This window comes from Olivibacter ginsenosidimutans (genome assembly GCF_039542865.1).
Lineage (GTDB): Bacteria > Bacteroidota > Bacteroidia > Sphingobacteriales > Sphingobacteriaceae > Olivibacter > Olivibacter ginsenosidimutans.
The window spans coordinates 173,015-230,685 of record NZ_BAABIQ010000008.1 but is presented as its reverse complement, the minus strand read 5'-3'; the positions used below and the strand labels follow the sequence as shown (position 1 = coordinate 230,685).

General features: G+C 39.1%; 49 protein-coding genes, 1 tRNA gene and 2 other RNA genes (2 of these 52 running past the window's edge). 26 read left to right on the top strand and 26 right to left on the bottom strand.

Annotated features, from left to right (window positions below; all coding sequences use genetic code 11):
• The 6 genes from ABD930_RS08260 to lysA form a co-directional block, all read left to right on the top strand.
• Positions 1-358 carry the 3' portion of a DUF4142 domain-containing protein gene (locus ABD930_RS08260; RefSeq protein WP_345231243.1) on the top strand. Its footprint begins 182 nt before the window's first position, so 358 of the gene's 540 nt are visible here — the last part of the coding sequence; the start codon falls outside the window, past its left edge; the stop codon is at positions 356-358.
• Positions 359-492: 134 nt separating this feature from the next.
• Positions 493-1,524: a Gfo/Idh/MocA family oxidoreductase gene (locus ABD930_RS08255; RefSeq protein ID WP_345231242.1), complete on the top strand. Its 1,032-nt coding sequence runs from the start codon at positions 493-495 to the stop codon at positions 1,522-1,524.
• A 106-nt stretch (positions 1,525-1,630) separates the two neighbouring features.
• On the top strand, positions 1,631-3,712 hold the full coding sequence (gene ppk1, locus ABD930_RS08250; protein WP_345231241.1) for a polyphosphate kinase 1: 2,082 nt from the start codon (positions 1,631-1,633) through the stop codon (positions 3,710-3,712).
• An 11-nt stretch (positions 3,713-3,723) separates the two neighbouring features.
• On the top strand, positions 3,724-4,593 hold the full coding sequence (locus tag ABD930_RS08245) for a Ppx/GppA phosphatase family protein (protein WP_345231240.1): 870 nt from the start codon (positions 3,724-3,726) through the stop codon (positions 4,591-4,593).
• Positions 4,594-4,912: 319 nt separating this feature from the next.
• Complete coding sequence (locus ABD930_RS08240; RefSeq protein ID WP_345231239.1) at positions 4,913-6,229, top strand: aspartate kinase; 1,317 nt, start codon at positions 4,913-4,915, stop codon at positions 6,227-6,229.
• A 29-nt stretch (positions 6,230-6,258) separates the two neighbouring features.
• Complete coding sequence (gene lysA, locus ABD930_RS08235; RefSeq protein WP_345231238.1) at positions 6,259-7,437, top strand: diaminopimelate decarboxylase; 1,179 nt, start codon at positions 6,259-6,261, stop codon at positions 7,435-7,437.
• A gap of 9 nt (positions 7,438-7,446) precedes the next feature.
• Here the strand turns inward: lysA and ABD930_RS08230 are convergent, their stop codons facing one another.
• The 4 genes from ABD930_RS08230 to ABD930_RS08215 all read right to left on the bottom strand — a co-directional run bounded on the left by ABD930_RS08230 (position 7,447) and on the right by ABD930_RS08215 (position 12,390).
• On the bottom strand, positions 7,447-7,854 hold the full coding sequence (locus ABD930_RS08230) for a hypothetical protein (RefSeq protein WP_345231237.1): 408 nt from the start codon (positions 7,852-7,854) through the stop codon (positions 7,447-7,449).
• Between the two features lie 12 nt (positions 7,855-7,866).
• Positions 7,867-10,236: a type I DNA topoisomerase gene (gene topA / locus ABD930_RS08225; protein ID WP_345231236.1), complete on the bottom strand. Its 2,370-nt coding sequence runs from the start codon at positions 10,234-10,236 to the stop codon at positions 7,867-7,869.
• 213 nt (positions 10,237-10,449) lie between these two features.
• The gene (gene mnmA, locus ABD930_RS08220) at positions 10,450-11,538 is read right to left on the bottom strand and encodes a tRNA 2-thiouridine(34) synthase MnmA (RefSeq protein ID WP_345231235.1); all 1,089 of its coding nucleotides are present in this window, start codon (positions 11,536-11,538) and stop codon (positions 10,450-10,452) included.
• Positions 11,539-11,613: 75 nt separating this feature from the next.
• Positions 11,614-12,390, bottom strand: a complete 777-nt coding sequence (locus tag ABD930_RS08215) for an SDR family NAD(P)-dependent oxidoreductase (RefSeq protein WP_345231234.1) — start codon at positions 12,388-12,390, stop codon at positions 11,614-11,616.
• 155 nt (positions 12,391-12,545) lie between these two features.
• Between ABD930_RS08215 and ABD930_RS08210 the strand changes: the two genes are divergently transcribed.
• Positions 12,546-14,261, top strand: a complete 1,716-nt coding sequence (locus ABD930_RS08210) for an IlvD/Edd family dehydratase (RefSeq protein WP_345231233.1) — start codon at positions 12,546-12,548, stop codon at positions 14,259-14,261.
• Here the strand turns inward: ABD930_RS08210 and purE are convergent.
• The 7 genes from purE to ffs all read right to left on the bottom strand — a co-directional run bounded on the left by purE (position 14,258) and on the right by ffs (position 19,316).
• On the bottom strand, positions 14,258-14,767 hold the full coding sequence (gene purE / locus ABD930_RS08205; protein WP_345231232.1) for a 5-(carboxyamino)imidazole ribonucleotide mutase: 510 nt from the start codon (positions 14,765-14,767) through the stop codon (positions 14,258-14,260). The two genes, ABD930_RS08210 and purE, sit on opposite strands and share 4 nt — an antisense overlap.
• A 20-nt stretch (positions 14,768-14,787) precedes the next feature.
• The gene (locus ABD930_RS08200) at positions 14,788-15,930 is read right to left on the bottom strand and encodes a 5-(carboxyamino)imidazole ribonucleotide synthase (protein ID WP_345231231.1); all 1,143 of its coding nucleotides are present in this window, start codon (positions 15,928-15,930) and stop codon (positions 14,788-14,790) included.
• 32 nt (positions 15,931-15,962) lie between these two features.
• Positions 15,963-16,475, bottom strand: a complete 513-nt coding sequence (locus ABD930_RS08195; RefSeq protein WP_345231230.1) for an NADH-quinone oxidoreductase subunit B — start codon at positions 16,473-16,475, stop codon at positions 15,963-15,965.
• A 2-nt stretch (positions 16,476-16,477) separates the two neighbouring features.
• On the bottom strand, positions 16,478-17,071 hold the full coding sequence (locus ABD930_RS08190; RefSeq protein WP_345231229.1) for an NADH-quinone oxidoreductase subunit A: 594 nt from the start codon (positions 17,069-17,071) through the stop codon (positions 16,478-16,480).
• A gap of 55 nt (positions 17,072-17,126) precedes the next feature.
• A complete protein-coding gene (locus ABD930_RS08185; RefSeq protein WP_345231228.1) occupies positions 17,127-18,104 on the bottom strand; it encodes a YpdA family putative bacillithiol disulfide reductase in 978 nt (325 codons plus the stop codon).
• 231 nt (positions 18,105-18,335) lie between these two features.
• On the bottom strand, positions 18,336-18,995 hold the full coding sequence (gene fsa, locus ABD930_RS08180; RefSeq protein ID WP_345231227.1) for a fructose-6-phosphate aldolase: 660 nt from the start codon (positions 18,993-18,995) through the stop codon (positions 18,336-18,338).
• Positions 18,996-19,217: 222 nt separating this feature from the next.
• An RNA gene (gene ffs, locus ABD930_RS08175) (signal recognition particle sRNA small type) lies at positions 19,218-19,316 on the bottom strand.
• A gap of 307 nt (positions 19,317-19,623) precedes the next feature.
• On the opposite strand from ffs, the gene gltB reads away from it, so the two are divergent.
• Both gltB and ABD930_RS08165 read left to right on the top strand, forming a co-directional pair.
• Positions 19,624-24,138, top strand: coding sequence for a glutamate synthase large subunit (gene gltB / locus ABD930_RS08170; RefSeq protein ID WP_345231226.1), 4,515 nt, complete (start codon positions 19,624-19,626; stop codon positions 24,136-24,138).
• A gap of 19 nt (positions 24,139-24,157) precedes the next feature.
• Complete coding sequence (locus ABD930_RS08165) at positions 24,158-25,627, top strand: glutamate synthase subunit beta (RefSeq protein ID WP_345231225.1); 1,470 nt, start codon at positions 24,158-24,160, stop codon at positions 25,625-25,627.
• Positions 25,628-25,705: 78 nt separating this feature from the next.
• On the opposite strand, the gene ABD930_RS08160 is transcribed toward ABD930_RS08165, so the two are convergent.
• The 4 genes from ABD930_RS08160 to ABD930_RS08145 all read right to left on the bottom strand — a co-directional run bounded on the left by ABD930_RS08160 (position 25,706) and on the right by ABD930_RS08145 (position 27,531).
• Positions 25,706-26,239 carry an RNA methyltransferase gene (locus tag ABD930_RS08160; protein ID WP_345231224.1) on the bottom strand — a complete coding sequence of 178 codons (534 nt, stop codon included), beginning with the start codon at positions 26,237-26,239 and terminating at the stop codon, positions 25,706-25,708.
• 77 nt (positions 26,240-26,316) lie between these two features.
• Positions 26,317-26,496 carry a spore protein gene (locus ABD930_RS08155; RefSeq protein ID WP_345231223.1) on the bottom strand — a complete coding sequence of 60 codons (180 nt, stop codon included), beginning with the start codon at positions 26,494-26,496 and terminating at the stop codon, positions 26,317-26,319.
• 28 nt (positions 26,497-26,524) lie between these two features.
• Positions 26,525-26,595 (bottom strand) — tRNA-Cys (locus ABD930_RS08150).
• Positions 26,596-26,784: 189 nt separating this feature from the next.
• Positions 26,785-27,531, bottom strand: a complete 747-nt coding sequence (locus ABD930_RS08145) for a TrmH family RNA methyltransferase (RefSeq protein ID WP_345231328.1) — start codon at positions 27,529-27,531, stop codon at positions 26,785-26,787.
• Here ABD930_RS08145 and tamL point away from each other — a divergent pair.
• On the top strand, positions 27,522-29,876 hold the full coding sequence (gene tamL / locus ABD930_RS08140) for a translocation and assembly module lipoprotein TamL (RefSeq protein WP_486348635.1): 2,355 nt from the start codon (positions 27,522-27,524) through the stop codon (positions 29,874-29,876). The genes ABD930_RS08145 and tamL overlap by 10 nt on opposite strands.
• An 80-nt stretch (positions 29,877-29,956) precedes the next feature.
• Here tamL and ABD930_RS08135 read toward each other — a convergent pair whose 3' ends face one another.
• Positions 29,957-30,499 (bottom strand): hypothetical protein, encoded by a 543-nt coding sequence (locus ABD930_RS08135; protein WP_345231221.1) that lies wholly within the window; start codon positions 30,497-30,499, stop codon positions 29,957-29,959.
• Positions 30,500-30,823: 324 nt separating this feature from the next.
• On the opposite strand from ABD930_RS08135, the gene ABD930_RS08130 reads away from it, so the two are divergent.
• From ABD930_RS08130 to ABD930_RS08105, 6 genes are all read left to right on the top strand, one after another.
• Entirely contained in the window at positions 30,824-32,914 is a 2,091-nt protein-coding gene (locus ABD930_RS08130; RefSeq protein WP_345231220.1) for a HEPN domain-containing protein, read from the top strand.
• Positions 32,914-33,690, top strand: a complete 777-nt coding sequence (gene cobA, locus ABD930_RS08125; protein WP_345231219.1) for a uroporphyrinogen-III C-methyltransferase — start codon at positions 32,914-32,916, stop codon at positions 33,688-33,690. The genes ABD930_RS08130 and cobA overlap by 1 nt, the downstream gene beginning before the upstream one ends.
• Positions 33,668-35,188, top strand: a complete 1,521-nt coding sequence (locus ABD930_RS08120; RefSeq protein WP_345231218.1) for a TSUP family transporter — start codon at positions 33,668-33,670, stop codon at positions 35,186-35,188. The genes cobA and ABD930_RS08120 overlap by 23 nt, the downstream gene beginning before the upstream one ends.
• Positions 35,189-35,238: 50 nt before the next feature.
• Positions 35,239-35,937: a phosphoadenylyl-sulfate reductase gene (locus ABD930_RS08115; protein WP_345231217.1), complete on the top strand. Its 699-nt coding sequence runs from the start codon at positions 35,239-35,241 to the stop codon at positions 35,935-35,937.
• Positions 35,938-36,080: 143 nt separating this feature from the next.
• Positions 36,081-36,986 carry a sulfate adenylyltransferase subunit CysD gene (cysD, locus tag ABD930_RS08110; RefSeq protein WP_345231216.1) on the top strand — a complete coding sequence of 302 codons (906 nt, stop codon included), beginning with the start codon at positions 36,081-36,083 and terminating at the stop codon, positions 36,984-36,986.
• A 117-nt stretch (positions 36,987-37,103) separates the two neighbouring features.
• Positions 37,104-38,357, top strand: coding sequence for a sulfate adenylyltransferase subunit 1 (locus ABD930_RS08105; RefSeq protein WP_345231215.1), 1,254 nt, complete (start codon positions 37,104-37,106; stop codon positions 38,355-38,357).
• A 106-nt stretch (positions 38,358-38,463) separates the two neighbouring features.
• Here the strand turns inward: ABD930_RS08105 and ABD930_RS08100 are convergent, their stop codons facing one another.
• From ABD930_RS08100 to trxA, 4 genes are all read right to left on the bottom strand, one after another.
• Complete coding sequence (locus ABD930_RS08100; protein ID WP_345231214.1) at positions 38,464-39,102, bottom strand: outer membrane beta-barrel protein; 639 nt, start codon at positions 39,100-39,102, stop codon at positions 38,464-38,466.
• 160 nt (positions 39,103-39,262) lie between these two features.
• On the bottom strand, positions 39,263-40,327 hold the full coding sequence (gene dinB / locus ABD930_RS08095) for a DNA polymerase IV (RefSeq protein WP_345231213.1): 1,065 nt from the start codon (positions 40,325-40,327) through the stop codon (positions 39,263-39,265).
• A 19-nt stretch (positions 40,328-40,346) separates the two neighbouring features.
• The gene (locus ABD930_RS08090; protein WP_345231212.1) at positions 40,347-40,712 is read right to left on the bottom strand and encodes a response regulator; all 366 of its coding nucleotides are present in this window, start codon (positions 40,710-40,712) and stop codon (positions 40,347-40,349) included.
• A gap of 75 nt (positions 40,713-40,787) precedes the next feature.
• A complete protein-coding gene (gene trxA, locus ABD930_RS08085; RefSeq protein ID WP_345231211.1) occupies positions 40,788-41,084 on the bottom strand; it encodes a thioredoxin in 297 nt (98 codons plus the stop codon).
• A gap of 284 nt (positions 41,085-41,368) precedes the next feature.
• Here trxA and ABD930_RS08080 point away from each other — a divergent pair, with 284 nt between their 5' ends.
• Genes ABD930_RS08080 through ABD930_RS08045 form a run of 8 tightly spaced genes read left to right on the top strand, consistent with a single transcriptional unit; the run spans position 41,369 to position 49,626 of the window.
• The gene (locus tag ABD930_RS08080) at positions 41,369-42,397 is read left to right on the top strand and encodes an AAA family ATPase (RefSeq protein WP_425571114.1); all 1,029 of its coding nucleotides are present in this window, start codon (positions 41,369-41,371) and stop codon (positions 42,395-42,397) included.
• A 3-nt stretch (positions 42,398-42,400) separates the two neighbouring features.
• Positions 42,401-43,276 (top strand): DUF58 domain-containing protein, encoded by an 876-nt coding sequence (locus ABD930_RS08075; RefSeq protein ID WP_345231210.1) that lies wholly within the window; start codon positions 42,401-42,403, stop codon positions 43,274-43,276.
• A 4-nt stretch (positions 43,277-43,280) separates the two neighbouring features.
• A complete protein-coding gene (locus ABD930_RS08070; RefSeq protein WP_345231209.1) occupies positions 43,281-44,252 on the top strand; it encodes a hypothetical protein in 972 nt (323 codons plus the stop codon).
• The gene (locus ABD930_RS08065) at positions 44,239-45,240 is read left to right on the top strand and encodes a vWA domain-containing protein (RefSeq protein WP_345231208.1); all 1,002 of its coding nucleotides are present in this window, start codon (positions 44,239-44,241) and stop codon (positions 45,238-45,240) included. Before ABD930_RS08070 ends, ABD930_RS08065 begins: the two co-directional genes overlap by 14 nt.
• 5 nt (positions 45,241-45,245) lie before the next feature.
• Positions 45,246-46,283 (top strand): vWA domain-containing protein, encoded by a 1,038-nt coding sequence (locus ABD930_RS08060; RefSeq protein WP_345231207.1) that lies wholly within the window; start codon positions 45,246-45,248, stop codon positions 46,281-46,283.
• On the top strand, positions 46,280-47,059 hold the full coding sequence (locus ABD930_RS08055) for a tetratricopeptide repeat protein (RefSeq protein ID WP_345231206.1): 780 nt from the start codon (positions 46,280-46,282) through the stop codon (positions 47,057-47,059). Before ABD930_RS08060 ends, ABD930_RS08055 begins: the two co-directional genes overlap by 4 nt.
• 7 nt (positions 47,060-47,066) lie before the next feature.
• On the top strand, positions 47,067-48,872 hold the full coding sequence (locus ABD930_RS08050; protein WP_345231205.1) for a BatD family protein: 1,806 nt from the start codon (positions 47,067-47,069) through the stop codon (positions 48,870-48,872).
• A 46-nt stretch (positions 48,873-48,918) separates the two neighbouring features.
• Positions 48,919-49,626 carry a tetratricopeptide repeat protein gene (locus ABD930_RS08045; protein WP_345231204.1) on the top strand — a complete coding sequence of 236 codons (708 nt, stop codon included), beginning with the start codon at positions 48,919-48,921 and terminating at the stop codon, positions 49,624-49,626.
• A gap of 2 nt (positions 49,627-49,628) precedes the next feature.
• On the opposite strand, the gene ABD930_RS08040 is transcribed toward ABD930_RS08045, so the two are convergent.
• Positions 49,629-50,333, bottom strand: coding sequence for a hypothetical protein (locus tag ABD930_RS08040; protein WP_345231203.1), 705 nt, complete (start codon positions 50,331-50,333; stop codon positions 49,629-49,631).
• 191 nt (positions 50,334-50,524) lie between these two features.
• Positions 50,525-50,893: a transfer-messenger RNA gene (ssrA, locus tag ABD930_RS08035) on the bottom strand.
• Positions 50,894-51,214: 321 nt separating this feature from the next.
• On the opposite strand from ssrA, the gene ABD930_RS08030 reads away from it, so the two are divergent.
• Positions 51,215-51,427: a hypothetical protein gene (locus ABD930_RS08030; protein WP_345231202.1), complete on the top strand. Its 213-nt coding sequence runs from the start codon at positions 51,215-51,217 to the stop codon at positions 51,425-51,427.
• A gap of 111 nt (positions 51,428-51,538) precedes the next feature.
• Here the strand turns inward: ABD930_RS08030 and ABD930_RS08025 are convergent, their stop codons facing one another.
• The gene (locus tag ABD930_RS08025; RefSeq protein ID WP_345231201.1) at positions 51,539-52,741 is read right to left on the bottom strand and encodes a pyridoxal phosphate-dependent aminotransferase; all 1,203 of its coding nucleotides are present in this window, start codon (positions 52,739-52,741) and stop codon (positions 51,539-51,541) included.
• Between the two features lie 163 nt (positions 52,742-52,904).
• Positions 52,905-53,285: a DUF1573 domain-containing protein gene (locus ABD930_RS08020; protein ID WP_345231200.1), complete on the bottom strand. Its 381-nt coding sequence runs from the start codon at positions 53,283-53,285 to the stop codon at positions 52,905-52,907.
• A 374-nt stretch (positions 53,286-53,659) separates the two neighbouring features.
• On the opposite strand from ABD930_RS08020, the gene ABD930_RS08015 reads away from it, so the two are divergent.
• Positions 53,660-56,077 carry an alpha-ketoacid dehydrogenase subunit alpha/beta gene (locus tag ABD930_RS08015; protein WP_345231199.1) on the top strand — a complete coding sequence of 806 codons (2,418 nt, stop codon included), beginning with the start codon at positions 53,660-53,662 and terminating at the stop codon, positions 56,075-56,077.
• A gap of 94 nt (positions 56,078-56,171) precedes the next feature.
• Here the strand turns inward: ABD930_RS08015 and aroC are convergent, their stop codons facing one another.
• Together aroC and ABD930_RS08005 are read right to left on the bottom strand one after the other, a co-directional pair.
• Positions 56,172-57,299: a chorismate synthase gene (gene aroC, locus ABD930_RS08010; protein ID WP_345231198.1), complete on the bottom strand. Its 1,128-nt coding sequence runs from the start codon at positions 57,297-57,299 to the stop codon at positions 56,172-56,174.
• Between the two features lie 45 nt (positions 57,300-57,344).
• Positions 57,345-57,671: the end of a 3-phosphoshikimate 1-carboxyvinyltransferase gene (locus ABD930_RS08005; RefSeq protein WP_345231197.1), read on the bottom strand. It continues 933 nt past the right edge of the window; the window shows 327 of its 1,260 coding nt (coding positions 934-1,260); its start codon lies off the right edge, out of view — the gene reads right to left on this strand; its stop codon occupies positions 57,345-57,347.

Here is a 57,671-nt window from a genome sequence, read left to right as displayed (position 1 = left end):
CAACTTTGCCGATGTTATTGCAAAAAGAGGTGCTAACACACAGGTAAAAGCTCTGGCTACTAATTTAAGCTCGGAATATAAAGGTATCCAGACAAAGCTGGCGGAAATCGGAAAAAATTCTGATGTGTTAATTCCTTTTGCCGGGGTAGCCCCATTAGCGTTATCCGAAGGATTGGATTCCGCGCAAGCGAACGTATTGGAGAAAGCATTTTTGGAGAAATCGATTCATAACCAAGAAGTGATTATTGAACACTTTGAACAGGCTTCCAGAAATACGGCGGTTGAGGTTAGGCATTATGCCGAAGAAACACTTCCTAAATTGGAAGAACAGCTAGAAAAAACAAAAGGTTTATTATAATCATAACGAACTTTTTAAGGCTCCTTTCGTTAAACGTTGGCGATTTTTTAACCCTTCCGCTGAGGGTTTTATAAAACTAAATCGATTCTACGTGCGGAATATTTTTGGTGGTATATACTAAAATTGCTAAGCTTATGTCAAAGTATCCAGTTATAACAGGTCTATTATCTTATGGGATGTCGGGAAGAATTTTTCATGCTCCGTTTCTGGAAACCAATACCCGATTTAAATTTAAAGCTGTTGTAGAACGGAGTAAGAAGCAAGCAAAACAACGCTATCCTCAGGTAATTAGTTACGATAGTGTTGACGAGTTGCTAGCCGACCCAACCATCGAATTAGTTGTTGTAAATACACCCAATCAAACCCATTTTGAATATGCAGAAAAGGCCTTGCTTCAAGGCAAACATGTGTTAATTGAAAAACCATGTGCAGCAACTAGTATGGAGGTTAAAGCATTATTTGACCTAGGGAGAAAGCAAGGAAAGCAGGTGATGGTGTTTCAAAATAGACGGTGGGATAGTGATTTTAAATTAGTCAAACAAGTGATTGAAAGCGGGGCGTTGGGCGAAATTAGTGAATTTCACGTGCGTTTTGATCGCTATAGAAGAGAGAAAAGCGCTAAGCTTTTCAAAGAAATTAATCAACCTGCTAGTGGTCTCACCTATGATTTAGGGCCACATTTGCTAGATCAGGTGATTTCTTTATTTGGTAAACCAAAAAATAGTCTAAAATTAACCTCTATACACCGAGAAGATTCAGAAGTTGACGATTCTTTTGCTTATATTCTTACGTATGACAAGGGACTTACGGTATTTGCCCATGCCAATTTATTGGTGGCTCAACCTTTACCGGCCTATGTTGTACATGGTACGAAAGGTTCTTTTCAAAAGACAAGGGCAGATGTACAAGAAGAACAGTTAGATCGTGGAATGTGGCCAACGGATCCGCAATTTGGCTTAGAATCGGTCGGACAAGAAGGTTTGCTTACGGTTATCAATAAGAATAACCAGAAGCAGATTTACTATAAAGAAGCATTAAAGGGAAATTATAAGGGATTGTTTAATGCCGTTTATGAACAATTGCGCAAAGACAAGCCCTATCCGATAACGGAAGAGCAGGTTATTTGGCAAATGGAATTACTTGAAAAAGAAAGCTGGAATAGATAGCTTCTTTGCCGTTTAGCTTTGATTATCTATAAAAAGTCATATTGCCTTAACTTTAACTTAACATTTTTATATAACCTTTGTTACCTAAGAAAAGGTAACCCAATTCATGTCTATATCTTTTAAGCGCAAAGCACCCTTTGTCAATAGAGAAATCAGTTGGTTATATTTTAATGAGCGCGTATTACAGGAAGCTGCAGATAAATCTGTACCACTGCTAGAAAGGTTAAAGTTTTTAGCCATTTTTTCGTCTAATCTGGATGAATTTTATCGGGTTCGGGTAGCAACCCTAAATCGTTTGGTCAACGTCAATACAAAAGCAAAAGAATTATTGGGATTTAATCCAAGAAAGGTGCTTCATGAGATAAAAAATATCGTTGTCAAACAAGAAAAGAAGTTTGAGTACCTGTATGAAAATGAAATCATCAAGGAATTAGCCGAAGAAAAAATTTTTATTATCAACGATAGGCAACTTAATGTTAACCGAGGGCAGTTTGTCCGGCAATATTTTCATGAACACGTACTACCAAACTTGGTACCCGTGATGTTAACCTCTGATGAGGACAAGCCATTTCCTGAATTAAAAGATAGACGAATTTATTTCTTAATCAAACTAAGCTATCGAAAGAAACTGAAATATGCCTTATTGGAAGTACCAACCAAGCACATGAAGCGTTTTTTGGTACTCCCAAACACCAATGAACTGAAATTCATCATTTTATTGGACGATATCATCCGATATTGTTTGGACGATCTTTTCTTTATCTTCAAATACGATGCTATTGAAGCTTATACGATTCAATTAACGAGGGATGCAGAGTTGGATATTGATACGAATGTAAGCGAAAAGTTTATTGAGAGTTTAAGCAAAAGTCTGCAACGTAGGGCAAAAGGGAAACCTATGCGGCTATTGTATGATGGTGAAATCCCCTTGGATATGCTTAATTTTTTGGTATCAAAGATGGATCTGAACAATGGGGTACTGATTCCGGCAAATCGCTACCATAATTTCAAAGATTTCATTGATTTTCCTAATGTAGCTGGAACTAAATTAACTTATGCGCCGTTAGCACCGTTAGTGGTAAAAGGCCTTGATTTGGGCGAGAGCATATTCAGCCAAATTGCCAAACGCGATTACTTGATAAACTTACCCTATCAATCTTTTGATTACATCATCCATTTCCTGCGTGAAGCAGCGATAGACCCAAAGGTCGTATCTATTAACATAAGTCTCTACCGGTTAGCGGAGAACTCAAAGATTATTAATGCTTTGATTAATGCTGCAAAGAACGGTAAAAAGGTAAGTTGTTTGGTAGAAGTTAAGGCAAGATTTGATGAAGAAGCGAATATTTTTTGGAGTAATAAATTGCAGGAAAGTGGTGTGCACGTAAATTATGGCTTGTTGACCTACAAAGTACATGCGAAAATATGCTTAATAAGCCGAAGGGAAAAGGGGCGATTGGTTTATTATGCTAATCTTGCCACTGGTAACTATAATGAAAAGAGCGCGCGGACCTATGGTGATCACAGCATTTTTACCATACATAAAGGAATTACGACCGATTTAAAAAGATTTTTTAAAGGTTTAGATAATAAATCATTTTATAAAGATTATCACTATATTATTACTTCTCCATTGGAAATGAGAACGCGTATCTATGCATTCATCGACCGGGAAATTGAGGAGGCAAGGCAAGGGCGGGAAGCGTATATGATATTAAAAATGAACAGTTTGTCGGATGAAGATATCATTTTAAAATTGTATGAGGCAAGCAATGCTGGCGTTAAAATCGATTTGATTGTTCGTGGCATGTGCTGTTTGGTGCCACAACAGGTAGGATATAGCGAAAATATACGGGTGATTAGTATTGTAGATCGCTTTCTTGAACATGCTCGGGTGTGGATTTTCTGTAATGGAGGAGAAGAGAACATGTATTTATCGTCTGCTGATTGGATGACCCGGAATATTGATCGGCGCTTGGAGGTGAGTTTTCCTATTCTAGATCCTTCTGTGCGGGAAGAAATAAGGGCGATTATTAATATCCAGTTAAAAGACAACATAAAAGCTCGCATCATTACGGCAAATAATGACAATAAGTATGTTAGAAAGCGGAAAAACGTACCTGACTGTCAATCGCAGTTAGCCACTTATGATTATTTGAAAACAAAATTAAACACGGCGTCGGAATAAAATAATAGATTATGAGATACGGAGCTATAGATATTGGATCGAATGCAATAAGATTATTGGTAGCAGATATTGTAGAGAATGGAGACGTGGTCTCTTTTAAAAAAAACACCCTTATTCGTGTACCGTTGCGATTAGGAGATGATGCCTTTATAGATAAGTTTATTTCGGGAAAAAAATCTACCGATCTGATTAAAACCATGACATCCTTTCGTCTACTGATGGACGTATATAAAGTAAGTCGTTATATGGCCTGTGCAACATCGGCCATGCGTGAGGCCACCAATGGGCAGGAGTTGGTTGGCAAGATAAAGGAAGTTGGTATCGATTTGGAAATTATTGACGGAGCCAAGGAGGCCAATATTATTTACAACAGTCATATTGAACAACAACTGGAGCGTAAACGAAGCTATTTGTATATTGATGTTGGTGGAGGGAGTACTGAACTCTCTGTCTTTAGCATGGGCTCTCTAATTGGATCCAAATCGTTTAATATTGGAACTATCCGGATCTTAGATAACCAGGACAGTGATGAAAATTGGCAGGAGATGAAAGCATGGGTGAAAGACCATACTAAAAATTGCAAGGGTATCATCGGAATAGGTACTGGAGGCAATATCAATAAGTTATACCGTCTCGCTGATGAGAAAGGAACAAAACCATTATCATTCAATAAATTGAAATCGCTCTATGAATACCTCAATTCTTTTTCATTAAAGGAACGGATCAATATCCTCGGATTAAATAACGATCGTGCAGATGTGATTATCCCCGCGAGCGAGATATTTTTGAATATTATGAAATGGGGTGGGGTGAAAACATTGGTTGTTCCACGATTAGGATTGGTTGATGGTATTATTCAAACGTTAATAGACAACCGATAAGTCTATAATGAAAATGGAATGAACGCCAATTTATGCTTAACCTAACAAAATTGGAAAAAGAATAGCCTATCTTCTGATTTTTTGTTAGATAATTTCTGCCGATATTATAAATATCCTAATTTTTAAGTATCTTTGGCGCCCGTATGAACAAGGAGAGTGTGTGACAGATTTCCATGCTGACGTTTTATGGTCATTGCAAAAAGGTACAACATGGCAATCTGGGTTTTTCCAAAAATGGATTGGCTTCCGCAGCTACCTCGTGGTTTTGTCATACACCCCAATAACGGTTGAGGGTGTTTAAAAAGAACAAATTATTTCGATGAAAATCTTAAAATTCGGTGGAACATCGGTAGGAAGTCCCGAGCGCATGAAAAAATTGCTTGACATCATCCAACCAGGTGAAGGACAGCAAATCGTCGTTTTATCTGCTGTGGCAGGTACAACCAATGCCTTAGTTGAAATAGCACAAGCTTTTATTGCTGGTGATAAACGAAAGGCCGAGGCGCGGATTAAGGGATTGCGTTCATCATATGACGCATTTATCGAAGAGCTGTTTACCACTGCGGAAGGAAAAGAGAATGGTAAAGCGCTAATTGATTACCATTTTAATTTCATTGAATCATTTGCACACGAACTATTTACACCAATTGAGGAGAAAATCATTTTAGCACAAGGGGAGTTATTATCCACTGCGTTATATCATTTTTATTTGACAGAGATCGGTGTTCGTTCAAAATTGCTTCCCGCCTTGGATTTTATGAAGATTGATGAGGATAATGAACCGCTTATCGATTATATAGGCGAGCACTTATCCGCCTTACTGGCAACACATAAAGATCATCAATTATACATTACGCAAGGTTATATCTGTCGAAATTCTTTCGGGGAAATTGACAATTTGAGACGAGGTGGAAGTGATTATACCGCTTCACTGATTGGAGCTGCTATACGAGCAGAAGAAGTGCAGATTTGGACGGATATTGATGGCATGCATAATAATGATCCGCGCATTGTTAAAGGAACCCAACCCATCGCGCATCTTACATTTGATGAAGCAGCTGAATTGGCTTATTTTGGTGCAAAAATATTACATCCGCAAAGTGTATTTCCTGCACAACGGTATAACATTCCTGTACGATTGCTAAACACGATGGATCCAGGTGCTTCTGGTACGTTGATCAGTAGAGACGGCGCGGTTCAGGGAGGCGTGCGTTCTATTGCAGCTAAAGACGGTATTACGGCTATACGGATTCATTCTTCTCGTATGTTATTGGCTTTCGGTTTTCTGAGAAAAGTTTTCGAAATTTTTGAACGCTATAAGACGCCGATCGATATGATCACGACTTCAGAGGTTGCCGTTTCATTAACGATAGATGACACCCGTTTTCTAGCGGATATTGAACGTGAGCTTAAGGATTTCGGTTCAGTGGAAATCGACGTCAACCAGACAATTGTTTGTGTAGTGGGCGATTTTAGTTTAAATACCCATGGCTATGCGTCAAGAGTGTTGGATGCTGTGAAGCATATTCCGGTACGAATGATCTCTTATGGCGGGAGTAATTTTAATATTTCACTACTCATCAATGCTGCTGATAAAGTAGAAGTATTGCGGTCATTACATAACCGTTTGTTTTAACCTTAAAAAGGCATGAGCCTACACCATACATGTTTAATAAAGCTACTATAGCTGCTTTTGGGCAGCGGGAAACACCTTTTTTTTATTATGATTTAACCTTACTGCAAGCAACATTGGATCGTGCACTAGCGGCTGCGGAAAATTATGGTTTTCATGTACATTATGCATTGAAAGCTAATTTCAATGAACGTATCTTACAATGTATTCAAAAAGCTGGTTTAGGAGCAGATTGTGTAAGCGGTAATGAAGTATTGAAGGCGGTACAAACCGGCTTTGATGTTAAGAAAATTGTTTTTGCCGGCGTAGGAAAATCAGATAAGGAAATTCTGATTGGTTTAGAACATGATATCTTTTGCTTCAATGTAGAATCTGTGCAGGAATTGGAAGTTATTGGAAAGTTGGCAAAAGAACATGGAAAGGTAGCTAAAATTGCGCTTCGTATTAATCCAAATGTCGACGCACAGACACATCAATATATCACTACTGGTTTAGATGAGAATAAGTTTGGCATCAAAACTTGGGAGTTAGCGGATTGTTTGGAAATTATCAAAAAATACGATTCGCTTGAATTCATTGGGTTACATTTTCACGTGGGCTCGCAGATTGTAGATCTGAACGTTTTTAAGAGCTTATGTGTGAAGGTGAATGAATTCAACAATTGGTTTGATGAACGTGGATATCGGTTAAAGGTGTTGAATGTAGGAGGGGGATTAGGCGTTAACTATGTTGATCCAGACAAAGAGCCTATTGTTGATTTTGCGGGTTATTTTGAAATTTTTAATCAATTTTTGGAGAGAAAAGGAAATCAAGAAGTGCATTTTGAACTTGGGAGAGCTTTAGTATCCCAATGTGGGAGTCTCGTTAGTCGCGTATTGTACGTCAAGAGGGGCTTAAAAAAACACTTTTTAGTATTAGATGCGGGGATGACAGAATTGATGCGGCCTGCATTATATCAAGCGTATCATAAAATTGAACATTTGTCGACTAATGCTGTTAAAGATGCAGAAGGGATTAAAGTAACTTATGATGTGGTTGGGCCGATATGTGAAAGTACGGATTGTTTCGGCAAGGAAGTGGAACTTCCAGAAGTTAATAGAGGAGATCTTATTGCTATTCGTACAGCAGGTGCCTATGGTGAAGTTATGGCTTCCCGATATAATTTACGGAATGAGATTAGGTATGTATATGATGATGAAATAACACCTTGAATGTAAGGGTTATATGCCGATTAATATCCCGGGTTTATTTAGAATAGGAATGCGGATTAAATTGGAATCAACAATACTTTCAGGTAAAAAAATAAATTTTTTGTCATAAATCGTGGTACCAATATAATAGCTGAGTAGGTATTCATTTGTTAAGCCAAATACCTGTTCAGCTATTGCTTCTATTAGGGCAGATGATTGCGCGGCTACGTCACCTATAAAATGGCGCAACACGGAAGTCTTCACTTCCCGTTCATCTTTGATGCCATAGCCCTTGCTGCTGATCAGGACGTTTTTAATGGTTTCCGCTTTTTGGTTAATTAAATAAACGTTCCAATTTCGCGCAAGTGGAGATTCATTTTCCAGCACCACGGCAATGTAAATGTCTTCTACAATATTTTCTGGAAGATCCTTCTTCATATGCCACAAGTTCTATTTTTTCTTCACCGTTTTACTTTTAACAGCTTTTGTTGGTGCTTTCTTTTTGCCTGTAGTAGGTGTTTTATGTTCTGCTTCAGCAAGAGATAAAATGTCAGCGTATGTAATTTTAGTGGCTTCTTTTCCTTTCGGGATTTTGATGTTTTGCTTACCAAAACGAATAAAGGGGCCCCATCGACCTTGTTCTATACGGGCTTCTGGATCTTCATCAAACGTTTTTATGATTTTCTCCAAATCTTTTTTACGTTTTAACTCAATAATCTCAATAGCCTGTGCTTCATCTACCTCCATAGGATCTAAGCCCTTTGGCAAAGAATAAAAGGCATTATTATGACGGATGTAGGGACCAAATCTGCCGACTGCTACAGTCATTTCTTTTCCTTCGTAATGGCCTACTTTCTTAGGAAGCTTAAATAATTCGAGGGCTTCTTCCAGGGTAATGGTTTCGATCATTTGTCCGTTACGCAAACTAGCAAAGGCAGGTTTTTCTTCATCTTCTGCTGATCCGATTTGTACGAGGGGACCAAAACGCCCGAGACGGACACTTACCTGTTTCCCTGTTTGTGGATCTATACCTAAAATACGTTCACTGCTTGCACGATCGGCATTTTCGATAGTATTCTTGACTTCTTGATGAAAAGGACCGTAGAAAGCATGTAACATGGCTGTCCATTCCTTTAGTCCATTAGCAATTTCATCAAATTCTTTTTCTACCGTTGCGGTGAAATTGAAATCAACAATATCCTTGAAGTGCTCCACTAGAAAGTCGTTTACCAGAATACCAATATCGGTAGGAAAAAGTTTAGCTTTTTCGGCTCCAGTAATTTCTGTTTTAGTGGTCGCTTGAATTTTCCCTTGTGCTAAGGTAACGACGCGATAATCACGCGCTTTTCCTTCGCGATCTTCCTTTACGACGTAGCCTCTATTTTGTATCGTGGAAATGGTAGGAGCATAAGTTGACGGTCTACCGATACCTAATTCTTCCAACTTTTTTACTAAACTAGCTTCTGTATACCGTGCTGGAGGCCTGCTGTATCGTTCCGTTGCTACCATCTCTTGTAAATGGAGTAGCTGGCCCTTTTGGAGTGGGGGAAGTAAGGCATTATCTCCAGATTCTTCCGTTGAAAGTTCGTTCTCTTCGTCTGTAGATTCAAAATAAACTTTTAAGAAACCGTCAAACTTCATTACTTCTCCATTAGCGGTAAACTCTTCTGGACGGGTAGAAATACTGATTTTAGCGGTTGTTTTTTCAAATTCAGCTTCGCTCATTTGGGAAGCTATTGCTCTTTTCCAGATCAGTTCGTATAAGCGACGTTCCGCATGGTCACCATCTATCGAATGCTGATTAAAATAGGTTGGACGTATCGCTTCGTGTGCTTCCTGTGCACCAGCAGATTTTGTTTTATATTGTCTTCTTTTATGGTATTGATTGCCATAAGCTGAGCGGATTTCTTGCTCAGCGGCTTGGAGTGCGGTATCACTCAAATTGACGGAGTCAGTACGCATGTAGGTGATTTTACCCGATTCGTATAAGCGTTGAGCGATACTCATGGTCCTAGCCACAGAAAAACCTAATTTTCTACTGGCTTCTTGTTGTAGAGTAGAAGTAGTGAATGGCGCTGCTGGATTACGCTTGCTGGGTTTGGTTTCTAGGCTTTTAACCGTATAATCCGCCTGAATACAGTCCTTTAAAAATTGTTCTGCCTCTCCGACAGTTGCAAAGCGCTGGGAAAGTTCGGCTTTAAATAATTCTTTTTTTTGTGTTCCGCTATAGAAAATAGCTACTACACGAAAAGCGGCTTCTGGTTCGAACTTATTAATTTCTCTTTCGCGATCAACCAATAATCGAACAGCGACTGATTGCACACGACCAGCAGATAAGGAAGGTTTAACTTTTTTCCAAAGTACGGGAGAAAGTTCAAAACCCACTAGTCTGTCAAGAACCCTTCTGGCTTGTTGGGCATTAACTAAATTAAAGTCAATCTTGCGGGGCTGTTCAATAGCTTTTAAAATGGCAGGTTTGGTTATTTCATGAAAAACAATCCGTTTAGTGCTGTCATCTGTTAAATTTAAGGTTTCATACAGATGCCATGATATTGCTTCTCCTTCCCGGTCTTCATCGGATGCTAACCATACCGTTTCGGCTGATTTCGCTAATTTCTTCAATTCGCTAACAACCGCTTTTTTGTCTGCTGGAACTTCATATTTTTGTGTGAAGTTATTCGCCGTGTCAATAGCATCGTCTGTTTTTACTAAATCACGGATGTGTCCATAACTTGACTTAACTAAAAAATCTTTACCTAAATATCCTTCTATTGTTTTTGCTTTTGCTGGTGATTCTACAATTAATAAGTTCTTTGCCATTCAGTATCTTGATTTTTGCAAATAAAGGGATTTATTCATGTTTTAGCAAACCGCTAGTGCCTTTTTTTGATAAAAAAGCCCGAGCCAGAAATTGACCAATTACCGTCATTACACAAAGCAAATAGGATGATGAAGCGATCTGGTGACATCAAAAACGCAGTTTTACAAAGACTTTTCGGCAACGGCTATAATTACTTTTTTTAGAAATGGTGCCTACATCAAAAATCCGCCACCGAGTAAATCACTACCTTCATAAAATACGGCAGATTGCCCCGGAGCTATTCCTTTAACGTGATGATGAAAATCCACTTTTATTTTTCCTTCTTCTTCCACGATATGGCTCAGCATACCTGCATCTTTATACCTAATTTTGGTGACAGCTTCTATAGGTGTTTCTAAATTAGCATATTTAACTAAGTTGAAGTTGCGTACATATGCTGTATTCCGATTGAGTTCCTCTTCGTTACCGAGCATAACGGTATTGCTTTCCGGCAAAATTTTAGTCACAAATACAGGTCGACCGAGCGCAATACCCAGGCCTTTTCGTTGTCCAATAGTGTAATAGGGATAACCCGCATGTTTTCCTACAACCGTTCCATCGGATAAGATAAAATTACCTTCACCGATCTGTTCATCAATGTCTTCTACCCGATGGCGTAAGAAAGCCCGGTAATCGTTATCAGGTACAAAACAGATTTCATAGCTTTCTGATTTGTTCGCCAGTTCGACTTGTCCCATTTCGAGCGCCATTTGTCGTATGGCTGTTTTGGTAAAACTACCCAAAGGAAATTTAGTGCGTGCCAGATTTTTTTGTGATACTCCCCATAGTACATAAGATTGATCTTTATGTTCGTCCAGCCCCTTGGAAATAACATAACGGCCATTATCCTGTAAGCGGATATTGGCGTAATGTCCAGTAGCGATGAATTCACAATCTAGTTTATCTGCCCGTTTTAGCAGTGCCTCCCATTTGATGTGGGTATTGCATAATACACAGGGGTTGGGGGTACGCCCAGCCAAGTATTCGTCAACAAAATTATCAATAACAAAGTCGCCAAACTCATCCCGGATATCTAAAATATAATGTGGAAAGCCATAGCCTACAGCTAAAGCCCGTGCATCATTGATGCTATCTAAACTACAACATCCCGTTTCTTTTGAAGAACCCCCTGAGGAGGCATAATCCCAGGTTTTCATGGTTAATCCAATCACTTCGTAACCTTGTTCATGAAGCATAACCGCGGCCACGGAACTGTCAACTCCGCCACTCATAGCCACTAAGATTCGTCCGTGCTTGCTCATAACTTTTAAATAATGGCGCAAAGATACGGCTAAAATTTAAGAATACCTTTGCTAGGTAGTCAGCTGATTGTAATTCTAGGCCCCTTGTCCTAGGTTTATGCTGAGTGCACCATCGATAGTCAATGTACTACCTGTCACGTAATCGCTTTCAGAGGAGGCTAAATAAACGGCCAATGGCCCCAACTCTTCTGGCTTGCCTGCCCGTTTCATCGGGATATGTTCTTCTTTTTCCTGGCGTACTTCTTTATTTTCGACCGCCTCCTGATTCATTCGGGTAAGAATCATGCCAGGCGCTATATTGTTTACACATACGCCTTTAGGTGCTAATTCTAAAGCCAGACTTTTGCTGAAATTTTTAAGTGCGCCTTTAGAAGCATTATAGTCGGCGTTTCCTGCTGTGCAAACTTCTTCATGTATCGAACTGACGATGATAATTTTGACACCGCTATAGTTTCCGGCCCGAAGGCGGAGAAATTCGCGACAACAAAAAAAGGTACCGTAAAGATTCGTCTTGAGACATCGGTCAAACACCTTAGTATCCATGTCTATTACCGGTACATTACTTCCATTAACACCTGCATTGCTGACCAAGATATCTATTTTTCCCAATTGTTTACTTGCTTTCTCAAAGACCTCTTGTACACTTTCTTCATCGCCGACGTCTAAAGCATACACGGCCACTTTAACTCCGAAACTTTTTAATTTTGCAACTACTTTTTTTGCGCTTTCTTCATCCGAGTGGTAGGTAACAATAATGTGGGCGCCTTCCGCCGCAAATGCTTCGGCAATTGCTTTTCCAATACCGGAATCTGATCCCGTAATTAATGCAACTTTGTTTTTTAATTTATCCATGTTATGCCTAATTTAATCCCGTATTTGTAACGTCTCTTCGCTTTAACACCCGACCGGAATCCAGATTTAAAAAATATAAACAATAACTTATTTTCTGAACAATAAAAAATTAAATTTGTTGGAATAAACATATGATATAAACAAACCTAAAATCCATGCAAAAAAAAGAAAGAAGAAGTAAAGCTTGGTTTTCCCGAGAAGGTAAAGAAGGATTTATTTATCGAGCTTGGATGAAAAATCAGGGCATTCCCCATGATATGTTTGATGGTAGGCCTGTAATCGGCATTTGCAATACATGGTCTGAGCTAACGCCATGTAATGCACATTTTAGGGATTTAGCAGAATCGGTTAAAAAAGGGGTTTTGCAGGCTGGAGGTTTTCCGGTTGAATTTCCGGTAATGTCATTGGGGGAGACACTCATCAAACCAACGGCGATGCTCTACCGAAATCTGGCCAGCATGGATGTAGAAGAATCAATTAGGGCTAATCCATTGGATGGCGTTGTTTTGCTCTGCGGTTGCGATAAAACAACACCTTCATTGTTAATGGGCGCTTGCAGTGTAGATATTCCAACAATTGTCGTTTCAGGCGGACCTATGTTAAAAGGGCACTGGAGAGGAATGGACATTGGTACTTCTGATGTTTGGCGTTTCGATGCAGCTTTTAAATTGGGTGAAATAACGGAAGAGGAGTTTATTGATGCTGAGGCATGCATGGCCAGAACCCAGGGGAACTGTGCTGTCATGGGAACGGCAGCGACTATGGCTACCATGGTTGAGGCTCTTGGTATGAGTTTGCCAAATAATGCAACGATACCTGCGGCAGATTCCCGACGAAAGGTATTGGCCCAACTGTCTGGCCGTCGTATTGTAGAGATGGTGGAGGACGATTTAAAACCGAGCGATATTCTGACAAGAGAAGCTTTTGAAAATGCCATCATGGTAAATGCTGCGATAGGAGGGTCTACTAATTTTGTGATCCACCTTTTGGCTATTGCTGGCCGATTAGGCATCGATTTGACACTAGATGATTTCGATCAACTTTCGCAGCACATTCCCCTATTGGCGAATATACAGCCTTCTGGAGCATTTTATGTGGAAGATTTATATTATGCAGGTGGAATTCCGGCGGTTGTCAATGAACTGAAACAATACCTGCATCTGACCGCTAAAACTGCTAATGGTTTCGCTATCGGTACCAATAGTGAAAAGGCCTCTATATATGATACAAATATCATTGCATCTATTGACAAACCTTTTAAGCCTGAATCGGGGATAGCGGTATTAAAAGGAAATCTGGCCCCCCATGGTGCTGTAATAAAGCCGTCTGCTGCAAGCCCGCATTTAATGACCCATCGGGGTAAGGCCGTTGTCTTTGAGACAATTGAAGATTATCATGCACGAATTGATTTACCTGATCTGGATGTAGATGAAAATTCGGTACTCGTATTAAAGAATGTGGGGCCAAAAGGTTATCCAGGTATGGCAGAAGTAGGGAATATGGCTTTACCGAAAAAGATTTTGGAAAAGGGAATTACCGATATGGTGCGGATCTCGGATGGTCGGATGAGCGGTACGGGTTTTGGTACCGTTATACTGCATGTATCACCAGAAGCTGCGGCCGGAGGGCCTTTAGCGTATGTGAAAAATGGGGATTATATTACGGTAGATGTGAAAAAACGTCTTGTTCATTTAGAGGTAAGTGATGAAGAGCTGGAACAGCGCCGGCAACATATGCCTTTGCTGCATCTATCAGTCGACAGAGGCTATGTAGGATTATATATTAAACATGTAGAACAGGCACATTTAGGAGCTGATTTAGATTTTCTACGTGGAGGATCGGGAAATGATGTGCCCAGGGATTCTCATTAAAAATCCATTTTTTCGACTTCTTCCGCTGTTTGTTCAATCTTATTCTTAAGCTCTTGTTTGAAGTTTAAGATATTTTGTGCGAGCTGCTCGTCTGCAGTAGCTAATATTTGGGCAGCTAATAATCCCGCATTTTTAGCAGCATTTAACGCCACAGTGGCTACCGGTATGCCGTTCGGCATTTGTAAAATGGAAAGGATGGAATCCCATCCATCAATAGAATTGGACGACTTTACAGGAACGCCAATAACAGGTAAATGAGTGATGGATGCAACCATACCGGGTAAGTGGGCTGCTCCTCCTGCACCAGCGATGATTACTTTTAATCCTCTGGCTGCCGCAGATTTAGCATATTCAAACATACGTTCTGGCGTTCTGTGTGCAGAAACGATCGAAACTTCTATGGATACTCCAAGTTCCTTCAGAATCCTAATCGCATCCTCCATTACAGGAAGATCTGATTTGCTTCCCATAATAATTCCTACAGCGGGAAATTGATTTGCATGCATAACGGTGAAAATTTTAAATTCTAAGCAATGACTTTAATAGTTTGCTGGATATTTTTTGCAATTTCGATAGCTTTATCCCGGTCTTCATGTACAACGGTTACATGGCCCATTTTACGGAAAGGTTTGGTGAATTTTTTTCCATATAAGTGAATGTATACACCATGTTCGGTCAAAACTTCTTCTAAACCTTCATAAACGGCTAAACCTTCATAGTTTTTTTCACCTAAAAGATTAATCATAACCGCATTGCTTCGGGCAGCTGTGTCTCCCAAGGGTAGATTGAATATGGCCCTTAGATGTTGAGCAAATTGTGAAGTGAAATTGCCTTCGATAGTATGATGGCCACTGTTATGCGGTCTTGGAGCTAATTCATTGACCAATATTTTTCCTTCTGGTGTTAAAAACATTTCTACAGCTAGTAAACCAACAATCTGTAAATCTTCCGCTATTTTGATTGCTAATTGTTCAGCTTGTTGTTGTACTTCAAAAGGTAAAATCGAAGGAGAAATAAGAAATTCTACCAAATTAGCGTGTGGATTAAATTCCATTTCCACAAGGGGGAATACAGCAACGTTTCCATCATCATTCCTTGCGACAATGACAGCTATTTCCTTTTCAAACGGTATCCACTCTTCAATGATACTGGGGGCGTCGAAAGCTGTCGTAAAATCACTTTCTTCAACGATTTTTCGTACACCTCTGCCGTCGTATCCGTCTTTTCTTAGCTTTTGTATAAAAGGAAGGGGAATGTGTGCATCTTTTAAATTTTCCTTAGATGAAATTAATTGAAATGATGCAGTAGGAATATCGTTTTGTTTGAAAAACTGCTTTTGTAGGCCTTTGTCTTGTATCAACCGAATAACGCGAGCCTGAGGATAAACGATAACCCCTTCTTCTTCTAGTTTTTCCAGTGCATCTACATTTACTTTTTCAATTTCGATGGTCAGCATATCTACCTGCTTTCCAAACTTATAAACGGTTTCAAAATCTGTTAAAGATCCGGTTTCAAATTTGTCGCATAGCTTTTTACATGGTGCATCCATATCCGGGTCTAATACGGATACACTGATATTGAGATTAATTGCTTCTTGGATAAGCATACGGCCTAATTGACCTCCTCCAAGAATTCCTAAGCGTAGATCGCCATAAAAGTCTTTTTCCATAATGGTGTTAGTTAAGAGTGCCTAAGCGCTGCTTAACTAATTGCTGCTTTTGTTTTAAAGGTGTTGTTAAACTCATTTTTTTCTGTGCTAATCTTTTTCTGAAGCTCTAAGAAAGCACCTATTAATGCTTCTGGCCTTGGCGGACAGCCTTGTACATACACGTCTACTGGGATAATCTTGTCAACCCCCTTCACAACATGATAGCCATGTTGCCAATAAGGACCTCCACAATTGGAACAAGAACCCATTGATATAACGTATTTAGGATCAGGCATTTGTTCGTATAATAATTTGATTCGATCAGCCATTTTAAAGGTAACGGTGCCTGCAATAATAATAACATCCGCCTGCCTAGGGGATGCTCTTGGAAAGACACCATATCTATCCAAGTCATATGTTGCAGCCATTGCGCCCATCATTTCAATAGCACAACAAGCGATACCAAAACTTACTGGCCACATGGAAGACAGGCGTGCCCAATTTAAGAGATCGTCAAGCTTGGCAATAATAATTCCCGTATCTGCTGTTTGTTTACTGTTGTCCATGATTAACCTTTCTTGCTAAATTTTGGCTTGAAAGCCGGTTTAGGTGCGCTTGATGCAGGTTCATGACGCGTTGGCACTTCTTCTTTTACCGTTGTTGGAATGGTGCCGAAAGGCCTGATCTTATACGTTATGGTGTTGTTTTTTTCATAAACCGCTCGCGGAACAGTTGTGTGCAGCACCGGAATTTTAGGAGTAGGTTTTATCCATTCTAAGTCACCTTTTCTCCAAACATAAACTAGTCCAATGAGCAGAATACCAATAAAAATAAACATTTCTGCGAGGGTATACCAGCCCCATCTATCATCTGCATGTATCAATTCCGAAGAACCAAAAATGGTTGTCCACGGAAATATAAAAGCCATTTCTACATCAAATAGCAGGAATACAAGCGCAATAACGTAAAATCTAGCGTTAAATTGAACCCATGAGCTCCCTTGAACAACTTCACCACACTCGTAGGTGCTGAGCTTAGCTGCTGTTGGTTTTTTGGGGGATAAAAACTTGCCTAAGAATAAGGTGAGTAGAACCAAAAGTGTCCCAATACTTAAATAAATAAAAACCTTACCAAATTCCGTAATTTGCGAGCCTTCTTCCATACTCCAAAAATAATAAAAAAATAACAGTTTTATTAAAAGATAGCTGTTTCGTATGTCAACTTGTCTTTTTTTCTGAAAGAATATGGGTTACAATTTGTTTAGCGTGAATTCTAGAATTCTCGATAAACCATAGGTGTGTATTCATGCCACCACATACGACACCAGCCAAATATAGCTTCGCGATGTTGGTTTCCATCGTTTCTTCATTATGTTCTGGAATAAGCAAATCGTCGCACGAAAGATGGAGTCCTAACGTTCTTAAGAATTCAAAATTAGGCTGGTAACCTGTAAGCGCTAGTACGAAATCATTGGGTAAAGAGATGTTTCCGTCGGGAGTGTTTATATGAACCTTGTCCTCTTCGATAGCGGTTAGACAACTGTTGAAATAAGCCTTGATACTACCTTCTTTAATACGATTGTCAATATCTGGGCGTACCCAATACTTTACTCGTGAACTGATTTCATCTTTTCTCACTACCATTGTCACTTCTGCACCTTTTCGATAAGTTTCTAGGGCTGCATCTACAGAAGAATTGCTGCTACCTACAACTACTACTTTTTGATTGGCATAGTAGTGCGGATCATTGTAATAATGTCGTACTTTGGGAAGCTCTTCACCGGGGATATGCATTAGATTCGGTTTATCATAAAAGCCAATAGCAATAATGACATGCTCAGCCTTGTATTCCCTGTCCTTTGAGGTACGAATGGTGAAAATTTCACCTTCCTTTGTGATGGTCAGTACCTCTTCAAATAAATTGATCTTTAGCTTGAACTGTTGTTGTACGCGGCGGTAGTATTCCAGCGCTTCCAGTCTTTTTGGCTTGGGGTTGATAGATACAAAGGGAACATCACCAATTTCCAGTTTCTCTGAGGTTGAAAAGAAAGTCATATGCTGGGGGTAATTGAAGAGTGAATTAACCAAACAGCCTTTTTCCAGAATCTGGTAATTTAGACCTGCTTTTTCCGCTTCGATCCCGCAAGCAAGCCCTATAGGACCACCACCTACAATGATAATATCGAATACATCCATATTAAAAAAATGGAGAATGTTTAAAAAGATACTCGTTGTGAAAAAAACACCTCATTACGAGGAAAAATAACAAAGTAACCGAACGTAGCGGGTTCATGAATACCTTAGAAGTAAGATACTCATGAATAATCTACGTTTTTGATAGCATCAAATTACTACACAGTCGTTCCTTGGATTCGCAATGATGATGTGGACTTTTTAGACACCCTCTTTTCATATCATTTACAAAATCTATTGACCAGCAGCTTTCGCATGATCGGCTAAAAATTGAGCTAATCCGCTATCGGTTAACGGGTGCTTCAACAAGGCTAAGATAGCCGATAATGGACCTGTCATCACATCAGCTCCAATTTTTGCACATTCCAAAATATGCATGGTATGACGAACAGAGGCCGCTAATATTTGAGTTTCATAAGCATAGTTGTCATAAATTAAACGGATATCTTCAATTAAACTTAAGCCATCTGTTGAAATATCGTCTAGACGACCAATAAAAGGAGATACGTAAGTAGCCCCTGCTTTGGCTGCTAAAAGTGCCTGACCGGCAGAAAATACTAAGGTGCAATTCGTTTTTATTCCCTCGCTGCTGAAGTATTTAATGGCTTTTACACCGTCTTTAATCATGGGCACTTTAACGACAATTTTGTCGTCTAACTTCGCCAGTTCAAGACCTTCTTTGATGATGTTGTCAAAGTCTGTGCTGATTACTTCTGCGCTAACATGGCCATCTACAATGGCGCATATCGCTTTATAGTGATTAATTACATGCTCATAACCGCTAATTCCTTCTTTGGCCATCAGGCTAGGATTGGTGGTCACGCCGTCTAAAACACCTAAATCATGTGCTTCTTTTATTTGTTGCAGATTGGCCGTATCTATAAAAAATTTCATTGGTTTAAATATAAATAATAAGTATTTTGGATTTGATTATCGCAAAAGTAACCAATATTTGTTACTTTAGTATAGGGAATATCTAAAATTCATTAATCAAGGCTTTTGAAAAAATAAAACCGAGTCTACCCTATAGTAAAGGAAGAATTTAATTTTTCAATGAACATGAGGATTGGATTTTAAAGTTTGGTGTAGAAAATAAACAAAGAGTAGGAAACAAAAAAAGGGCAAGCCCCTTTTATCGCACCGCTCAACCTTTTACCCTTGCTGTGTTCCCACCCTGGGGGAGTTCAAAGGGAGCTGGTCGTAAAAGACTTACCCAGCGCAAAAGTAGGAAAAAAACTTAAACAGGCAATCTCTTTTTTTAAAATTGATAATAGGAGATTGGCTATCAGTCTGTTTAATTTTTTAGCTATTGGCGGTTTAGAGCGAAAAACCGATTGATCGGTAAAGTACAAATACCCTATTTATAGAGCGAATGAATAACACTTGTCTTGTTTGCAAAATTTTTAAGGTTATTATGTTATTATAGATATTTCGTCAAGCTTTTATCAAAAAAAGTAATAAAAATTTAATATTGTTGAGTAATAATGTTATTTTAGCAATCTATTTAAACTAAGCTGTAACAATGAGAGTTGAAGATATGGAAGAACAGGGATTATATCGTTCTGATTTTGAGCATGATGCGTGCGGTGTAGGGTTTGTGGCTCATTTAAAAGGAGTAAAAAGTCATCGGCAGGTTCAAGACGCCTTGACGATGTTGGAAAACATGGAGCACAGGGGTGCTTGTGGATGTGATGAAGAGAGTGGCGATGGTGCTGGTATTATGATTCAAATTCCCCATGAGTTTTTATGGGAAGAGTGTAGTAAACTGGATATCCGTTTAGGTGAACCGGGTTACTATGGTGTAGGAATGACTTTTTTACCTAAGGAAAAGGTGCTGAATGAAAAGTGCATTCAACTCATAAAGGATGCATCAGCACAGTTAAACCTTCGCTTTCTAGGTATTCGGAATGTTCCGGTAACACCTGATGGGGTAGGAGTTACTGCACTTAGTGCTGAACCTACCATTATTCAGTTTTTTCTAGAGCGACCAAGAGGAATTCGCAATACGGAAGATTTCGATCGGAAACTCTTTGTTCTTCGTCGCTTACTTGTAAAGAAAATTAAAGAAGAACTACCAGAAGCTAAAGAGCAATTTTATGTTCCCTCGCTTTCGAGTAAAACCCTTATTTATAAAGGGCAGTTAACTACTTATCAGGTACGGTCTTATTATAACGATTTGTCTGATGAACGGGTAGTATCCGCCTTTGGCTTGGTGCATTCCCGTTTTTCTACTAATACTTTTCCTTCCTGGAAATTGGCTCAACCTTTTCGTATTGTCGCGCATAATGGTGAAATAAATACCTTAACAGGTAATTTAAATCGCTTTTATGCTGGTTTACGGTCTATCTCTTCTCCTTATTTTACGGATGAAGAATTGGATATCCTGCTGCCAGTAGTTGATCCAGGGCTATCTGATTCAGCTTCGTTAGACAATGTGGTGGAGTTGCTTTTACATAGCGGGCGCACACTACCCCACGTTATGCTGATGTTGGTACCCGAAGCATGGGATGGAAATACTTCCATGGATCCATTGCGTAAAGCCTTTTATGAGTACCACGCAACAATTATGGAACCTTGGGATGGACCTGCTGCTCTATGTTTTACTGATGGTAATACCATTGGCGCTATGCTCGATCGGAATGGTTTACGTCCGCTTCGCTTTGCGGTTACCAACGATAATCGCGTTGTTGTGGCATCGGAAGCAGGTGCCTTACCGATAGATGAGGGGACCATAGTTCAAAAGGGGCGCCAGCAGCCAGGGAAAATATTTTTAGTGGATATGGATAAGGGGGAGATTTTAAGTGATGTTGCTATTAAACATGAATTAGCGAATAAACAACCTTACGGAGAATGGTTGGAAAAATATAAGATCCATATTAAGGATCTAGCTGATCCAAGGGTTACGTTTACGTATCTTTCAAAAGAATCGGTATTTAAGTATCAGCAAACGTTTGGTTATTCTAGGGAAGATGTCGAAGGAATTTTAACTCCAATGGCTTTAGAAGGGAAAGAACCTATCGGATCAATGGGAACAGACGTTCCGCTGGCCGTACTTTCAGAGCACCCACAACATTTGAGCAGTTATTTTAAACAATATTTTGCACAAGTAACCAACCCACCAATTGATCCTATTCGGGAACGATTAGTAATGAGTTTATCTACTTTTATCGGCAACTCAGGTAATATTTTGGACGAAGATAAAATGCATTGCCATTGCGTGGCATTGGAACATCCAATCGTTACCAGTAGAGACCTCGAAAAATTACGGAGTATCGATACCGGTATATTCCAGGCAAAAACCTTGCAAACGTATTTTAAAGCTGATGGAAAAGAAGGTTCTTTGGAGGATGGTTTGGCTCGTCTGTGCCGATATGCTGAAGATGCAGTAAAAGATGGTTTCGAAGTATTAATTTTATCTGATCGGGCAATTGATTCACAACATGCGGCTATTCCGTCACTTTTAGCGGTATCTGCCGTGCATCACCATTTAATTAAAACGGGGTATCGTGGCGCCGTAGGGCTAGTTGTCGAAGCTGGTGATGTGTGGGAAGTTCATCATTTTGCTTGCCTATTAGCTTTTGGAGCTACTGCCATTAATCCATATTTAGCACTTGCCTCTATTCGCACGCTGAAAGAAGAGGGCGTGATAGATACTACACTTACTTGGCCTGAGCTATCTAAGAATTATGTGAAGGCTGTTTGTGGCGGATTGTTAAAGATTTTCTCTAAAATGGGAATTTCTACCTTGCAATCGTATAATGGTGCTCAAATATTTGAAGTATTGGGTATTCATAAAGACGTAGTAGACAAGTATTTCTGTGGTGCTGTTTCGCGTATTGGAGGGCTAGGGCTTGATGATATTGCACGTGAGGTTTTGAGCAAACACCATCGTGGCTTCAATAACGAGAAGAAAACTAATTTACTGCCAGAAGGAGGATTATATCAATGGCGTAGAAGAGGGGAAGCCCATTTATTCAATCCCTCTACCGTGCATTTGTTACAACAAGCTTGTCGGACAGGTAATTATGAAGTATATAAACAATATGCATCCCACATCAATAACCAGAAAGAGCGGATGTATACTTTACGAGGGCTTTTTGACTTCGCAAAACACCGTTCACCTATTCCGATTGAAGAAGTAGAGCCTGCGGAAAATATCATGAAGCGCTTTGCTACCGGAGCGATGTCTTTTGGCTCGATCTCTCATGAAGCACACAGTACCTTGGCTATTGCGATGAACAGAATCGGTGGAAAAAGTAATACTGGAGAAGGTGGTGAAGACGAAATCCGTTATAAACCGCTGCCGAATGGTGATTCCATGCGATCAGCCATTAAACAAATTGCTTCTGCCCGATTTGGCGTAACCTCAAATTATTTAACTCAGGCAGATGAATTGCAGATTAAAATGGCGCAAGGTGCTAAACCAGGGGAAGGTGGACAATTACCTGGCCATAAAGTGGACGAATGGATTGCAAGGGTTAGACATGCTACACCTGGCGTAGGACTAATTTCTCCACCACCACATCACGATATTTATTCTATTGAAGATTTAAAGCAGTTAATTTTTGACTTAAAGAATGCGAATCGTAATGCACGCATTAATGTGAAATTAGTATCCAAAGCTGGCGTAGGAACTATTGCCGCTGGGGTTGCCAAAGCACACGCAGATGTCATTTTGATTGCTGGTTATGATGGCGGTACGGGCGCTTCACCGATTAGTTCTATTAAACATGCTGGTTTACCTTGGGAACTTGGTTTAGCAGAGGCGCAGCAAACCTTAGTGAAAAATCAATTACGTAGTCGGGTAGTCCTACAAACGGATGGGCAATTAAAGACGGGAAGGGATTTAGCTATTGCGGCCCTTCTTGGAGCAGAAGAGTGGGGCGTTGCAACTGCTGCCCTTGTGGCTGGTGGATGTATCATGATGCGTAAGTGTCATTTAAATACTTGTCCGGTTGGCGTCGCTACGCAAGATCCGGAATTACGTAAATTATTTACCGGTAAACCTGAAGATATTGTTTACTTATTTCGCTTCCTAGCAGAAGAATTGCGGGAAATTATGGCCAGTCTAGGTTTTAAAACCATAAACGATATGGTAGGACGGACACAATTTCTTAAGGTGCGCGAGGATATTAACCATTGGAAGGTAAACAAACTCGACTTGTCAGGCATTTTATACGCTCCTCAAAATCCTTCTGGTAAAAGCTTATATCAAACGGAATCGCAGGATCACGGTATGGATATGATCTTAGATTGGGGCATGTTGAAACAAGCGGCTAAAGCGCTGGAAAGTAAAACTCCGGTATTCGGTACTTTTCATGTTAAAAATACAGACCGTACGATTGGCACTCTTCTTTCCAATGAGGTGTCAAAAATTTACGGATCTGAAGGTTTACCTGACAATACGATTAACTTCAAATTTATTGGGTCAGCTGGCCAAAGTTTCGGTGCTTTTGCGGCAAAAGGACTTTCGTTTGAGTTGGAAGGTGAAGCTAACGATTATGTAGGCAAAGGATTGTCTGGTGCACAGCTTGCAATTTATCCTGCAGAAAATAGCCAATTAATCCCGCAAGAAAATATTATTATTGGCAATGTTGCTTTATACGGCGCTACGTCAGGCCACTTATTTGTTTGTGGACAAGCGGGAGAACGTTTCGCGGTACGAAATTCTGGCGCTACTACTGTAGTGGAAGGTGTAGGTGATCATGGTTGTGAATACATGACTGGTGGTCGGGCGTTAATCCTAGGAGAAACTGGTAGAAATTTTGCCGCAGGTATGAGTGGAGGGATTGCTTGGGTATACGATACCAAGGGTACGTTTAAGGAGCATTGCAACTTGGAGATGGTAGATTTAGATCCGCTGGATACAGAAGATGAAACGCAAATAACCAGCTTATTAAAACGGCATATTAATTTGACTAATAGCAAATTAGCTACCCATATATTAAGCAATTGGAAAAGTGAACGGGGATTATTCGTGAAAGTATTCCCGAAAGAATATAAACGCGTTCTACAAGCGAAATTAGTTGAGGCATAATTATTATTAGGTAAGAGAAATGGGAAAAGTAACAGGGTTTAAAGAGTTCGAAAGAAAGCTCCCCGCGAAAGATGCTCCCCAAGAGCGGCTAAAGAATTATAACGAATTTGTTCACAGCTTTAGTGAAGAAGAATTAAATACACAGGCAGCGCGTTGTATGAATTGTGGTATTCCGTTTTGTCATTCAGGTTGTCCACTCGGAAATGTGATTCCAGAATTTAATGACGCAGTATACGATGGTAAATGGGAGGAGGCCTACGAGATCTTGTCTTCTACCAACAATTTTCCTGAGTTTACCGGGCGTATTTGTCCGGCACCTTGTGAATCTGCTTGTGTGCTTGGTATCAATCGTTCTCCAGTTGCGATAGAAGAGATTGAGAAACATATTGCTGAAATTGCTTATCAAAAGGGATTCGCAAAGGCTAAACCTGTAACGGTAAAAACTGGGAAATCCGTAGCAGTTATCGGTTCCGGTCCTGCTGGACTTGCGGCAGCCGCACAGTTAAGTAAGGCTGGACATGATGTAACGGTATACGAGCGGGATGACAAACCAGGCGGCTTATTACGTTATGGCATCCCAGATTTTAAATTGGAGAAATGGGTCATTGATCGGCGTATTGATTTAATGCGACAAGAAGGTGTGGTTTTTAAGTGTAATGCAGAAGTGGGTGTAAATGTTCCAGTAACCGAGCTTAAAGCTTTTGATGCTATTGTATTAGCAGGTGGCTCAACGATTCCCCGAAATTTAAATATCCCGGGCAGAGAACTTAAAGGAGTTTATTTTGCAATGGAATTTTTGAAACAGCAAAATAAGCGGGTTGGTTCTTCACCTTTCCAGGAAGAAGCCATTCTAGCTACAGGTAAAAATGTATTGGTTATTGGCGGAGGTGACACGGGATCAGACTGTGTAGGAACATCCAATAGGCATAAAGCAAAAACCGTAACGCAATTTGAGCTCATGCCAAAACCTCCAGGCCAGCGTACAGATGCAATGCCCTGGCCGACATATCCGATGTTGTTGAAAACAACTACTTCTCATGAAGAAGGTTGTCAACGATTTTGGAGTATTAATACAAAGGCCTTTATTGGTGATGATCAAGGAAATTTAAAAAGTGCATTAGTGGTTGATTTGGCTTGGGAAACAGATGCTCTAGGACGTCCAGTTAAATTTACTGAAGTTCCCAACTCAGAACGTGAGATGCCTTGCGAACTGGCTTTATTGGCTATGGGATTTTTGCATCCGCAACATGAAGGACTATTAAAACAACTTGGTGTTGGTTTGGATGCACGGGGTAATGTAAATGCTGCAGAAGGAAGTTATAAAACAACTGTTGACAATGTTTTCGTTGCTGGTGATATGCGTAGAGGACAGTCGTTGGTTGTCTGGGCAATTTCTGAAGGTAGGGAATGTGCCAAAAAAGTGGATGAATATTTAATGGGCCATTCCGTGCTTGAAAGTAAAGATAGCATCGCAGCGTATGCTTTTTAACACTAAGTAAAAATTAAAAGGTAAAAAAGACAAAACCTTCATACTTTTAACGGCATTTCCTAATCGGAGGTGCCGCTTTTAGTTTAATCTTAGTTTGGCATAAAAATCCCATAATACAATTCCAGCAGCAATAACAATATTAAAGGAGTGTTTGGTGCCAAATTGTGGGATTTCAATACACGTATCAATTAAATGCATGGCTTCTTCTGAAACGCCATGAACTTCGTTTCCAAAAATTAAAGCATACGATTCAACGGTTTTGGGTTCAAATTGATGCAGCAATGTGCTCCCTTCTGCTTGTTCGATGGCTATTATTTTTTTTCCTTCGCTTTTTAATTGCGTGATAGCTTCTTTAATTGTCGAAACGTATGACCAGTTAATGGATTGTGTTGCGCCGAGTGCTGTTTTTTCAATATCCCGATGAGGTGGAGTTCCGGTTATGCCGCAAAGTATGATATGGTTGACAGCAAATCCGTCGGCTGTCCTAAAAATAGATCCTACATTATGTAGGCTTCTAACATTATCTAAAACAATGGTGATGGGTAACTTCTCTTGCTGTTTGAATTCATTGATACTGGGACGTGCCAGTTCGTCCATGGTTAATTTGCGCATAATAAGTTTTATGGACAAGTGGTAAATAAAAAAAGACCTGAACTTCAGGTCTTTGTCAAAAATATTTTAACGATAGCTTACTTGCTAGCGGCAGAAACTTGATCTAAAATAGCGTTGTTCTTAGCAATTTGGCTATTTTTTGGCTCTTTAGATCTGCTTCCTATTTCGATATTACGACCAAGTTTTAAGAATTGCACCTCTAAACGAGCTACGGTCTTATTTCTTCTATCTTTTCTTTTTAAGCGTGTTACTCCCATGGCTTTATACTTTTATCAATCTTTGTTGAGGTCGGAAGCGGATTCGAACCGCTGTAGGAGCTTTTGCAGAGCTCAGCCTAGCCACTCGGCCATCCGACCCTTCTTTCCCTGTTAAGGCTTGCAAAAATAGTAAAATAATCTTTCTTTACTAATTTTTTTAAATTTTTATATAGGGAGCATTTATGGCTATATTGCTTTAAATTTTGTTCAACTTTCTTCCAGGCCATGAAGTAACATGAGTGCCTTGAAAAAATAATTATTTTACGAATAAAAAGTAGAACAGATAGCTTACCTAAGAAGTCGTTTAATCTCAGAACAAAATATGGCGGCCGATATGGCAACATTTAACGATTCTGCCTTTCCAAAACGAGGTATCGTTATGCCTTTCGTTTGTTCCATTATTAACGATTTATTAATGCCGTTGCCTTCATTACCTAATAAAATTAATCCTTCGTTTCCAAAAGTAGTTTTATAGATGGATTCTCCAGTAAGTAAGGCTGCATAAACCGGAATGGATGTTTTGGCTAGGAAAAGGGACAAGTCTGTATAGAATAGGGCTATATGAGCCAAAGAACCCATGGTAGCCTGAACCACTTTAGGGTTAAATGCTTCAACTGTATCCAGTGAACAGATAATATTGGGTACCCCAAACCAGTCGGCTGTACGAATAACTGTGCCAAGGTTACCCGGATCTTGAACATTGTCCAAAACAAGGGAAAAAGTATTTTTTAGCAAATTCTCATCGATTTCTTTTTGTGGTGGCAGGTAGATTATCGCTAATATGCCCTGTGGGGTTTTAAGTGAACTTATCGCGGCCAGTTCTTTTTCAGAAATAAGATAATGTTTTATATTTTTAGGAAAAATATCGATTTTTGGTTCTACTTTTGAGAGATAATAAATACTGTGAATGACATAATCTGAATAAAGAAATTCCGTTATGGATTTTAAACCTTCAACAATAAAGAACCCGTGTTCTTTTCTGAATTTTTTTTGATGTAAGGATTTTATAAATTGAAGCTGAGACTTTGGGAGCATCACGATTACTTGATTTATTTTTATATGCAATTATAGCGTTTTTGTTGCTACTTACTTCATCTTGCCGATCTACAAGATTGTTAAACGACGACCAGGCTTTGGTTACAAAGGTAAAATTATACGGAGTAAACAAAGAATTCAAAGACGAAGCATCAACTTATATCCAAAAGGAAATTCAGCCAAATTCTTCTATTAATCTTTTCATTTATAACTTCGCCAATAGCAAAGGTGGAAAATATAGAACCGATAAAATCAGAAATGTAGGGGAGCCGCCGAGTATATTGGATAGTTCATTGGTAGAGCTGTCAAGAAATCAAATTCAACGTTTTTTAGCATCTAAAGGATATTTCAATGCCGAGGTAAAGAGCAAAATTTACGTTAGGAAAAAGAAGGCTAAAATCATTTTTAATGCTGAACAGGGGGGAGCCTTTAAAATTCGGAATGTCGAACAAGAGATTGCTGATCCGCAGGTCGCCGAAATTTATCAGAGTTATATCACTAATCATCCAACAATCAGAGGGGGAATGCGCTTTGATGCCGATAGCTTAGCAAGGGAGAGAGAAACGATTTACGATTTGATGAAGCACAAAGGCTACTACGATTACGTGCGTCAATATGTACGTTTCGAGGTGGATACAAACATGAACAGTAGCTTGGCCGATGTAAAACTGTTTATTGATAATCCCGAAGGGAAAACCGCGCATACGGTTTTTAAAATAGATAGCAGTGAAGTGGTTATTAAAGATAGTGACGGAGAACTTGGCGACAGCGTGCCTACTAAAACAGCTATGCCGGGTGCATTAACTATTATCGATTATTCACATCGTTTCCGTCCGAAACCGCTGATTCGCTATATTTATCCAAGAAAAGGCGAAAGCTTTGATATTGAAAAAGAGAACCTTACCTATGATAGACTGTATGAATTGAATAGTTTCCGGGCAATACGGACTAATTATAAGAAAAAGGACTCTACTTCGCTTAAGGTCAATTATGAATTGATTCCGTTAAAACGGATGTCGAACCGCGTAGAAGGGGAATATACCTTTACTTCCGGACGAAGCGGTTTTAATATTGGTAATACCTACACGAATAGAAATTTGTTCGGAGGCTCTGAACAATTAGAAATTAAAGCGCGTTACGGGGTGCTTTTTGACTCCGGTTTGGGAGGACCTTTGTGGAATGAGGTTTGGAATCAGGATTTTCAATTTGGTGCTAATTTGAGTATTCCAAGATTGCTCGTACCTTTTCGTATTCCCTTAATAGGAAAAAATGGTATGCCCCATACTATTTTTTCGACTAATTGGCAGATTTTTGATCAATTAAATACCTATAGCAACCGGTATGTTATTAATTCCATTACCTATAACTGGTATGACACCAAGTATAAATTACATAGCGTAACTCCGCTTTCATTAGAATATCGTCTTGGTAGATTGGATAATAATTTTAAAGATTATCTGCAAAAAGAAGGTTACGAATTGTATGTGAAAAGTAATGATAGGGCCTATTTTGGTATCGGTAGTCAATACGCCTATACATTTAATACCATTAGGCTCAATACTTATGATGATTTTTTGTTTTTCAGAGGGGCGCTTGATTTAAGTGGAAATACCTTGAATTTGTTAAGTAAAATCATCCCTTTTAAGAAAAATGATCTTGGCCAGAATACTATTTTGAATGTCCCATATCTCCAATATATCAAGGCCGAAACGGATTTTAGGGTTTATCGTTATTTGGGAGGCGATAGACAGTTCGTCGCTAGAATAAATGCTGGAATTGGTGTCCCTTTTGGAAATAATCATGAGTTTTTAATTTTTGAAAAGCAGTTTTTTGGTGGGGGAATGAATGATTTGCGGGCATGGCAAGCGCGCACCTTAGGTCCGGGGAATTACAACCGATCGGTTTTGACAGAAGATTTACGGAATAGGTTAAGAAACCTGGATCAACTTGGGGAAATTAAGATCGTTAGCAATTTTGAATATCGGTTTAAATTAGTGAACGATTTTTTTGGAGCTAAGTTGAAGGGCGCTACTTTTGCCGATATCGGTAATATTTGGCGACTTAGGGAAACAGAGGAGAATCCTGGTGGCGAGTTTAAATTTGATAAATTCCTAGGACAAATGGCCATTGGTGCTGGTGCTGGCTTACGGTTTGATTTGCAGTATTTTGTATTTCGCTTTGACGCCGGACTGAAAGTAAAGGATCCTCAATTTGCTGGAAAAGATCAATGGGTGATAACGGAATTGTTTCATAGTGGGGACTTTAAAGACGCCTATAAAAAAACAAATGGTCCCGATACTTATAATTTTTTACAATATAATTTTGGGATAGGCATGCCTTTTTAGTTGTGCGTTGCCCGTTGCCTATTGTGCGTTGCCTTTGTGAAATCGGCAGCTTTAAGGCTTTCTGCTTTTCACTTCCTGCTCTAAAGGAAGCTCTTTATCCCTGAAGATATCGTTTCAAAAATCCCTTCAAAACTAAGCCCTTTATGATAATTGAAATAGGTTAAGGCAAGCAAGACGATAATGGCCAGGAAGATTAGCCTTTTGTAAATGGTCGCTATAAATATGATCAGTAAAGGAACCAATAGTAAGAAAACCCAATTTATTTTGATGAGTTGTAATCCGTTAGCGGATTTATAAGCATAATATAGTTTACTGTGAGTGCCTAGGACGTTTTCATGCTTGATAAATACAAAAGATGATTGATCTATTTCTTGTGGTGATAGGGCTACACCATCATGGAACGATAAGGTTTGTTTGAAACCGTTGATGACGAATACAAAAGTTCCAGATACTTTATCGGTAGGAACATCGGCAGAGTCACATGCTACAATAGCCAATTTCCCATTTTTTATTAAGCTTTCTTTTACAATGAAATTGTTCAGATTTAATGGTTGAGATGCCTTGCCATAGGTTAAAAAGCAGAAAAAGCAGACAACCGAAATAATTGATGTTAAATAATTCATCACGGTATTTTTTCAATCCAAACCTAATAAAATCTTCAAAGAAAATAAGGGTTTGGTCGGATGTTTTTATTTATTCCTTCAATGAGAGTGAACCAAGGTTGTAAGTGTTTGGTCAAAAAAAGAAAAAAAAACGATTTATTAATACTACTAATACGATATACTTTATATATTTGCCCTATGGAAATATTGTAAGCTTGATTAAATAAACTTTCTTGTTTTAGTTGTTTGGTAATGTTTTTTAATATTTTTTGTATTTTTGATAATTGATTGGGCGCTGTCTTAATAATTGTTCAGTTAAAACCAATGCTAATTTAGAAGAGTAAGATGCAAAGTTTTAGAACGGAATTAGAAAATCCTGTGGTGGAGCAAGATATCATTAATCTTGAAAAGAAGATACGTGCTTTTCGCGAAGGGGGTATTCATGAAGACAAATTTAAAAGTCTTCGTTTGGCGAGGGGAATTTATGGCCAAAGGCAGCCAGGGGTACAAATGGTGCGCATTAAGCTGCCTTTTGGTAAGGTCACTTTCAAACAATTTTTGCGTATTGCGGATATTGCAGATGAATATGGTAGTGGAAATATGCATTTGACAACACGTCAGGATATTCAAATTCACTTCGTTAGTTTGGATCGTACGCCTGAATTATGGGCTAAATTAGCAGAAGACGACATCACTATCCGTGAGGCATGTGGTAATACGGTTAGAAATGTAACCGCCTCACCAACGGCAGGTATTGACCCGGATGAGCCATTTGACGTGTCTCCCTATGCGCACGCCGCTTTCGCCTACTTTTTAAGAAATCCCATTTGTCAGGAAATGGGTCGTAAGTTTAAAATTGCATTTTCATCCAGTGAAAAAGACACGGCTTACAGTTATGTACACGATATTGGTTTAATTCCCAAAATAGATACAGTAGGAAATCGTGGATTTAAGGTCGCTATAGGTGGAGGATTGGGCGCTCAACCGATGCTGGCTTACCCTGTACACGATTTTTTACCAGAAGATGAGCTGATTCCTTTTATTGAAAATGTAATCCGTGTTTTTGACCGCTATGGAGAACGGAATAATCGGAATAAGGCGCGTATGAAATACCTCATCCAGAAGTTAGGACTTGAGGAAGTCATACGTTTGATCGCAGAAGAGAAAAAGGCGATTAAAAACCAGTATTATCCAATCGACAGAGAGACTATAGCACTACCTACTATTCCGTCGGCGTCTCTTATAGAGGAAATAAGCGATACAGATTTGCAGCATTATGAACATTGGTTAAAAACCAACGTTTTTGAACAAAAGCAAAAAGGATATTTTGGCGTTTATGTTAAAGTATTAATAGGTGATATCAAAACGGATATTGCTCGCCAATTTATTCAACTGATTAAACCATTGGTTGCTGATGAGATTCGCGTCACACAAAACCAAGGCTTGCTTTTAAAATTTGTTCCAAAAGCCAATCTTCCTGCATTGTTCAATGCATTAAATAGTATAGGCTTTGCAAAAATAGGATTTAATACCGTTGCTGATGTGACCACATGCCCAGGTACCGATACCTGTAATTTGGGTATATCCAATAGTATGACATTAGCAGTTGTTTTAGAGGACCTTATTTACCAGGAGTTTCCGGAGTTTGCTTTCAACAACGATATCAATATCAAAATCAGCGGTTGCATGAACTCTTGTGGTCAGCACGGACTTGCCGAGATTGGTTTTCATGGAAGTTCGCTAAAAGCCAATGGCAAGGTAGTGCCTGCAGTGCAGGTAATGTTGGGTGGTGGTACAGTAGGAGATGGACTTGGCAGGGCAGCAGAGCGGGTTATTAAAACACCGTCAAAAAGAGCCACTGATGTGTTACGGTTTTTATTGAACGACTACAAAGCAAATAGCACTCCTAATGAGCGATTTCATAACTATTATGATAGACAAGGTAAGGATTACTTCTATCAATTGTTAAAGCCATTAGCAGATCTTAGCAACTTGAGAGAGGATGAGTTTGTTGATTGGGGACACGAAGAGACATTTACAACGGCTATTGGCGTGGGCGAATGTGCAGGAGTAATGATCGATTTGGTAGCAACATTACTCTTTGAAGCTGAAGAAAAATTGGATTGGTCAAAACAAGCGTTAAATAACCAGTCATGGGCTGATGCGATATACCACGCTTATAGTACCTTCATCAGTTGTGCGAAGGCCATGCTATTGGATAAAGGTGTGAATAGCAGTACACAAATAGGAGTGATTAAAGATTTTGATCTACACTATGTACAAAGCGGAGAATTCACTTTGCCTGCTACTTTTTCCGATCTGGTTTTGGAAATTAATAAACAAGAGCCTTCTGAATCATTTGCTCGGATATATATCGAACGTGCAGCACAGTTTTTGGAATTAACTAAGTCAAAAAGAGAAACGGTATTACAGTAATGGAGAGAGAAAATAAAATTCCAAAAATAACTTTAGTAGGTGCAGGACCAGGTGATCCCGAGTTGCTTACACTGAAGGGACTTAAAGCATTACAAAGCGCTGATGTAGTGTTGTACGATGCATTGGTGGGTGAAGAGCTTTTAAATTTTGTTCCCGCTCATGCCACAAAAGTTTATGTGGGAAAACGTTCAGGAGAACATAGTTACTCCCAAGATGCCGTTAATCGATTAATGGTGGATTATGCATTAAATTTTGAACATGTTGTGCGCCTAAAAGGAGGAGATCCTTTTGTTTTTGGGAGAGGTTATGAGGAATTGGCATACGCAACTAAACAAGGTATTAAAGTCCAGGTTATTCCCGGTATTTCCAGTGCTATCGGCGTGCCCGGTTTACAACAAATACCAGTAACCCATCGCGGCCTGAGTGAAAGTTTCTGGGTAATAACAGGCACTACAGCTTCCGGCGAAGTATCGCAAGATATTTATCATGCAGCCTTGTCTAATGCAACAGTAGTTATATTAATGGGATTAAAAAAACTTCCCGAGATTGTAGCCATATTTAAGCAAGCTGCAAAGGAAGACTTACCCGTTGCTATTATAGAAAAAGGATCTACTAATGCCGAAAAAGTAATCGTAGGTAATGTAGCGACTATTGTTGAAAAGTCTAAAACGAATACTGTTGGGGCACCGGCAATTTTAGTATTTGGAGAAGTTGTTTCCCTACATGCCAATTATGCCGCTATTATTCAATCGTATGTCTCAGTTACTGGAGAATGAAGCTAGTTTAGCACCGCATCAGGCCACAACAACCGGTAATCAATTGTTTCCGGTTTTTGTTAAATTGAATAGCATGAATACCATATTGGTTGGTGGCGGAAATGTGGGCGTGGAGAAACTAGCGGCTATGCTTCATAATTGCGAACTAGCCAGGATAAAAGTTGTTTCGAAATCTTTTGTACCCAGTATTTACGATTTTGCAAAAAGATATCCTCAAATAGAAATTGTACAGAAGGCATTTGAACCCGCAGACATGGACGGTATGCATTTGGTGATAGCGGCCACGAATGACCACTCATTGAACGAACAGATACGTTTGGCGGCTAAAGAACGGAGTTTGCTGATTAATGTGGCGGATAAACCCGATTTATGCGATTTTTATTTAGGTTCTATTGTTAAAAAAGGGGATCTTAAAATCGCCATATCAACTAACGGTAAATCGCCTACTATTGCAAAAAGAATTAAAGAGGTATTAACTGAAGGCATTCCTGACGAAATCGATCAGACACTCGACTATATGAGTGAACTGCGCCATAAGCTTCGGGGTGATTTTTCTGATAAAGTGAAGAAACTGAATGCGGTGACTGCATCGTTGGTAGTTGCACCAGAAGAAAATACCGTTAAAGTCAATTTTAAATGGTTGATCTGGTTGGCTATTATCTTTTCAATGGCCGTTGGTGTATTGGTATTTTGGCATAAAGAGCCTGAATTCCAACTGTTTCTTACTGAAATTAACCCGATTTTTTATTATTTTTTAATAGCTGGTTTTATTTTTGCGTTGGTTGATGGGGCAATCGGGATGTCTTATGGAGTTACATCATCCTCTTTTTCTTTGGCTATGGGAATTCCACCGGCACCGGCAAGCATGGGAATTCATTTATCTGAAGTTTTGAGTAATGGTATTGCGGGATGGATGCACTATCGTATGGGCAATGTAAACTGGAAACTTTTTAAACTTTTGTTGGTTCCAGGTGTCATTGGTGCGGTATTAGGTGCTTACTTGTTGTCTTCCTTAGAACAATACAGTGCTTATACTAAACCGCTGGTTGCGTTGTATACGGGTATATTGGGCGTAGTCATTCTGTTGAAAGCTTTTAAGATCAAGAAAAAAAAGAAACAAAAAAAAATAGAGAAAATTGGTTTATTAGGATTTTTAGGTGGCTTCATAGATGCCGCTTTTGGTGGTGGTTGGGGATCTATTGTATTGTCCAACCTAATAGCGGGAGGAAGACATCCTCTTTTTTCTTTAGGTACGGTAAAAATAACCCGATTTTTTATTGCGATATTAAGTTCGCTAACGTTTATTTCTATGCTGGGAGGAGCACATTGGGAGGCTGTTTTGGGCATGATTTTAGGAAGCGCCTTAGCTGCTCCAATCGCTGCTAAAGTGTCTAACAAGATATCAGCCAAAACGATTATGGTATTGGTAGGTATCATTGTTTTGTTAGTAAGCTTACGAAATATTACCCTATTTTTGACACACCTTATCGCAGCGTAAAGGGAAGCTTTATATTGATGACGAAAAAATATTAATGATAGGAGATAACGATGGATTTAACTAGGTTGAAAGCGGAATTGAAAGGTAAAGATATCCTTTCATCGTTGGATTTCTTAACCGAAAGGTTCAATGGTAAAGTAGTATTTTCAACTAGTTTTGGTTGGGAAGATCAAGTATTGACTCATATTATTTTTAAAAATAACCTTCCTATCAACGTTTTTACTTTGGAAACCGGAAGACTATTTCCGGAAACATATTATGTTTGGAATAGAACGCTAGAGATTTATAATAAACCTATTCACGCTTATTATCCAAATGGTGAACTTTTAGAAGGAATGGTCAGTAAAAAAGGGCCGAGTAGCTTTTATGAGTCCGTTGAAAACAGAAAGGAATGCTGTTATATTCGTAAAATTGAACCCTTAAAAAGAGCACTTGAGGGTAATCTTTGTTGGATTACCGGCATCCGCGCCGAGCAATCAGCCAATAGACATGATATGGATAATTTAGAATGGGATGAGGGCAACCAAATCATAAAATATCATCCTATTTTTGATTGGTCCTTAAGCGATGTAAAGTCTTTTATTAAAGAACACCATATTGTCTATAACACATTGCATGATAAGGGCTTTCCGAGTATTGGCTGTGCACCTTGTACAAGGGCTGTTCGAGAGGGAGAAGACTTTAGGGCCGGGCGTTGGTGGTGGGAAGATCAATCGAAAAAAGAATGCGGTTTACACGCCGCTCAATAATAAGATGATATCCTCCCGATCTATTAGTATTGAACCATAAACAATAAAATATACAGGTAAACCTGCTATGACCCGTGTTTAGCAAAAGGTAATGAAAGGTAGGTTATACGAGGTTTTTAGAAAACAAATTATTTTCGAATGAAATGAGTAAAAACAGTTTAGATTATTTAGACCAGCTTGAAGCGGAGGCCATCCATATTTTACGAGAGGTTGCTGGTCAGTTTGAAAAGCCAGCGCTTTTATTTTCTGGAGGGAAGGATTCTATTACATTGGTTCGTTTGGCCGAAAAAGCGTTCAGACCAGGCAAATTCCCTTTTCCATTGGTGCATATTGATACAGGTCATAACTTTGGCGAAACGATCACTTATCGCGATCATATGATGGAACGTATCAATGAGAAATTGATTGTTGGCTATGTTCAGGATTCAATAAATGAAGGTAAGGTTATCGAACAAAAAGGAAAGAACGCGAGCAGAAATGCATTGCAAACCGTTACTTTACTAGACACTATTGCCAAACACGGTTTTGATGCCTGCATCGGAGGCGCACGCAGAGATGAAGAAAAAGCACGAGCTAAGGAACGGATCTTTTCCGTGCGCGATGAGTTTGGGCAATGGGATCCCAAACGTCAACGGCCTGAATTGTGGAATATTTATAATGGAAAGATCCATAAAGGGGAAAATGTTCGGGTATTTCCAATCAGCAATTGGACAGAACTCGATGTATGGAATTACATTCGCAGAGAAAATATCGAATTGCCTTCTATTTATTTTGCTCATGAGCGGAATTGTATTACCCGGAATGGACAGCTTATGGCAGCATCTCCCTTTCTGAATATGGATGAAGAAGACGTCGTTATACGAAAAAAAGTGCGTTTCCGTACCGTTGGAGATATGACCTGTACGGCAGCAGTCGAATCTGAAGCGACCTATATTGATGATATCATTGAAGAAATTAGTGCATCGAAGATTAGTGAAAGAGGTGCGCGTATGGATGATAAAGTCTCTGAGGCAGCAATGGAGGATCGTAAGAAGGGCGGGTATTTTTAATAATCTTACTATATCACGTCATTTCGACTAAGGTGGAGAGATCTTATCTATAAAGGTCTCTCGATCCTGAGTACTCGGGATCGATATGACGGAGAAGGTACCAAATACTATAAAAAAATGAATATTTTAAAGTTTTTTACGGCAGGTAGTGTTGACGATGGGAAAAGTACACTTATTGGAAGAATGCTTTATGATACTGGTTCTATTTTAGCAGATCAGTTAGAAGCATTACAAAGTTCCAATCGTAAAAATGATGATGGGACAATTGATTTGGCCATTCTTACCGATGGTTTAAGGGCCGAACGAGAGCAGGGTATTACCATTGATGTTGCCTATAAATATTTTCAAACAAAAAAACGTAAGTTTATTATAGCGGATACTCCAGGGCATATTCAATATACCCGTAATATGGTAACAGGAGCCTCTACTGCCGATTTGGCTATCATCTTAATAGATGCCCGCAATGGAGTGGTAGAACAGACAATCAGGCATTCTTATTTGGCTTCACTTTTGGGCATTAAACATATCATCGTATGTGTTAATAAGATGGATATGGTAGACTATAGTGAAACCGTTTTTGATGCGATTGTACAGAAATATAAGGCGCTAGCCCATCAATTGAATTTGCAGGAAGTTATTTATATCCCAGTTAGTGCACTTAAAGGGGATAATGTAGTCGATAAGTCGGAACGGATGATATGGTATACTGGCGATAGCTTGTTACATTATCTGGAAAATGTGGATATCACTGTTGATCAAGATATTGAACAAGCTAGATTTCCAGTGCAATGGGTTATTCGGCCGCAGACAGATGATTTGCACGACTATCGTGGGTATGCAGGGAAAATTGCCAGCGGTACGTTTAAGGTCAATGATGAGATAACAGTTCTTCCTTCTGGACAAAAGTCTGTCATTAGTAAAATAGAACAATTTGATAAGGTATTAGAAGAAGCTTTTGCTGGTCAATCGGTTACCATTCATTTAAAAGATGATATCGATATCAGTAGGGGGGATGTCATCGTTAATAGCCGTAACTTACCTTATCAATCTCAAACCGTTGAGGCAGACTTATGTTGGATGGATACAAGGCCTTTAGATCAGTCTATTACCTATTTTATTCAACATAATAGTAAACTATCCCGCTGTAAAATTCAGGAAATCGTTTATAATGTAGATGTCAATACATTAGAGAAGCATAGTGCCGATGTGTTTAAATTGAACGATATTGGTCGTGTACGGTTAAAAACGGCTGATATACTTCCTTTTGATCTTTACGAAGATAATCGGACCAACGGAGCTGCAATTTTAATTGATGGTCGAAGTAACTTAACCGTAGGAGCGCTGATGTTTAGAACAGCATTGGATTTTTAAGATAAGGGTGTGCTAGTAGCAACAAATTAAACAAGCATATTTTTTAAACAAAAAAGCTATCAAACGATAGCTTTTTTGTTTAAGGTTCCTTATAAATTATTCTCCATTAAATCCGGAATCCTAATCCTACCGTCCAAACACGGTTCGTTTGTTTAACATCCGTTCCTTCATATCGGGTGGCTAAGTTTGTTAACCCTAAGCCGTAACCACCATGGATCATCAAACCGTTGTTGAATTCAAACCCACCAATAAAATTTAAACCAAAATCAGTAGATTTTAAATCCCCATCGCCACCAAACTCAAAGTCTGGAATATCCGTTTCAACAGTACCAGATCCATTTTCAATTTTGTTCTTACCCGAAATACCAAAGGCAACATAAGGTCCAGCGCCTACAAAGAAACTACCAGCCGTCGCTGTTGGGAATTTAGCTACAAAGTTAACCGGTACTTCAATCCACATGGTACTTTGTTTTACTTTATAGTCGCCGTAGTCAGCCAACTTGGCTCCTTTTCCCTGTAAGGATACGCCCGGCTGAACATAAAACCAATCCGTAGCAATTGGCGCATCTAAAAAAGCGGTGATGTGAAAATTGGTTGCAACATCAGATGAAGAACTGCTTCCATTTCCCGATATATTGTACTTTGGAAAGTTCACACCCGCCTTGAGGCCAAATCCCATCTCCTGTTGAGCAAATGCTCCTGTTGCACATAGTAAAGCTGTAATCGATAATAATAACTTTTTCATGATTTTCTTATTTTCTAAATTTGTTGTTGCTAAATAAATTGCAATTGATAAGCCAAAAGAAATAACATGCTGATTTATAATGTGTTTTATGGTTTGATAGATTGGCCTGGCTGTACTTATTTTAAGACACTGAAAACCTTAAAAATAGAAAATGTAACCATCAGAATAGGGATAACTGGTGGTCATTAGACGTGTTTTGCTGAAAATTGGATATTGTAATGCCCAATAACCTAATCCCTCTGTCGGCAATAGGTGCAATTTTTAAAAGATCTAGTGCTATCTGTGGGATTTCTTCTATTACAATTGGTACATGGTGTGTGTAGTTTCGGGTAATCTGTTTGAAGTCTGAAAATTTAATTTTTAACGTCAGTGTATAGCCTCTGACCTGTTTAAGTTCAAGTCTTTTCGCTACTTTAGCTGCAATAATTAATAACTCCTCACGTAAATCGGAAAATTCGAATAGGTCTTCATTAAAGGTGTCTTCTGCGCCAATTGATTTAAGTTCTCTAAAAGGTTGGACAGGTCTATTATCGACGCCACGAACAATATCGTAATAGAAATTTCCAACTTTTCCGAAGCGACTGACTAAATCTGGTTTAGAAAATAGCTTGAGATCTGCGCCGGTATAAATTTGCATGCTATTCATTTTTTTTGCGGTCACTTTTCCGATGCCATGGAATTTTTCTATGGGGAGCTTTTCGATAAACGATTCGACTTTCGACGGGCCAATAAATGTTAGACCATCTGGTTTATTGAGATCTGAAGCGATTTTTGCAACGAACTTGTTCACCGATACACCTGCCGATGCCGTTAAAGAAAGTTCTTTTTTTATGGCGGATTTAATTTCTTGGGCAATTTCAAGGGCAGAACCAATATCAGACTTATCTGTAGTTACGTCTAAATAAGCTTCATCTAGGGATAATGGTTCAATAACATCCGTATAGCGTCTAAAGATTGCGCGAATCTCTTGTGAGACGGCTTTGTAAACATCGAATCTTGGTTTTACAAATAGCACATGAGGGCATAACGCTTGCGCCTTACTCGAAGGCATAGCCGAGTGTATCCCAAAGGCCCTCGCTTCATAACTTGCAGTAGCAACAACTCCACGTTGGTGTGGAAGACCACCAACAACTATCGGACGGTTCTGATAGGTCGCATGATCCCGTTGCTCGATTGATGCATAAAATGCATCCATATCTACATGAATAATCTTACGGAATGCCATGGCATTGATTCACCTACGGTCAACTGCCTTTTAGTAATGATAAGGCTAGCTTTTCTAATTCGTCTAAGTCGAATGGTTTTTTTAAATAGCTATCAGCTCCGGCTTCCTCAGCTAATGCGGGCAAATTGCTATTAGCAGAAAATAAAATAATGGGAATTTGCTGCAAGTGGGGTGTGCCTTTTAGTTCTTGGGTGGCTTTTACACCCCCAAGCCCGGGAATCCAATTATCAATTAAAATGATATTCGGTTGGGCATGTTCTACTTGTTCGATAATATCTTTACTATGTGGTGATGAAATAACGTCGAAGTCGAGATTTTCAAATACTACTGAACAGAAATATAGGATGTCCTCATCATCATCTAAAATAAGAATTTTATTTCGCATGTTAGGATAATTGCTATTTATTCAAAATTAGCGCTTTTTTATGGGTTTTAGTTTATGAAAGTCAATTGATGTAATTTAAGAGTGGGTGTTAATAATCTCTTTCAGGATATGCTGTTGAACGACACCGCTTTGACGCCATTTAATATGTCCTTCCTTGAATAAAATTAGGGTCGGAACACCTTGTATCTGAAAACTGGCTGCAGCCTTTGGGTTTTTGTCTACGTCAACTTTTAAAATGGTAACCTTATCCCCCAAGCTAGACTTAACTTCGTCTAAAATTGGAGCCATTACTTTACATGGCGCACACCACGTTGCAAAAAAATCGACTAGTACTGGGGTTGTTCCTTTAATAAGTTCTGAAAATGTTGCCATTGTCTCTTAAGTTAAATAAATCACTAATTTAAGAAATTACCCTGAATTAGTAATAAAAAAATAAAATACATGGTGGTCAGGTCAACTCTCATCAGAGAATTGGCCGAGATTCTGCCAATATAATCGTGGTAAATTAATCATCTAAAAACTGCATAAGATCAATCATGGTTTGGCAGATTGTAAAAAAACTGCTTTTTTAACATTTTTTAACACGAAATACCATTCAAATCCTTGCACGAAGCCGGAGGTTTGGCTAATTTTCGCAACAGAAATATTCGATACAAATGGAAGATATAAATACCTTAACAGATCATTCATCGTACGGAACAGATATTCGCGCTTTGAATGAAAGGATACAAAAAGAGAGTGCTTTTATAGACCTCCTTTTTATTGAAATGGATAAAGTTATCGTCGGACAACGGTATATGGTTGAACGATTGATGATTGGCTTATTGGCTGATGGGCACATTTTATTGGAGGGAGTGCCCGGATTGGCGAAAACATTGGCCATCAATACCCTAGCTAAATGCATCGATGCCGATTTTAGCCGGATACAATTTACACCCGATCTATTGCCTGCTGATTTGTTAGGTACCATGATCTATAATCAGAAAAAGGAGGAATTTATCGTCCGGAAAGGGCCTTTGTTCTCTAATTTTATTCTGGCTGATGAAATTAACCGTGCACCGGCCAAAGTACAAAGCGCCTTGCTGGAAGCGATGCAAGAACGTCAGGTAACTATTGGCGATAATACCTTTGTACTACCTTCACCCTTCTTGGTTTTAGCAACACAAAATCCGATTGAACAGGAGGGAACGTATCCTCTTCCTGAGGCACAGGTAGACCGTTTTATGTTAAAATTGGTTGTTGGCTATCCCAAAAAAGAAGAAGAAAGAAGAATTATGCGGGCGAATATTGCCCCCCAAGGCATGCCAAAGCCGACTACCATATTGCATCCAGACGATATTCTCAAAGCAAGAAAAGTGGTACGGGAAGTTTATATGGATGAGAAAATTGAGCAGTACATCATAGACATTGTATTTGCTACGCGTTTTCCTGAACAATATAAATTAGCCGATTACAAGAACCTAATTAGTTTCGGCGCTTCACCAAGAGCTAGTATCAACCTTGCCTTGGCCGCTAAAGCCTATGCATTCATTAAGAGACGTGGATATGTGATACCGGAGGATGTGAGAGCAGTTTGTCATGACGTGTTAAGACATCGTATAGGATTAACTTATGAGGCTGAAGCTGAAAATGTAACGTCCGAATCGATCATCACTGGAATCCTAAATGCCGTAGAAGTTCCCTAATTTATGGATACTAAAGAGCTTTTAAAAAAAGTAAGAAAAATTGAAATAAAAACGAGAGGTCTGAGTAATCAGATTTTTTCAGGCGAATACCAGTCGGCCTTTAAAGGACGTGGGATGGCATTCAGCGAGGTTCGGGAATACCAGATGGGTGATGAGATCCGGACGATCGACTGGAATGTGACCGCGCGATTTAATCATCCTTATGTTAAAGTATTTGATGAAGAACGGGAAATGACCGTTATGTTGCTGGTAGATGTAAGTGGTTCAAAGAATTTTGGTACGCAAACACAGCAGAAACAGGAATTGGCTACCGAGGTTTGTGCCGTTTTGGCTTTTTCGGCTATTCAGAACAACGATAAGATAGGAGTGCTTTTTTTTAGTGATCAGATAGAAAAATTTATACCTCCAAAAAAGGGTAGGAGCCATATTTTAATGATTATTCGGGAATTGATTGACTTTAAACCTCAACACAGAGGAACCAATATTGCTGAAGCGTTGCGCTATTTTACGCGTGTAATGAAAAAAAGATGTACTTCATTCCTCATTTCGGATTTTATGAGTACGCCTTTTGAAAATGAGCTCAAAATCGCCAATCGGAAACATGATCTGATAGCGCTACGATTATATGATCTGCATGAAGAGACATTCCCCAATTTAGGTTTGATACCGGTAATGGATGAAGAAAGCGGTGGACTTATTTGGGTAAACACGAGTGATAAAAAAGTAAGGCAAGGCTTTAAGCAAGCTGCGTTGGAACGAAACAGTCAATTAGAAGATTCATTTAGGCGATCAGGAGTCGATTATACAAAAATTGGTACACATCAATCATACATACAGCCGTTGATGACTCTTTTTAAAAAACGTGAAGCCCGAAGATAGAACTATGAAAATGTACATCCATTGGAGCCTGCTTTTCTGCTTAACTTGTGTTGGTTATCACGGACTAGCCCAGGAAATCAAGGTTTCTGCACGTTTAGACACCGCAACCATTTTATTAGGCGACCAGACCAAGTTGCGATTAACCGTTGATTTACCAGCCAGGAAAAACATTATGTTTCCAGATCTTGCTGATACCCTTTCCGCTAAAATACAACTGGTTGATATTGGTAAAATCGATACCTTAAAAGACCAGCAACATCCAGAACAATGGCGGTTGAGCCGATCCTATACCATTACGTCGTTTGACGCTGGTACCCAAACTGTTCCGGCATTCGCCTTTAAAACTGCTGATACAACGTGGAAAACTGATCCATTGCCCTTATTGGTGAAATCTGTTGCCGTAGATACGACAAAAGCTATATACGACATTAAGCAACCTTTGGCAGTATCCTATGGTATAATGGACTGGTTGCGAGACAATCTTGTCTTGGTCTTGCTAATTATATTGAGTATTGTGGCACTTCTAATCGGGATATATTATGTTCGAAAAAGGAGGAAAAAACTTCCCAAAAAAGAACATGAACAGGTGGTTTTGCCAGCAGATGTTGTAGCGTTAACTCAACTTAAAGAATTAAGAGATAAGCAATTGTGGCAACAAGATCAAGTAAAATTGTATTATAGTGAGTTGGCTGATATTATCCGCGAATTTTTAGAAAGAAGATATCAAATCAGGGCTATGGAACAAACATCAGAAGAGATTTTTGTCTTATTGAAATCTAAAGAAATAACGGAAGTGCAACGCGATCGTTTGGTTCAAGTGCTCCGTTTGGCAGATCTTGTAAAGTTTGCTAAGGAACAACCATTACCTGTTGATAACGAGCAAAGTATGGACAATGCTATCCAATTTGTTGAAGATGCGCGAGAACGAAATTTAGAAGCAGAAGATAAATTACCCGAAAGAGATGAACTTGCTTAAAGGAATAACATTCGCTAATCCCAGTTTTTTTTGGTTGCTTCTTCTTATTCCACTCATGGTTGCTTGGTACTGGTGGAGGAATGCACAGCTTCAGGGCAGTTTAAGGATGTCTAATTTTTCTGGATTTTTACGTGTCAGATCGCTTAAATCTAATTTTAGATATTACAGCATCATTTTACGTTCGTTGGCTTTGACGGCTATGGTCATTGCATTAGCTAGGCCGCAATCAGCCCTAAGTTGGCAAAATGCTACAACGGAAGGAATCGATATTATTATTGCAACAGATATTTCGGGAAGTATGCTTTCTGAAGATTTAAAACCGAATAGATTAGAGGCCGGTAAAAATATCGCGATTGATTTTATTAAAGACCGTCCAGACGATCGTATTGGTTTGGTAGTATTTAGTGGAGAAAGTTTTACGCAATGTCCATTAACCATAGATCATGATGTATTGGTCAATCTTTTTCAAGATATCAACAATGGTATGATTGAAGATGGAACGGCAATTGGTATGGGTTTGGCTACAGCTGTCAATAGGCTAAAGGATAGTGAAGCGAAAAGTAAAGTAGTTATTTTACTAACCGACGGCTCTAATACTACAGGTTCAATTCCTCCCATTACCGCCGCAGAAATAGCAAAGAAAATGAATGTACGGGTATACACCGTTGGCGTAGGAACAAAAGGCTATGCGCCTTACCCGGTGCAAACACCATTCGGCATACAACGTCAACAGGTGCCCGTTACGATTGATGAGGCTACTTTAAGTAATATTGCTAAAACTACTGGAGGTAAATATTTTCGGGCAACTGACAATGCTAAACTAAAAGCCATTTATCAACAAATAGACCGATTGGAGAAAGCGAAAATTGCCGTTACACAATACCATAAAAAAACAGAGCGCTTTTTGCCCTTTGCTTTGTTTGCCTTTTTTATATTATTGCTGGAATTTGTGTTTAAAAATACACTGTTTAAAGGAGCTTTGACTTAAATGCTATGTTACGATTTCAATATATACAACTTTTATGGGGATTGGCGTTGATACCGCTATTGGTATTGGTATTTGTATGGATTAGCCGATGGAAGAAAAAGGCACTGAGATCTTTGGGAGATGAGAAGACGGTAAGTCGCATTATACCTCAAGTATCCTTTAGCAGACCTGTCATTAAATTTGTTCTTTTTTCGTTGGCTTTTGCCTCCTTGATTATAGGCATCGCTAATCCACAACTTGGGACCAAGGTTGAAGAAGGCAAAAGAAGCGGATCAGATCTAATGATCCTTTTGGACGTTTCAAACAGTATGCTTGCTGGCGACCTTGCTCCTAGTCGTTTAGAAAACGCGAAAAGAGCTATTTCGCAATTGATCGATCATCTGCATAACGATCGAATAGGGATTATTATTTTTGCAGGAGAAGCCTACGTACAATTACCTATTACGACAGATTATGCTGCGGCTAAACTTTTCTTAAATAATATCAATACGGATATTGTACCTACTCAGGGTACAGCCATTGGTGCTGCCATTAATATGGGCATGAAATCATTCGATCAAACCAGTGGTACATCTAAGGCCATGATTGTGATGACTGATGGTGAGAATCATGAAGACGATGCCGTAGCTGCAGCGAAAGCGGCCGTATCAAAAGATGTAATTATTCATGTTATAGGTTTAGGTTCGCCAGAAGGTGCTCCAGTTCCAATATTTAAAAATGGAAATCCTGTAGGTTTCCATAAAGATGAGCACGGTCAAACAGTCATCAGTAAGCTGAATGAAAATATGTGTAAAGAGATTTCTGCTGTTGGCCATGGTGTCTACGTAAGGGCGTCTAATGCTAATAGCGGTTTAGGTATTGTGATGAATCAGGTCGCTAGTATGGAAAAGAAAACCTATGATACCAAGGTTTTTAAGAATTATGAAGATCGTTTTCAGGTGTTTATTGCCTTGGCTTTGTTATTTTTGGTGTTGGAATTTTTTATTTCCAATCGAAAGAACTTAAAGTGGAGTGCTTGGAATTTATTTGAGGTAAAGTCATGAAGCAGTTTGTGTTATTCTTTTTGATAAGTTTACAGAGCATATATGTTTTTGCTCAGCAGGAGAAGAAGGCTATTTATACCGGTAACCAACTTTACCAACAGCAGAAATATCCGGAAGCTGAACAGTATTACCGGCAGTCGGTCGAAAAATCGCAGACTTCAATAGAAGGTAATTTTAATCTTGGGGATGCATTTTATAAGCAAAAGAAATACGATGATGCCGCCAAAAAATTTACTGATATCGCTTCTTCTTCGGATGATAAACATGTGAAAGCGCAAGCTTATCACAATTTAGGAAACACGTTGTTGGAATCTAAGAAGCTTGAAGAAAGTATAGCAGCTTATAAAAAGTCTTTGTTAAACAATCCGAAGGATGATGAAACACGCTATAACCTGGCTTATGCACAGGAAATGCTAAAAAAACAACAACAAAAGAAAGACAATAAAGATAACGACAAAAACAACAAACAGAATCAAGATAAGCAAGATAAAAACAATCAGCAGGATCAAAATAAAGATAAGAAAGATCAGGATAGCCAAGACAAAAAGAATCAGGATCAACAGCAGAAAGGTGATGATAACAAACAAAATAAGAATCAACCGAATAGTGATCAAGATGAACAGGGAGAACAAAAGCAAGAGCAACCCGATAAACTTTCTAAAGAAGATGCAGAAAGAATGTTAGAGGCATTAAACCACGAAGAGAAGAATACACAAGATAAGCTGAAGAACAAAAAGGCAAAGGGTGTAAAAGGGCGTATAACAAAAGATTGGTAGGAGAAAGATGAAAATAAAATATTTTGCAGTTATCATATTTGCCTTCTGCCTGAGCAACGTTTTTGCCCAAACGGTTGGCTTGGAAGCTTCTGTAAGTAAGCGTACCATTGCTATGGGAGAACCTTTTGAAATTAGTTTCACAGCCAATGGTAATATAGAAAAGTTTAATCCTCCAGGTTTTTCCGACTTTCGTGTTGTAGGTGGGCCAAATCAATCGTCTAGTATGACTTCAATCAATGGAAAGACCACCGTCAGCATCGCCTTAAGCTATGATTTGATAGCGGTTAGAGAGGGCGAATACACTATCGGAACGGCAAGTGCTACCATCGATGGCAAATCGTACCAGTCTAAACCCATCAAAATCAACGTCGTTAAAGGTAATTCGGCATCGCAAAGCAGCGGTAATAATCGGGCTGCCGCACCAGACAATTTAACCACAGGAAATAATTCAGATATTGCTCAACATTTATTTATCAAAGCGGTTGCAAATAAAACGTCCGTTTACCAAGGTGAACAGATTACTGTAACCTATAAATTATATACGAATGTATCCATTGTCGACATCGCCTTGGACAAGTTACCCGACTTCAATGGTTTTTGGAGCCAAGAAATAAAGAATGACAACCAAAATATTCCATGGACACAGGAAACCATTAATGGGACAATTTATCATGTTACGGATATTAAACAGATTATTTTATTTCCGGAGCGATCGGGGAAATTGGCTTTAGACCCCTTGGGAATGACTTTTTTAATTCGTCAGGTTGTTCCTTCTAATGACCCCATCGAACAGATTTTTGGTGGATCTTATAAAGACGTTAAATACAAGATTAAAAGTACTCCTGTTACCATCCATGTAAAATCATTGCCAGAAAATGGCAAGCCCGACAGTTTTCAAGGTGCAGTAGGCAATTTTTCTATCGATGCTGCCATAGACCATTCTGAATTGAAAGCCAATGAAGCGTTAAATTATACACTTAAAGTTTCAGGAACTGGAAATTTAAAGCTATTCCGTTCACCGAAGCTTACTTTTCCTCCAGCCATTGAAGCGTATGATCCAAAAGTGTCGGATAATATACAAGAATCCTTAAATGGTGTTTCAGGAAGTAGAACCTATACTTATCTTTTAATTCCGAGGCATGAAGGTCGTCATACTATCGCACCTTTTGAATTTTCCTATTTTAATCCGGCAACACAAAAATACGTTACGCTTACAACAAAAGGCTATACGTTAGCCGTGGCCAAAGGTGATCCGGCATCGAATGTAACGACCTTTTCTTCCCGTGATCAACAGGAAGTCAAATTATTGGATAAAGATGTTCGATACATTAAGGACACAGATGAATTCAAACTATCAGATAACACCTTCTTCGGTTCGGTAGGATTTTGGGTATTATTGTTTTTAGGTCCGCTGCTATTTATCGCTGCTTGGTTTTATCGGAGCTGGTACCGGAAGCAGCATAAAGATTTAGCGAAAGTTAAAGGAAGAAATGCTAATAAAGTAGCTGCAAAGCATATGGCCAATGCGCATAAACAGTTGCAAAATGGCGATAAAAAGTTGTTTTATGAAGCAGTATATAAAGGTTTATATGGGTATTTAAGCGATAAGTTTACGATTGCCGCGGCCGATCTCAATAAAGAGAATATAGCTGAACAGTTACGATTAAGAGGAAAAAGCGATTCCTTGATTGATCAATTAATCGAAACACTGGATTTATGCGAAATGGCACGATATGCACCTGTTGTCGGGACATCTGAACAAGAAGTATATGAAAAAGCTAAACATATTATCCAAGCAGTTGAAAAAGCATAAAAATCTGATTCTTGGGTTAATAGTAATATTTATACCCCTGTTTTCGATGGGAAAAAACAAGGCGGTAGACCTATTTACCAAAGGGAATAGCCATTACGCGAAGTCAGAATATAAGCAGGCAGCAACCGTCTATGAACAATTATTGAAAGATGGCTTTCAGTCCACTGCCGTTTACTTCAACTTGGGAAATGCCTACTATAAATTAGATGAAATCCCTCTAGCTATTTTGAATTACGAAAAAGCGTATAAACGTTCGCCCAATGATGAAGATATAAAGGTTAATTTACAGTTAGCTAATCAAAAAATAGATGATAAAATAGAAACCGTTCCACCGCTTTTTCTGAATCAATGGTGGCATAGTTTTATTTTGGCTTTTTCGTTAAATGCCTGGTCGGTGTTAGGCACGACGCTGTTTTTCGTGGGTTTCTTGGCTTTAATCGTTTATCTTTTTGCACAAGCAGTAGGGGTTAAAAAAACTGCCTTTTATAGCGGGATAAGTTGTTTAGTGTTGGCTATGGTTTGTTTAATAGCTGCAACTGCACAACAGCGTTATTTTGATAAGCATCAGGAGGCTATTTTATTTTCGGGTGCAGTAAATGTAAAAAGTGCTCCTAATGATCAAACGAAGACTTTGTTTGTTATTCATGAAGGTACAAAAGTGAAGATAGCTAAGCGGGAGGGAGACTGGGTTAAGATTGAGCTCTCCAATGGAAATGTAGGCTGGATTGCTTACAATGATTTACGGATTATTTAACGTTAGTTTGCGATTTCCTGGAGCATCATTTCCTTTTCATCGCTGATGTGGAGATAATGAAATACGTCGAATATAATTTGCGATAGCGTTATTTTCAGTTGATAGCAATTGAAATTGTCGTTCAGTATATAACTTAAACATAGATCTTCGTTGTTTGTTGATTGGAATCCCAGCTTTTTAAGCGAGCTAATCGTCTTATCGCTTATAACATATTGATCGTATAATTGTTGTGTATTTTCCAGTGTAATCAATAATTTTCTGTCAGATAAAAAGAATGTGAGCGATACGTTTTTAGCTTTATCCAAGATTAATATTGCCCGCTTTACTTTTTTTTCTATGATGGCTATGATTGCGCGTTCGAATGCATTATCAGCGGACAAGGATACGATTTCTTTTTTTTGTTCTAACTCCCTTAATTCTTGTTTTAATTTGTTAATCCTTTTCTGGAAATACTGTCGAGCACCCGGGTAGTTTTTTGGAAGATTTTTATAGAGATTAATCCATTGACGAATAGCATTTTTCTGAATAAATAGTGGATCAGCCAACATTTTATGTATTTCTAAGGTGTTTTGAAGTCTATAAAGTGCAAGCTGATTATAATGGGCTGCCAAAAAATCGTTTTCGTTCAGTGCCTGTTTCAATTGTAACCCAAGCTGTTTTTCTTCTTTCTCATACCAACGTATAAGTGTTTTGAGCTTTTTATCCATGGTATTGGCTTGTTTTATTAAAATAGAGAAGCTAGCTATTATCAAATTTAAATAAATGTAATGTCATCATCAAAATTTGTTAAGAGGATGTATATATTTATAATTGATTACAGCACACACATATGGAAACTATCATCCTATGATAGGGACTAAAACAATAAAACCCGGCTATTGCCGAGTTTTATTTGATTTAGTGGAGTCGGAGGGATTCGAACCCTCGTCCAAACATGGTACAGTGTACGCTTTCTACATGCTTAGCTTCCGTTTAATTGTCGGGAAGTAGAAGGTCGGTCGCTTACCTATACTATCTTCCGTAGACACGATTATTTTCGCCAGCTTATCATGCCCCTAAGTTGACTAGCTTAGTTATTCGATGCTCCGGATGTTGCGGCACTAAGCTCACCGCAACGGAACAAAAGCTATGCTAATTCTAAATTAGGCAGCTAAGGCGTAGTTATTTTCGCCATTTATAAAGTTGAAAGTTCAGATTTAAGTGCTAGACTAACAACGCACTGCATGCTTACATAACCGTCTCCATCCTGTCAATTCCGGTCGACCCCATATAAGTAAATACAAAGGTACGGCTTTCGGTAATAATAAAAAAGCTTTAAACCTGAATTCGATTATTCTTTATGCGCTCAGAAATTCAATGGCAAATCAAGGTGAGGTGCCTTTACAGTGGGAGGCTAGTCGAAGTGTAGTGGGAGAGCGGATGCCAACATGATCAGATAAGTTTAGACGAATAATGACTGGGAAGAATAGACGCTTCATACTTAATTTTTCAAAAATTATACATACGCTTGTTACATTTCTTTTCAAATGTTCGTTATAAAATAAGGTTTGTTAAAATGAAGTAAGTAAATATTTAAATTGAACAAATTATGCAGCGTTTTTGGATGAAAGTAAGAGGTGATTTTTATAATGTGCATATGATCACTAAACAGGGAATGCAACTATGCATGGTAGATATTATGAACGAGCAAGTTACATTTAAGTTTCGGGAAAGTGAAGCTTGTCATTTTCAGGCAAAACGAGTTGACCAAGGTTTATTGAAAGAATTTGCATTTAAAATTGAAAACTTTTTGCAGAGTTAAACAATTCTCAAAAGCCGGATTACTAAGCAAGCATATTAATTGAATACGCATCAAGCTATCAATAATGGTTTGATGCGTATTCTGCTGGTAAAGAATTGATGCTTGGTTAATTTAGCATATCGTTCTACCTGGATATTCGGCTAACCCTTTTTCCAGACATTTCAAGGCTTCTGTTAAATCTTCCTGCCGCAGTACGTATGCTAGTCGTACTTGCTGTTTTCCTGCCATGGCATCGGAATAAAAACCAGTTGCTGGGGCCATCATAACCGTTTTATCTTCGTATGAAAAACTTTCTAGTATCCACTGACAAAACTTATCGGCATCATCTATCGGTAATTGTGCCAGTACATAAAAAGCACCTCCAGGAGTCGGGCAGTAAACGCCTGGAATTTTATTTAAACCATCAACCAGCAAATTTCTCCGGCCAGTGTATTCACGAACAACCTTTTCAAAATAACTTTTAGGAGTATCTAAAGCGGCCTCGGCAGCTATTTGGGCAACGGCCGGAGGACTTAAACGTGCTTGCGCGAATTTTAGGCCCGCCTCTAAGACTCCTTGGTTTTTGGTTATTAAACATCCTAACCGGGCACCGCAAGCACTATATCTTTTAGACACGGTATCGATTAGAATTACATGTTCATCTATCCCCTCAAAATGCATAGGTGAAATAAATTCGTTGCCATCGTAACAGAATTCTCGATAGGCTTCATCAGAAATAAGGTATAGATCGTACTTTAAACATAATGCCTTTAGCGCGAGTAGCTCCTGTTTGGAATATAAATATCCTGTAGGATTATTGGGGTTGCAGATAACGATTCCTTTCGTTTTGGTATTGATTAAACGCTCGAATTCACCGATATCCGGTAAGGCAAAACCGGTGTCGATAGTGGATAATATTGGAACAACCTCCACATCTGCTAAACAAGCAAAGCTACTATAATTTGCGTAAAATGGCTCCGGTATGATTACTTCATCTCCGGGATTGAAGCACGTAAGCATCGCAATAGTTAATGCTTCAGATCCTCCATCGGTTACTAATATATGAGAGGCATTAATATTATAGCCTAAGTTGTTGTAGTATGTTGCCAGTTTTTCCCGATAACTGGTATACCCTTGAGATGGTGTGTAAGCCCATACTTTAAAGTCAATGTTTTTTACGGCATTTAGCATCACTTCAGGTGTCTCAATATCGGGTTGCCCGATATTGAGATGGAATACTTTTATACCCTTCGCCTTTGCTAAATCGGCATATGGTGTTAACTTCCTAATTGGCGAAGCGGGGATTAATTTTCCTTTTTCAGATATTGTTGGCATCGTTTTTCGTTGTGATTCTAAGCGCAAACTTAGAGAAAAAGCTTTGCATTTTCCTATATATTGTAGGAAAATAAGGAGCCGTGAAACATAAAAAAGCCATCTGTATCGCAGATGGCTTTTTTTTCTTGGATGATAACTTTAGACGTTCCGTATAGTCCAATAACTATTTTACAACTTCTCCTTTAATATATAGGGATTTGAGTGGTGTTTTAGCATTAGAACGAATGGTTACCGACTTGCTGAAGGGAGCTACCTGAGCAGCATTGAAGGTTACACTAATCGTTCCTTGCTCACCAGGTTTTACAGGTGCATTGGTATATTTGGGAACGGTACAGCCACAAGAAGACTCTACTTTAGTGATGATCAATGGCTCTGTACCGGCATTAGTAAACTTAAATTCATATGATACCGGCTTGCCTTGAGGTATTTTACCGAAATCGTAGGTTTCCTTTTCAAACTTAAACTCAGCATTGCTGTCTTGTTTCAACGCGCTAAAGCTTGCAAAAGCAATTACTAGCGATAAAATAGTTAAAAATTTTTTCATTTTTCTATTTGTTAAATGTGCTAACACACGTTTGTTTATGGAAATGATACGTCCACAACGTTTACGTATATTAGATGCTTCTATAAATTTACAACAAAAATATTATAATTGGCAATTATAATGCCAATAAACTACGTAATATATTTGTTTCTAAAGAAGAAGAAGGGTGTTTGATGAGAACTTTAGTCGTGCATAAGATGTTCAATGGCAGGAGATAAAGATTAAATGCTCAGGTTAAATGGTCAATTGCCATCAGTTTGAAATTTTGTTTGTTGTTTGAGACTTATTTTGAAATAGCCTTGGGAATGAATGTGCCCGTGCAGAATTTTATATAATTTTTTATTACTTTTGAATTTTAAGCACAAATTCTGGATATGTCAGATACCAATTTGAAATATACCGATCCTATCGATACATCAAAATTGAGCTTTGCTGATTTTAAGGCAATGGTATTAAATGATTACCATATCGTTTGTGAAAGTAGGGAAGCTAGTTTATTGGGAAGAAAAGAGGTGTTAACCGGTAAAGCTAAGTTTGGAATATTTGGTGACGGCAAGGAAGTTGCGCAGGTAGCCATGGCAAAGGCTTTCAGAAATGGCGACTGGCGTTCAGGATATTACAGAGACCAGACTTTTGCCTTTGCCACCGGAATTTCGAATATTTATGAGTTCTTTTCTCAGATGTATGCACATCCGGATATTCAAGCAGAGCCTGCCTCAGGTGGACGGATGATGAATGGTCATTTTGCTACACGTGAATTGACTGCCGATGGCCATTGGCTTAATCAAATGGCACTTAAAAATTCTTCTGCTGATATTTCCACTACCGGTGGCCAAATTCCTAGACTGTTAGGCTTAGCACAAGCATCAAAAATATACCGTCAAAACAAAGACTTAGCGTATTTAACGCACTTTTCTAATAATGGAAATGAAGTAGCCTTTGGCACCATTGGCAATGCTTCTACTTCTGAAGGGGTGTTTTTCGAAGCCTTCAATGCTGCTGGTGTTTTACAAATTCCATTGGCTATATCCGTTTGGGATGATGGCTATGGCATTTCTGTGCCTAATAAATATCAAACAACGAAAGAAGATATTTCTGAGGTATTGAAAGGATTTCAGCGTGATGACAAAGGCAATGGTTACGAAATATTTAAAGTGAGGGGGTGGGATTACCCAGGGCTTTGTGAAACCTATGAACAAGCCATCCGAATATGTAGAGAAGAACACGTTCCTGTATTTATCCATGTAACGGAAATGACACAACCACAGGGACATTCTACTTCCGGATCACATGAACGATATAAATCTCGGGAAAGGTTGTTGTGGGAAGAAGAATACGATTGTGTGGCACAGATGCGTAAATGGATGCTAGAATCGGCTATTGCTACTGAAAAGGAGCTGATTGCCATTGAAGAACAGGCAAAAACGTTTGTTAAAAGTGAGCAAGTAAGGGCTTGGAATGATTATGTGGAGGCATTTGCAGAAGAAAAAGCCACTGCAATCCGTTTACTAAGGGCAATAGATTATAAACCTGTACAGCATTTGGCTACCCGATTAGAAAAAATCAAAGAACCTAACCTGAAACAGATTTATGGCACTGTGCGTAAAGCAATAAGAGAGCTTAGAGCATACCAGAACCCTCAAAAGGAAAGCCTTATCCAGTGGTATAAGGCACAGCAGCGCGTAAATCATGATCGCTATAATTCAACCTTATTTACCGAGACTAGTGAGTCTCCAAAGTATATAGAAGTTATCCCTGCAGCTTATGAGGAAAAAGCTAAAATGGTAGATGGGCGTGAGGTGCTAAATGCCTGCTTTGCTGCTAATTTTGAAAGAGAACCGCGATTGCTGGCGTTTGGTGAAGATTTAGGGGCTATAGGAGATGTAAACCAAGGTTTCGCAGGTTTACAGGCTAGATTCGGTGAGCACCGCATTTTTGACACCGGAATTAGAGAGACGGCCATCATAGGTGAGGGAGTGGGTATGGCTTTAAGAGGTCTAAAACCCATTGCAGAAATTCAATATGTAGATTACTTGCTTTACGGTTTAACTGTTCTGAGTGACGATCTAGCTTGTCTTAGTTATCGTACTAAAGGTGGGCAAAAGGCTCCGTTAATCATTCGGACGCGAGGCCATCGTTTAGAGGGGATTTGGCATTCTGGTTCGCCAATGGCTATGATTCTAGGTTCATTGAGGGGGTTGCATGTATGCGTACCGCGTAATATGACGCAAGCTGCGGGTATGTATAATACCCTGATTCGTTCGGATGAACCTGCTTTGGTCATTGAATGCCTAAACGGTTATCGACTGAAAGAACGCATGCCCTCCAATATCGGCGATTTTACCGTTTCATTGGGAGTGGCAGAATTGATTAGAGAAGGTGCTGATGTAACCGTGGTGTCTTATGGATCTACTCTTCGTTTAGTGCAAGAAGCGGCAGTCGAGTTGAATGAAATGGGGATTTCTATTGAAATTATTGATCCACAAACATTACAACCTTTTGATGTAGAACATCTTTGTGCGCAATCGCTGCGTAAAACCAATAAATTATTAGTTGTTGATGAAGATGTTCCTGGAGGAGCATCGGCCTTTATTCTGCAACAGATTTTAGAAGAACAAAAAGGTTATTATAGTTTAGATAGTCAACCAAGAACATTGTCAGCAAAACCGCATAGGCCTCCTTATGGAACGGATGGAGACTACTTTACTAAACCTTCGATGGATGATATCATCGAAATGGTTTGTGAGATTATGCATGAATCAAACCCGGATAAATTTCCTAATTTGTTTTAACGGATAAAGAGGTAGTCTACAAGGAAACACAAGGCTATTATTCCTCCTCACAATGAATGTTTCATCACTGCGAGGAAGAATGGCGAAGCAGTCTTCAGGATAGGGTCTTCAGAAGATTACTTTCTGAATCGCCTATTGTCAGATTCCTCAAGTAATGGTCAACAATAACCAGTGCTGCCATTGCTTCAACAATCGCCACAGCTCTGGGTACGACGCATGGATCATGTCGTCCTTTTCCCGTAATTTCCGTCTCGTCTCCCGAGGTATTAATAGTCATTTGCGCTTTCATTAGGGTGGCTACGGGTTTAAAAGCAACCCTGAAATTAATATCCATCCCATTAGAAATACCGCCCTGTATGCCACCGGAGAAATTAGTCCGTGTTTTTAATGATTGTGCTTTATGGTCAGGATTGATAAATAGATCGTTATGTGCTGAACCACGCATAGACGCTCCTTCAAAACCTGAACCATATTCAAAACCGTGTACAGCATTAATGCTTAACATAGCTTTCCCTAAGTCTGCATGTAATTTATCAAACACGGGTTCTCCTAAACCAACAGGAACACCTCTAATGACGGTACTAATAATTCCCCCAACGGTATCACCGTCTTTCCGAACAGCATCGATAAAAGCGATCATCTGGTTCGCGGTTGCAGGATCAGCACAACGTACAATATTTTGCTCGCGTATAGTTATCAGCTCAGGAATACTAAGGTCGCCTAAGTTTGGTGCCTGAATATCTCCGACAGCCGATACATGGGCAAATATCGCTATCCCTAATTGTTGTAAATAGCTTTTGGCAATTGCTCCAGCGGCTACGCGTGCTGCGGTTTCGCGTGCAGAAGAGCGTCCTCCTCCTCTGTAATCACGTATGCCGTATTTCGTTTGATAGGTGTAATCAGCATGTGATGGCCGATACTTATCTTGGATGTGCATATAATCTTTTGACCGCTGATCCTCATTTGGAATAAGCATGGCCAAGGGCGTTCCAGTGGTTTTTCCTTCAAAAACACCGGAGAGTATTTTCACCGTGTCGCTTTCTTTACGTTGCGTGGTAATTTTAGATTGACCCGGCTTACGTTTATCTAATTCTGCCTGTATAAAATCCAAGTCTATTACAATATTTGGTGGACATCCATCAATAATGACACCGATGGCTTCCCCATGGGATTCTCCAAAAGTAGTTATCCGAAAAACCTGTCCAAATGAATTTCCTGCCATTTGTTTTTATGTTGAAATCGCTATGTTGAAAAATAAAATTAAAATCTACTGCAGCACATAACCAAAATTTGCTTTCGCCAAATGTTCCCAGAATGTAGGATAAGATTTACCCACCACCTTTGGTTCTTCAATAATCAGTTCCTTAAACACTATTGCTAACGGAGCGAAGGCCATGGCCATTCGGTGGTCCTCGTAAGTTTTGATTTTTACGCTTGCCGGATTTGTTCTAGATGTCGTGTCTAGGTGATAGGTGCCTAGATCTTCTTCATTTAGGGTGATACTGAATTTAGCCAGCTCCTGTTGAAGTGCCAAAATACGATCGGTTTCTTTTATTTTTAAGGTTTCCAACCCCGTAAAATGTGCATTGTAGCC

Bases quoted from the DNA above. Each gene is read 5' to 3' on its own strand.
- ABD930_RS08255 (WP_345231242.1), top strand. From the start codon at position 493: ATGTCAAAGTATCCAGTTATAACAGGTCTATTATCTTATGGGATGTCG.
- ppk1 (WP_345231241.1), top strand. From the start codon at position 1,631: ATGTCTATATCTTTTAAGCGCAAAGCACCCTTTGTCAATAGAGAAATC.
- ABD930_RS08245 (WP_345231240.1), top strand. From the start codon at position 3,724: ATGAGATACGGAGCTATAGATATTGGATCGAATGCAATAAGATTATTG.
- ABD930_RS08240 (WP_345231239.1), top strand. From the start codon at position 4,913: ATGAAAATCTTAAAATTCGGTGGAACATCGGTAGGAAGTCCCGAGCGC.
- lysA (WP_345231238.1), top strand. From the start codon at position 6,259: ATGTTTAATAAAGCTACTATAGCTGCTTTTGGGCAGCGGGAAACACCT.
- ABD930_RS08230 (WP_345231237.1), bottom strand. From the start codon at position 7,854: ATGAAGAAGGATCTTCCAGAAAATATTGTAGAAGACATTTACATTGCC.
- topA (WP_345231236.1), bottom strand. From the start codon at position 10,236: ATGGCAAAGAACTTATTAATTGTAGAATCACCAGCAAAAGCAAAAACA.
- mnmA (WP_345231235.1), bottom strand. From the start codon at position 11,538: ATGAGCAAGCACGGACGAATCTTAGTGGCTATGAGTGGCGGAGTTGAC.
- ABD930_RS08215 (WP_345231234.1), bottom strand. From the start codon at position 12,390: ATGGATAAATTAAAAAACAAAGTTGCATTAATTACGGGATCAGATTCC.
- ABD930_RS08210 (WP_345231233.1), top strand. From the start codon at position 12,546: ATGCAAAAAAAAGAAAGAAGAAGTAAAGCTTGGTTTTCCCGAGAAGGT.
- purE (WP_345231232.1), bottom strand. From the start codon at position 14,767: ATGCATGCAAATCAATTTCCCGCTGTAGGAATTATTATGGGAAGCAAA.
- ABD930_RS08200 (WP_345231231.1), bottom strand. From the start codon at position 15,930: ATGGAAAAAGACTTTTATGGCGATCTACGCTTAGGAATTCTTGGAGGA.
- ABD930_RS08195 (WP_345231230.1), bottom strand. From the start codon at position 16,475: ATGGACAACAGTAAACAAACAGCAGATACGGGAATTATTATTGCCAAG.
- ABD930_RS08190 (WP_345231229.1), bottom strand. From the start codon at position 17,071: ATGGAAGAAGGCTCGCAAATTACGGAATTTGGTAAGGTTTTTATTTAT.
- ABD930_RS08185 (WP_345231228.1), bottom strand. From the start codon at position 18,104: ATGGATGTATTCGATATTATCATTGTAGGTGGTGGTCCTATAGGGCTT.
- fsa (WP_345231227.1), bottom strand. From the start codon at position 18,995: ATGAAATTTTTTATAGATACGGCCAATCTGCAACAAATAAAAGAAGCA.
- gltB (WP_345231226.1), top strand. From the start codon at position 19,624: ATGAGAGTTGAAGATATGGAAGAACAGGGATTATATCGTTCTGATTTT.
- ABD930_RS08165 (WP_345231225.1), top strand. From the start codon at position 24,158: ATGGGAAAAGTAACAGGGTTTAAAGAGTTCGAAAGAAAGCTCCCCGCG.
- ABD930_RS08160 (WP_345231224.1), bottom strand. From the start codon at position 26,239: ATGCGCAAATTAACCATGGACGAACTGGCACGTCCCAGTATCAATGAA.
- ABD930_RS08155 (WP_345231223.1), bottom strand. From the start codon at position 26,496: ATGGGAGTAACACGCTTAAAAAGAAAAGATAGAAGAAATAAGACCGTA.
- ABD930_RS08145 (WP_345231328.1), bottom strand. From the start codon at position 27,531: ATGCTCCCAAAGTCTCAGCTTCAATTTATAAAATCCTTACATCAAAAA.
- ABD930_RS08135 (WP_345231221.1), bottom strand. From the start codon at position 30,499: ATGAATTATTTAACATCAATTATTTCGGTTGTCTGCTTTTTCTGCTTT.
- ABD930_RS08130 (WP_345231220.1), top strand. From the start codon at position 30,824: ATGCAAAGTTTTAGAACGGAATTAGAAAATCCTGTGGTGGAGCAAGAT.
- cobA (WP_345231219.1), top strand. From the start codon at position 32,914: ATGGAGAGAGAAAATAAAATTCCAAAAATAACTTTAGTAGGTGCAGGA.
- ABD930_RS08120 (WP_345231218.1), top strand. From the start codon at position 33,668: ATGTCTCAGTTACTGGAGAATGAAGCTAGTTTAGCACCGCATCAGGCC.
- ABD930_RS08115 (WP_345231217.1), top strand. From the start codon at position 35,239: ATGGATTTAACTAGGTTGAAAGCGGAATTGAAAGGTAAAGATATCCTT.
- cysD (WP_345231216.1), top strand. From the start codon at position 36,081: ATGAGTAAAAACAGTTTAGATTATTTAGACCAGCTTGAAGCGGAGGCC.
- ABD930_RS08105 (WP_345231215.1), top strand. From the start codon at position 37,104: ATGAATATTTTAAAGTTTTTTACGGCAGGTAGTGTTGACGATGGGAAA.
- ABD930_RS08100 (WP_345231214.1), bottom strand. From the start codon at position 39,102: ATGAAAAAGTTATTATTATCGATTACAGCTTTACTATGTGCAACAGGA.
- dinB (WP_345231213.1), bottom strand. From the start codon at position 40,327: ATGGCATTCCGTAAGATTATTCATGTAGATATGGATGCATTTTATGCA.
- ABD930_RS08090 (WP_345231212.1), bottom strand. From the start codon at position 40,712: ATGCGAAATAAAATTCTTATTTTAGATGATGATGAGGACATCCTATAT.
- trxA (WP_345231211.1), bottom strand. From the start codon at position 41,084: ATGGCAACATTTTCAGAACTTATTAAAGGAACAACCCCAGTACTAGTC.
- ABD930_RS08080 (WP_425571114.1), top strand. From the start codon at position 41,369: ATGGAAGATATAAATACCTTAACAGATCATTCATCGTACGGAACAGAT.
- ABD930_RS08075 (WP_345231210.1), top strand. From the start codon at position 42,401: ATGGATACTAAAGAGCTTTTAAAAAAAGTAAGAAAAATTGAAATAAAA.
- ABD930_RS08070 (WP_345231209.1), top strand. From the start codon at position 43,281: ATGAAAATGTACATCCATTGGAGCCTGCTTTTCTGCTTAACTTGTGTT.
- ABD930_RS08065 (WP_345231208.1), top strand. From the start codon at position 44,239: ATGAACTTGCTTAAAGGAATAACATTCGCTAATCCCAGTTTTTTTTGG.
- ABD930_RS08060 (WP_345231207.1), top strand. From the start codon at position 45,246: ATGTTACGATTTCAATATATACAACTTTTATGGGGATTGGCGTTGATA.
- ABD930_RS08055 (WP_345231206.1), top strand. From the start codon at position 46,280: ATGAAGCAGTTTGTGTTATTCTTTTTGATAAGTTTACAGAGCATATAT.
- ABD930_RS08050 (WP_345231205.1), top strand. From the start codon at position 47,067: ATGAAAATAAAATATTTTGCAGTTATCATATTTGCCTTCTGCCTGAGC.
- ABD930_RS08045 (WP_345231204.1), top strand. From the start codon at position 48,919: ATGGGAAAAAACAAGGCGGTAGACCTATTTACCAAAGGGAATAGCCAT.
- ABD930_RS08040 (WP_345231203.1), bottom strand. From the start codon at position 50,333: ATGGATAAAAAGCTCAAAACACTTATACGTTGGTATGAGAAAGAAGAA.
- ABD930_RS08030 (WP_345231202.1), top strand. From the start codon at position 51,215: ATGCAGCGTTTTTGGATGAAAGTAAGAGGTGATTTTTATAATGTGCAT.
- ABD930_RS08025 (WP_345231201.1), bottom strand. From the start codon at position 52,741: ATGCCAACAATATCTGAAAAAGGAAAATTAATCCCCGCTTCGCCAATT.
- ABD930_RS08020 (WP_345231200.1), bottom strand. From the start codon at position 53,285: ATGAAAAAATTTTTAACTATTTTATCGCTAGTAATTGCTTTTGCAAGC.
- ABD930_RS08015 (WP_345231199.1), top strand. From the start codon at position 53,660: ATGTCAGATACCAATTTGAAATATACCGATCCTATCGATACATCAAAA.
- aroC (WP_345231198.1), bottom strand. From the start codon at position 57,299: ATGGCAGGAAATTCATTTGGACAGGTTTTTCGGATAACTACTTTTGGA.